The sequence below is a fragment of the Nostoc sp. genome (assembly GCF_036917575.1).
Taxonomy (GTDB): domain Bacteria; phylum Cyanobacteriota; class Cyanobacteriia; order Cyanobacteriales; family Nostocaceae; genus Nostoc.
This window is the reverse complement of sequence record NZ_JBALDC010000015.1, coordinates 1-40954: the sequence shown is the minus strand read 5'-3', so window position 1 is coordinate 40954 and position 40954 is coordinate 1. Positions and strand designations below refer to the sequence as shown.

The 40954-nt window shown below is 41.1% G+C and carries 41 protein-coding genes and 1 pseudogene; 11 read left to right on the top strand and 31 right to left on the bottom strand.

Annotated features, from left to right (window positions below; all coding sequences use genetic code 11):
- Window positions 1-147 precede the first annotated feature (147 nt).
- The 4 genes from V7K79_RS03335 (at window position 148) to plsY (ending at window position 3620) form a co-directional block, all read left to right on the top strand.
- Window positions 148-942 carry an MlaE family lipid ABC transporter permease subunit gene (locus tag V7K79_RS03335; RefSeq protein WP_335044694.1) on the top strand — a complete coding sequence of 265 codons (795 nt, stop codon included), beginning with the start codon at window positions 148-150 and terminating at the stop codon, window positions 940-942.
- Window positions 943-1048: 106 nt separating this feature from the next.
- A complete protein-coding gene (locus tag V7K79_RS03330; RefSeq protein WP_335044692.1) occupies window positions 1049-1435 on the top strand; it encodes a DUF3119 family protein in 387 nt (128 codons plus the stop codon).
- A 128-nt stretch (window positions 1436-1563) separates the two neighbouring features.
- Window positions 1564-2838 carry a DUF3086 domain-containing protein gene (locus V7K79_RS03325; RefSeq protein ID WP_335044689.1) on the top strand — a complete coding sequence of 425 codons (1275 nt, stop codon included), beginning with the start codon at window positions 1564-1566 and terminating at the stop codon, window positions 2836-2838.
- Window positions 2839-2939: 101 nt separating this feature from the next.
- Window positions 2940-3620, top strand: coding sequence for a glycerol-3-phosphate 1-O-acyltransferase PlsY (gene plsY, locus V7K79_RS03320; RefSeq protein WP_335044687.1), 681 nt, complete (start codon window positions 2940-2942; stop codon window positions 3618-3620).
- 71 nt (window positions 3621-3691) lie between these two features.
- Here plsY and V7K79_RS03315 read toward each other — a convergent pair whose 3' ends face one another.
- The 12 genes from V7K79_RS03315 to V7K79_RS03260 form a co-directional block, all read right to left on the bottom strand.
- Entirely contained in the window at window positions 3692-3967 is a 276-nt protein-coding gene (locus tag V7K79_RS03315) for a hypothetical protein (protein ID WP_335044685.1), read from the bottom strand.
- 63 nt (window positions 3968-4030) lie between these two features.
- Window positions 4031-4270 carry a hypothetical protein gene (locus V7K79_RS03310; RefSeq protein ID WP_335044682.1) on the bottom strand — a complete coding sequence of 80 codons (240 nt, stop codon included), beginning with the start codon at window positions 4268-4270 and terminating at the stop codon, window positions 4031-4033.
- Window positions 4271-4623: 353 nt separating this feature from the next.
- The gene (locus V7K79_RS03305) at window positions 4624-5196 is read right to left on the bottom strand and encodes a hypothetical protein (RefSeq protein WP_335044681.1); all 573 of its coding nucleotides are present in this window, start codon (window positions 5194-5196) and stop codon (window positions 4624-4626) included.
- A gap of 36 nt (window positions 5197-5232) precedes the next feature.
- Window positions 5233-6894 carry a hypothetical protein gene (locus V7K79_RS03300; RefSeq protein ID WP_335044679.1) on the bottom strand — a complete coding sequence of 554 codons (1662 nt, stop codon included), beginning with the start codon at window positions 6892-6894 and terminating at the stop codon, window positions 5233-5235.
- A gap of 8 nt (window positions 6895-6902) precedes the next feature.
- Window positions 6903-7595 (bottom strand): hypothetical protein, encoded by a 693-nt coding sequence (locus V7K79_RS03295; RefSeq protein WP_335044677.1) that lies wholly within the window; start codon window positions 7593-7595, stop codon window positions 6903-6905.
- Window positions 7596-7641: 46 nt separating this feature from the next.
- Window positions 7642-8466, bottom strand: a complete 825-nt coding sequence (locus V7K79_RS03290) for a hypothetical protein (RefSeq protein ID WP_335044674.1) — start codon at window positions 8464-8466, stop codon at window positions 7642-7644.
- Window positions 8467-8558: 92 nt separating this feature from the next.
- Window positions 8559-9614, bottom strand: a complete 1056-nt coding sequence (locus V7K79_RS03285) for a hypothetical protein (RefSeq protein WP_335044672.1) — start codon at window positions 9612-9614, stop codon at window positions 8559-8561.
- 130 nt (window positions 9615-9744) lie between these two features.
- On the bottom strand, window positions 9745-10599 hold the full coding sequence (locus tag V7K79_RS03280; RefSeq protein ID WP_335044670.1) for a hypothetical protein: 855 nt from the start codon (window positions 10597-10599) through the stop codon (window positions 9745-9747).
- Between the two features lie 257 nt (window positions 10600-10856).
- Window positions 10857-13604, bottom strand: coding sequence for a hypothetical protein (locus V7K79_RS03275; RefSeq protein WP_335044668.1), 2748 nt, complete (start codon window positions 13602-13604; stop codon window positions 10857-10859).
- On the bottom strand, window positions 13558-13929 hold the full coding sequence (locus V7K79_RS03270; protein WP_335044667.1) for a hypothetical protein: 372 nt from the start codon (window positions 13927-13929) through the stop codon (window positions 13558-13560). Before V7K79_RS03270 ends, V7K79_RS03275 begins: the two co-directional genes overlap by 47 nt.
- 14 nt (window positions 13930-13943) lie before the next feature.
- On the bottom strand, window positions 13944-14564 hold the full coding sequence (locus V7K79_RS03265; RefSeq protein WP_335044666.1) for a hypothetical protein: 621 nt from the start codon (window positions 14562-14564) through the stop codon (window positions 13944-13946).
- 552 nt (window positions 14565-15116) lie between these two features.
- The gene (locus V7K79_RS03260; protein ID WP_335044664.1) at window positions 15117-16307 is read right to left on the bottom strand and encodes a choice-of-anchor tandem repeat GloVer-containing protein; all 1191 of its coding nucleotides are present in this window, start codon (window positions 16305-16307) and stop codon (window positions 15117-15119) included.
- Between the two features lie 1398 nt (window positions 16308-17705).
- Here V7K79_RS03260 and V7K79_RS03255 point away from each other — a divergent pair.
- The 3 genes from V7K79_RS03255 (at window position 17706) to V7K79_RS03245 (ending at window position 20409) form a co-directional block, all read left to right on the top strand.
- Window positions 17706-18992: a substrate-binding domain-containing protein gene (locus tag V7K79_RS03255; protein WP_335044661.1), complete on the top strand. Its 1287-nt coding sequence runs from the start codon at window positions 17706-17708 to the stop codon at window positions 18990-18992.
- Between the two features lie 549 nt (window positions 18993-19541).
- Complete coding sequence (locus V7K79_RS03250) at window positions 19542-19970, top strand: hypothetical protein (protein WP_335044659.1); 429 nt, start codon at window positions 19542-19544, stop codon at window positions 19968-19970.
- 205 nt (window positions 19971-20175) lie between these two features.
- Complete coding sequence (locus V7K79_RS03245; RefSeq protein WP_094350689.1) at window positions 20176-20409, top strand: DUF3134 domain-containing protein; 234 nt, start codon at window positions 20176-20178, stop codon at window positions 20407-20409.
- A 221-nt stretch (window positions 20410-20630) separates the two neighbouring features.
- Here the strand turns inward: V7K79_RS03245 and V7K79_RS03240 are convergent, their stop codons facing one another.
- From V7K79_RS03240 to V7K79_RS03220, 5 genes and pseudogenes are all read right to left on the bottom strand, one after another.
- Window positions 20631-20792: a hypothetical protein gene (locus V7K79_RS03240; protein WP_335044658.1), complete on the bottom strand. Its 162-nt coding sequence runs from the start codon at window positions 20790-20792 to the stop codon at window positions 20631-20633.
- Window positions 20792-22108 carry a Gfo/Idh/MocA family protein gene (locus tag V7K79_RS03235; RefSeq protein ID WP_335044656.1) on the bottom strand — a complete coding sequence of 439 codons (1317 nt, stop codon included), beginning with the start codon at window positions 22106-22108 and terminating at the stop codon, window positions 20792-20794. The genes V7K79_RS03240 and V7K79_RS03235 overlap by 1 nt, the downstream gene beginning before the upstream one ends.
- Before the next feature lie 340 nt (window positions 22109-22448).
- A pseudogene (locus V7K79_RS03230) lies at window positions 22449-22877 on the bottom strand (DUF4142 domain-containing protein); the annotation flags it as partial.
- Between the two features lie 15 nt (window positions 22878-22892).
- A complete protein-coding gene (locus V7K79_RS03225) occupies window positions 22893-23198 on the bottom strand; it encodes a hypothetical protein (protein ID WP_335044654.1) in 306 nt (101 codons plus the stop codon).
- A gap of 232 nt (window positions 23199-23430) precedes the next feature.
- Window positions 23431-23637 (bottom strand): twin-arginine translocation signal domain-containing protein, encoded by a 207-nt coding sequence (locus V7K79_RS03220; protein WP_335044653.1) that lies wholly within the window; start codon window positions 23635-23637, stop codon window positions 23431-23433.
- 447 nt (window positions 23638-24084) lie between these two features.
- On the opposite strand from V7K79_RS03220, the gene V7K79_RS03215 reads away from it, so the two are divergent.
- Window positions 24085-24459: a hypothetical protein gene (locus tag V7K79_RS03215; protein WP_335044652.1), complete on the top strand. Its 375-nt coding sequence runs from the start codon at window positions 24085-24087 to the stop codon at window positions 24457-24459.
- A gap of 216 nt (window positions 24460-24675) precedes the next feature.
- On the opposite strand, the gene V7K79_RS03210 is transcribed toward V7K79_RS03215, so the two are convergent.
- The gene (locus tag V7K79_RS03210; protein WP_335044650.1) at window positions 24676-24807 is read right to left on the bottom strand and encodes a hypothetical protein; all 132 of its coding nucleotides are present in this window, start codon (window positions 24805-24807) and stop codon (window positions 24676-24678) included.
- A gap of 22 nt (window positions 24808-24829) precedes the next feature.
- Here V7K79_RS03210 and V7K79_RS03205 point away from each other — a divergent pair, with 22 nt between their 5' ends.
- Window positions 24830-27499 (top strand): tetratricopeptide repeat protein, encoded by a 2670-nt coding sequence (locus V7K79_RS03205; protein WP_335044648.1) that lies wholly within the window; start codon window positions 24830-24832, stop codon window positions 27497-27499.
- A 353-nt stretch (window positions 27500-27852) separates the two neighbouring features.
- Here the strand turns inward: V7K79_RS03205 and V7K79_RS03200 are convergent, their stop codons facing one another.
- The 10 genes from V7K79_RS03200 to V7K79_RS03155 all read right to left on the bottom strand — a co-directional run bounded on the left by V7K79_RS03200 (window position 27853) and on the right by V7K79_RS03155 (window position 37586).
- Window positions 27853-28419: a PEP-CTERM sorting domain-containing protein gene (locus V7K79_RS03200; RefSeq protein WP_335044646.1), complete on the bottom strand. Its 567-nt coding sequence runs from the start codon at window positions 28417-28419 to the stop codon at window positions 27853-27855.
- Between the two features lie 284 nt (window positions 28420-28703).
- Window positions 28704-28832, bottom strand: coding sequence for a hypothetical protein (locus V7K79_RS03195; protein ID WP_335044644.1), 129 nt, complete (start codon window positions 28830-28832; stop codon window positions 28704-28706).
- A 17-nt stretch (window positions 28833-28849) separates the two neighbouring features.
- On the bottom strand, window positions 28850-29779 hold the full coding sequence (locus V7K79_RS03190; RefSeq protein ID WP_335044643.1) for a cation diffusion facilitator family transporter: 930 nt from the start codon (window positions 29777-29779) through the stop codon (window positions 28850-28852).
- A gap of 182 nt (window positions 29780-29961) precedes the next feature.
- The gene (locus V7K79_RS03185) at window positions 29962-32175 is read right to left on the bottom strand and encodes a xanthine dehydrogenase family protein molybdopterin-binding subunit (RefSeq protein WP_335044641.1); all 2214 of its coding nucleotides are present in this window, start codon (window positions 32173-32175) and stop codon (window positions 29962-29964) included.
- A complete protein-coding gene (locus tag V7K79_RS03180; RefSeq protein ID WP_335044639.1) occupies window positions 32172-33155 on the bottom strand; it encodes an FAD binding domain-containing protein in 984 nt (327 codons plus the stop codon). The genes V7K79_RS03185 and V7K79_RS03180 overlap by 4 nt, the downstream gene beginning before the upstream one ends.
- Window positions 33142-33765, bottom strand: a complete 624-nt coding sequence (locus tag V7K79_RS03175) for a 2Fe-2S iron-sulfur cluster-binding protein (RefSeq protein ID WP_335044637.1) — start codon at window positions 33763-33765, stop codon at window positions 33142-33144. The genes V7K79_RS03180 and V7K79_RS03175 overlap by 14 nt, the downstream gene beginning before the upstream one ends.
- 530 nt (window positions 33766-34295) lie before the next feature.
- Window positions 34296-34637 carry a cupin domain-containing protein gene (locus tag V7K79_RS03170; protein WP_335044635.1) on the bottom strand — a complete coding sequence of 114 codons (342 nt, stop codon included), beginning with the start codon at window positions 34635-34637 and terminating at the stop codon, window positions 34296-34298.
- 259 nt (window positions 34638-34896) lie between these two features.
- Complete coding sequence (locus tag V7K79_RS03165) at window positions 34897-35283, bottom strand: hypothetical protein (RefSeq protein ID WP_335044633.1); 387 nt, start codon at window positions 35281-35283, stop codon at window positions 34897-34899.
- Between the two features lie 292 nt (window positions 35284-35575).
- Window positions 35576-36274, bottom strand: a complete 699-nt coding sequence (locus tag V7K79_RS03160) for an SRPBCC family protein (RefSeq protein ID WP_335044631.1) — start codon at window positions 36272-36274, stop codon at window positions 35576-35578.
- 220 nt (window positions 36275-36494) lie between these two features.
- The gene (locus tag V7K79_RS03155; protein ID WP_335044630.1) at window positions 36495-37586 is read right to left on the bottom strand and encodes a DJ-1/PfpI/YhbO family deglycase/protease; all 1092 of its coding nucleotides are present in this window, start codon (window positions 37584-37586) and stop codon (window positions 36495-36497) included.
- A gap of 431 nt (window positions 37587-38017) precedes the next feature.
- Between V7K79_RS03155 and V7K79_RS03150 the strand changes: the two genes are divergently transcribed.
- Window positions 38018-38410 (top strand): DUF6335 family protein, encoded by a 393-nt coding sequence (locus V7K79_RS03150; RefSeq protein ID WP_335044628.1) that lies wholly within the window; start codon window positions 38018-38020, stop codon window positions 38408-38410.
- Window positions 38411-38416: 6 nt separating this feature from the next.
- Here the strand turns inward: V7K79_RS03150 and V7K79_RS03145 are convergent, their stop codons facing one another.
- A complete protein-coding gene (locus V7K79_RS03145; protein WP_335044626.1) occupies window positions 38417-38821 on the bottom strand; it encodes a response regulator in 405 nt (134 codons plus the stop codon).
- 345 nt (window positions 38822-39166) lie between these two features.
- Window positions 39167-39964, bottom strand: a complete 798-nt coding sequence (locus V7K79_RS03140) for a peroxiredoxin-like family protein (protein WP_335044624.1) — start codon at window positions 39962-39964, stop codon at window positions 39167-39169.
- A 265-nt stretch (window positions 39965-40229) separates the two neighbouring features.
- Here V7K79_RS03140 and V7K79_RS03135 point away from each other — a divergent pair, with 265 nt between their 5' ends.
- Entirely contained in the window at window positions 40230-40427 is a 198-nt protein-coding gene (locus V7K79_RS03135) for an NblA/ycf18 family protein (protein WP_335044622.1), read from the top strand.
- Window positions 40428-40573: 146 nt separating this feature from the next.
- On the opposite strand, the gene V7K79_RS03130 is transcribed toward V7K79_RS03135, so the two are convergent.
- On the bottom strand, window positions 40574-40741 hold the full coding sequence (locus V7K79_RS03130) for a hypothetical protein (protein WP_335044620.1): 168 nt from the start codon (window positions 40739-40741) through the stop codon (window positions 40574-40576).
- Window positions 40742-40954: the final 213 nt, after the last annotated feature.

Below are 40954 nucleotides of genomic sequence, written 5' to 3'. Positions count from 1 at the left end.
CCCATTCCCCATTCCCCAATCCCCATTCCCCATTCCCCATTCCCCATTCCCCATTCCCCATTCCCCATTCCCCATTCCCCATTCCCCATTCCCCATTCCCCATGACTTCCGCTATTCTTAAGGCAGTTACGAGTTAGCTACAGAACATTGAACCAGACTACATCCAAATCCAGTTTAGAGGAATGGAGTCAGCGGCTGCTGGCAGCGATTTTTCTGGGTGGACAAGTACTAGTTCACCTATTGAAAGGTAAAATCCATCGGCGCAACACTTTAGAACAAATGGCAGCAGTTGGGCCAGATTCCCTATTTATTGCTCTATTTACCGCTATTTTCGTTGGCGCGGTGTTTACCATTCAAGTGGCGCGGGAATTTATCAACTTTGGTGCCGGAAACGTTATCGGCGGAGTGCTTTCTGTAGCTTTAACACGAGAACTCTCTCCCGTGTTGACAGCAGTGGTTTTGGCAGGACGAGTCGGTTCTGCCTTTGCAGCAGAAATCGGTACTATGCGAGTCTCAGAACAAATTGATGCCATGTTGATGTTGAGAACAGATCCAATCGATTACCTAGTTATCCCCCGCGTCCTTGCTTGCTGTTTAATGCTACCAATTTTAACCCTTCTGTCTTTGGTGACAGGGATGTTCGGAGGATTCATCATTGCAACAAATATCTACAATCTGTCTGATACGGTATTTTTAGACTCAGCCCGTAACTTTCTTGGTATCTGGGATATTTTTAGCGCCATGATTAAAGCCTGGTGTTTTGGCATTTTAATCGCTGTAGTTGGTTGCAGTTGGGGGTTGACGACAACAGGAGGTGCCAAAGGTGTAGGACAGTCAACTACAACTGCTGTTGTGACTGCCTTGCTGATTATATTTGTTAGCAATTTCTTTCTTTCTTGGTTAATGTTTCAGGGGACTGGCAGTGCATTCACAAGTCCATAGCAATGAGAAGTGAGGAGTTAAGAGTTAGGAGTTATAAGTTTTAACTCCTGACTTTTGACTTCTAAAATAGGAAAGATGCCTACTAAACAAAGCAGGATTTAAGACTGTGACCAGTTCATTTGTTTCTAACTCCACATCAACTGTGGAACTCAAGCCTAGTTACAATATACCCATAGTGTTGGTGATTGCCGCGATTCCACTACTGTTGGTACAACCTTGGGTAGGCTCCGTTTTCATGCTGTTTGGTTTGTTTTTGATGTTTCAGGCGTTAACGCTGCGTTTGCAATTTACCGCTACCGACTTAGATATTTACAGAGGCGAAAAATTGATTCGGCGCTTTCCCTACCAAGAATGGCAAAACTGGCGGATATTTTGGAATAGAGTCCCTATCTTGTTTTACTTTAAAGAAATTAAAAGTATTCACTTTTTGCCGATTTTATTTGACCCCAACACCTTGAAAACTTGCTTAGAACAACGTTGTCCGCGTATTTAGTACTGAGTTCTGAGTCCTGTTTGATATAGACTCAGAACTCAGCACTCATGCTCAGGACTTTTATAGCAGGTCAATTGTAATATTTCTAAAAGCTATTTATTCGCGTCATAGGAATTACACTATTATTTATGAACCCAGAGGCATCTCAAACCCCAGAACCAATTGATAAGCAGTTGACAGAAAAACCACAAGAGAACAATGTAGTTGAACATCCAGTCAATCCATCAGTTGAGTCAGTAGTAGACACAAAAGCCATTAGCTCATCAGAGGACTACACAACTTTTGAGCCACTCATTTCCAATGCAGAAGTGGTAAATTCTACAGTAGAGCTAACAGAAAATTCAAATGGCGAGTTTGTCGTGCAGTTAGAAGCGGAAAATGTCGCCCTGGGGTCTGAAATAGGATCGGTAAATAATTCTTTATATACAGAAGCAGAGCAGCGAGTGGCAGAGTTGCAGAGTGTTGAAGTAGCTCTCAAGTTAGAAATAGCCAAGCTGCAAGCTTCTTATGAAAAGCTTCAGACACAAGTGAGTGAAACTCAAACCTCACTGGGGCGACTCGTGCAAGAGTCACTAGTGCAGTTAGAACAACGCAAACAAACCCTGCAAATTTCTGTAGAACAATTAGAACGCCGTCAAGAACGTATCCGCAATGAGATGCGAACTACTTTTGCTGGTACATCCCAAGACTTGGCAATTCGGGTACAGGGTTTTAAAGACTATCTCACAGGTAGTTTACAAGATTTGGCTTCTGCCGCCGAGCAGTTGCAACTAACGCCAAGTGTGGTGGAACGAGAAAAACCATCTGTAAAAGAGGCTAAACCAGCTGAACCCCAACCTGGAATACCCCAATTTGCCCAACAGCAGTTTCAAGATACTACAAAGCAAATTCGCCGCCTAATTGACCAATACCGTAATAAACCAGATTACTACGGCCCACCGTGGCAACTACGCCGTACCTTTGAACCAATCCACGCTGAACGAATCTCCAACTGGTTTTTTACCCAAGGAGGAAGGGGTGGTTTGCGAACAATGGGTAGCCGCTTACAAAATATTCTGATTGCCTCAGCTGCAATTTCGATATTACACAAGCTGTATGGCGATCGCGTCCGTACTTTAGTCTTAGCTAATACACCGGAACGATTAGGTGAATGGCGGCGCGGCTTGCAAGATTGTCTAGGAATCGGTCGCCCAGATTTCGGCCCTGACCGGGGTGTAGTCTTATTTGAGGCATCTGACGCTCTGGCTCAAAAAGCAGACCGATTGACGAAAGCCAATCAATTACCCTTGATTATGATTGATGATTCAGAAGAGCAAATCAGTCTATCACTGCTGCAATTTCCCCTGTGGTTAGCCTTTGCTCCTGATCCCAAAATAGCGAGAAACTATGATGATGATTTTTAAATGAGTCATTAGTCATTAGTCATTAGTCGTTGGTCAAGAGGTATTACTCTTGACTTTTTTGAATTTTGAATTTTGAATTTTGAATTGTATTATATTATATTATGGCTATTTGGTTAACTCTGTGCGGAACAATTGTGGTCATAGCTTACCTGCTGGGTTCTTTTCCCACTGGCTATATTGCTGTGAAGCAGTTAAAAGGTATTGATATTCGGGAAGTTGGTTCAGGTTCCACTGGCGCAACTAACGTACTAAGAACCTTGGGTAAAGGGCCAGGAGCATTGGTTTTAGTACTTGATTCCTTAAAGGGAGTATTAGCGATCGCTCTAGTTTACTGGTTGTTTAACTTTGAACAAATTCAAAATTATATCCCTCCAACGGTAGATGTACAACTATGGCAGCCGTGGCTAGTAACAATATCTGGATTAGCTGCCATTTTGGGACATAGTAAATCAATTTTTTTGGGCTTTAGCGGTGGTAAATCTGTTGCTATCAGCTTGGGGATTTTATTGGCAATGAATTGGCAAGTAGGTTTAGCAACGGTGAGTGTGTTTGCTATCGTTATGGCAATATCGCGGATTGTTTCTTTAAGTTCAATTGCAGGTGCGATCGCAGTTTTCATTTTCATGCTACTTTTCCATCAACCCTTACCCTATATTCTGTTTGGGATTGCTGGTGGATTATATGTGATTTTGCGCCATCGCACTAATATTGAACGACTGTTTGCGGGAACGGAGCCAAAAATTGGGCAATCTGTAGAGACAAAACCCGAACAAACTGCATGATAAACAAGTGGGAGCTTAACTCAAAACTCTTCTTGGAAAGCAAAGAGGATTGGGGGAGAGCTTCTAAAGAATTACTGTATTGGTGTTTTCGGCTCACGAACGCTACCTTTAATTAAACGGTGGAAAAGGCGGCAAGGCCACAAAAAAGCTCCACAAACACTGACTGAGGCAATGGCGGCCACAACTCGCAAACTTGAACTATACCTGGTGTCAGACTCTGAAGGATGAGCTTGTGTGTTTTTAGCTAATTCTGGCATTGAATGAGATAGCTGACTGGCTGTACTCACCCCTTCAATCGCTGCTCCAATTAGATAAGCTACTAGGGCAACTACTAGCCAGTTATTCATAATATTCCACTGTTTGAACTGTGAGCGTATGCTTGGCAGCGAGCAATTATTTGATTTTTCAGACTAATGATTGCCGCCTTGTTCTAAAGATAATCGACCTTCTGCCGTATCACGAATTAACGGCAGTTTAGATTGTATATAAGTATTGAGAGTGCTATCTGCCTGGGCATCAAGCCCCTGCTTCGCTTGTAACTGCTGGAGAAGCAATTGTACTAAAGCAGCATCATCAAACTGGAGTAGGGTGCTGACCTGGGTAGACTCGATTACAGCCCAAAGCTGTCGCATCATTTTGGTAGTGACCATGAGTCTGTAACCTCTTAAGCTTTTCTTTATATTTACACGATTTTGGAATTTGCAGTTATTTTTTATTTGAAGATTTATAAAGATGTACGCTGGAAACGTCTAAGTAAGGCAATACAATTAAGCCATGACGTTTTTTTATTGATTAAACTACGACTTTGTTAATACTTTATCTTAACCTTGCTCTATAAAGAAAGAAACCTGCCCAAAGACTTAAATACTACGAAATCCTTTTTTCTAAAGAGAGAATTATAACAAAGCTTTTGATTGGTCACAATGCAGACATACGTAGCCATCAGCGCTTTTTGTCTAGCGGAAACTTCTGTGGCTATTGGGTAATTTTACTAGAACTTTATTTATTGTAAAACTTTCGCACAAGCTCCTTCCTGACCAGAAGGATCGGGAAAAACTGCTAAAGTGTGATATTCAGGATTATCTGTTTTATATATAACTCGAAAAGTATACAACTTGTTTTTACCTTGCGCTTCGGTAACAACTGTTAAAAGTGTATTGCTAGTGGGAGGAAGTCCAGGAATGTCCAGTTTTTGAATTCGTCTGAGTTGAATTACATTTGCTGCGGAGTTTTTACAATCTCCTGAACTACTATTAGCTTCTTGACCAAACTGCATACATACTGGCCCATCAAAATCCATAGTTACTTGTGATGGGTCATTTAACCAAACTTTTTTAATTACTTCTCCAGCCGGAATAAAACTTAAGTTTGTTCCTTGTTGATACCAAACGTCGATCGTAGGTATTAGTCCCCCTAAACCCTGTGCTTGGCAGGAAAATACAGAACGCAGAACGGCGTTATTAGCTACGGCGCGACCTACCAATAAGAACGTAGCAACCGAGAAAATAAAGGAAGCTATAGGTAGGAAATAAGAACGTTCTGGGTTATTTCCTGACAAGTTAATATTCTTTTTCATGTTTGCAAATATATAAAATTGGTATAATATTACCCCTTAAAACTGAGTTGGTTGATTAACGTAAATCTCAATATTTGTGCCTGCTGGCAAAAACCAAACGTTAGTTTGTTGAGACATTTGGGCGATCGCCTGTTGATTGCGTTGGGCAATTTGAGGTACTACAGAGTTGAAACCACCTTCTGCAACCCCAGCTAAAAGGTTCCGTTTGTTCTCAGTGATAGTAGTATAACCAATGGGGTATCTGGTGCCGTTGGTGCCGTTGGTGCCGTTGGTGCCGTTGGTGCCGTTCTCGATAAGATTGCCGTCAGAGTCGAGGCTGGTGCCGATACCGTTATATAAAGGCACAACTTTGGTATCAGGGCGATTTACTAACTCTGCCGCTTTACCAAGACCTCCCAAAACGAACAGTCCCATATCCATCGAGGCTATGGACGAACTTTGACCAGGAAATTTATTTGCGATTAAAGGTTTACCTTGAGTACCGCGAAGAATAATTGCATTGTTGGGTAAGCTTCGTTCTGTGCGGTTGCCATTATTTTGCGAGATAACTTTGACTACGTTCATCTGCAAAAGACCTTGTTCAGAAAGCGAACCAATTTCAGTTAAGAATTCGGTGTTTGCAGGTAGAGCGATCGCACCATCGCTAGATTTTAACGGTTCTTTCAATCGGATCACAAATACGTTTTTCGCTTCATCTGTATCACCACCACCGCCTGACTTATTACTAGTTTCTCCAAATATTGCTGTCGCCAACACAGCTTTAGCACTACTTCCAACTGCTACAGATTTCTCTCCCTGCGGTTGGGCTTGACTAACCGCAGGAGGAGTTTCCTGTTGTGGGGTTTGCTCAGGATCGGGGTTTGGTGTCTCTTGCTGCGGCTGCTTAGTGGTTGCAGGTTCTAAAGTAGCTATATTACTAGTAGGTTGATTGCTAGCATTGACTTGACCATAGCTACCTAACTTTGCTAACTTTGCCCACTCTGCAAATGGGTTTGGTGGGGATGGTGGAGTTGTATTATTAACGACCGGTTGAGGATTTGGCTTCGCAACTAGTGGCTGGGGCGATCGCGAAGGTTGAGAAGCAGGTACTCTAATGATGCGCTCAACTGTCACTGTCCGAGGTACGTAAGCTGTTGGTGGGGGTGTTGGGATCACTTTCTGTCTAACTGACGGTTGTTGTAAGGCTACTGTCGGCGTTGATTTAGCAATTCTGAGCTGTTGTTGGGCATCTTTCACCATCTGTGCTTGTTCAGTCAGAGCTAATTTAGTTTTGAGAGTATCTATTTGGCCTTCCATCTGTTGAGATATGGATTCATCAGTGGGTTGCTCTTGCACTGGTGGAGAAACAATAGCTTTTGGCTTTTGATTGCTGCCACTCATTAACTGAGACAAAAACACACCACCCACCAAAACAATCGCTAAGGTAGCAGCCCCCACCAAGCCTAACTTGGCAAAGGGATTGGATGAGAGTGCTTGCTTGGTCTGAACTTCTTGTGGAAGAGATAGCGGCTCTGGCGGCGTTGCAAAGTCTTCCGATCCTGGGATATCACTAGAAGATTCTTCTTCAAAGCCAACTAATCTTGACATCCGCGATTCCCAATCAAAAGATTCTACATCTTGTTGATGACCGTCGTTAGTTAAAGTAAATTCATTTTGGGGAGGCGTTTGCGTTTGGGCAGGAATTGAGTATCGGGTCATGGTAGAGCTTAGTTTGGATTTCCAGAACAATTATTATCTTTAATTTCACACATATTATAAATTTCTAATTTGGCTTCCCCAAGGCGGTAAGCTGCGAACTGCGATGGTAGTGCTGCATTTAGTAGTGAAGTTGCAGGTCGATCTATTGCTCTAACGAAAATTTGTTTATTAAAGGAAATTGATTTTCCTAATTTATCATAACTGTTAAAAATTAATTGATTGGCAAGTATCTCCACTTTCCACTTTCCGTTACTTATTTCTATAGGTTGAGAAACTTTTTGGATTACTAATACATTCTCTGCACCTCTATTAACATTTTCAAATTGGCTATCTGGATTTAAATTAGTAATTTCTGACTTAAGTTTCTGTTTAAAATCATCAGCTACTAATTGGGAGGTAATTTCCCAGATTTGTGTTGGTGGCTGCTGTTGTGACCAAGTAAGCATTAAACTCATAGTTTCACCTACAAAGCGCCGAATAGTTTCTGGTTGCCGCTCTAAATTGGCTTGGGGGTCTACCGTTATAGCATGACCATCAACAAGTTGCACTAAACTTTGAGGTGTGAGTTGTTTACCTAGCTGTTGTAACATAGACCAGTTAAATATTAGTAACAGTAGGGTAAATAGATGTAAACCAAACGTTCCTACTGCCAACAGGGGTAAAGAGCTATTTTTTTTATTTTCTGGTTTTAGTAATTGCATTAATAATCGATAGTATAAATTGAATTATCTTCATGTCATAAATTTATTATCTGATAAAACTATCAGATGTTTGTCCAGTTCCGCATTGTTTTGATTTATCTTGGTTCAGGTTGTTGTAGTTATCTAGCAAACATAAATTACGAATTTCATAAATTTCTAGTCTATCAGCGCGGACACTATAAATTGCTTTTTGCAAGTCGGTACTATTGTCGGCTTGGGGATTAGCAAAATAATCTGCTGCACGTACAAGGAAATCTTTATTAAAAGGAGTTATAAGTTTTGCACCACCAACTCTATTTTTTTGAACTAAGTCGGCTACCATACCCACTTGCCATTTACCTGGTGCAATTTGTTTTGGTGGATAAAGTCTCTTAATTATTAGTTGTGATGTCATCGCTTGATTGGGATTTTCCGAGAAAACTTCTGGCGGTGTCATTTCTGCAACTGTGCTTAAGAAACCTTTGCGAAAGTCTTCTGATAAAGCAAAACTAGCTACCCAAGTGCTAGTAGTAATTTTTTGGCTACCACCTTGAGGTGTGTTAATCAGTACTCCTAAATCGGATTTTGGGTTAGCGACTTCTTCAATAGTTTGTGGTGGTAAAGTTCCAGACCAACTAAACATTGATATCATCGTTTTGCTGATAAATTGGCGAATTGCCTCTGGTTCTCTTGCTAAATCATCAACATTAGCTACTGGTTTACCGTCGAGTAATTGCACGAAGTTGGGAGGTTTTCTCAGACTGAGTTGGCGAATATTTAACCCTTGTAATAAGAATAAAAATAACACTAATATATGTAAACTAAAGGTTGCGATCGCAAACAACGTTAAAACATTTGCCGTTCCTTGTCTTTTTTCTAGTAAACGCACCATTTACTCACCTCCTACTGCAAAAAATTCAGCTATTATATATGATGTTTTGCATATACTTACTAGTTACAACACTTACAACAACTTTTAATTTTCTATATCCTCTCTTTTACTAAAGAAGTCGTACTGTTGATAGCACTGAAGACTGCAAAACCACCAGCAGCAGCCACAAGTAAAGATAAAACTGGTGCTAAAATTCCCAGAAAAATTATGAACCACATTAAATCTGGTGAATCAACAACCTTAATATCTTGACCTGGGCCATTGACAATCACAGCGGCAGTCAGCACAGCAATAATGTTGAAGGAAATTTTGGCGATTCCAATAGAGAGAAATCCAGTCAGCCATGCAAAAATTGGTTTACCAGCTACAGGTAGCAAAGATCCACCTACAGCTATTGGCCCTAAAACTGCTATTAACAACATAGTAGCTTCTATCAAATTTTGAAAAGCATATTGTAAGGAAACTAAAAAGTTTTTTATGCTCGTTTGGACTGCTGAACCTAACAGAGAGTTAAATGAAGTTTCTGATACGATGCCAGTGCCATATCTGATATTATCTACTTTAGTTTGTAGTCTATTTATCCAGATTTTATTTCCATAAATCTCTCTATATTTTTGCCAGAGAACGTTGATTTTTTCAGCAGCTTTCACAAAACATTGATTTTGTTGTTCGCCAGTAAGAGATTGACAAGGACGTAGTAAAGAACCAGCTACTTCTTCAGCAACACTCATATTCAGTGCTTGCTGGTAGATTTTATCTGCATCTGCTGAAACCACTACTTGCTGATTCACAGTGTTTAAAACATTCCGCACTCCCAACGTCAGATTAGATAGTATGCTTCCACTACCTGAATTACTTAAGAGTACTACCACAATAAAAGGCCAAATTAAAGCTGATATGGGACGGGTGTATTCGTAGGATATTAAGTCTTTGAGGAATTGTATCATAAAAAATAACAGGGTTCCTACAGCAAAAAAAATACCCAGATTTGTCAGCGCTCCATACAAGTTATTATTGGTGTTATTTTGTAATAAATCCAGCCATTGTTTGTCCCAACCTTCGGCAATACTTTGGGAAGTTGCAGCACCATTATCGATAATCTGATCGATACCTACTTGGGCAAAAATTAGTTTGATAGCAAGTTGCATTTTGAATTAATAGGCTATTTTCTGAGATTTTGCTATGTGCGTTAGGAAAATAACCCACCCTCCTAAACTGTTTTTTGGATTTCCTATTGGTTTATTAAAATTTCAAGTATTTTAAAAATTGTCTGAAAGATTAGAGTTGTTTTTTATTAAAATCCAACTTGTTAACTTGTCTGCCAAACAAATCTAGTTGAGAAGTTGCTCGTAAAAGTCGCGCTGCTTCTGTAGATGTTTCTACTCTCCGAGCGCGATTCACCTCTTCCGCCTGCTGAGAAATATTTGCTAAATTTAAGTTTGAATATTGCAAAGCCTGATTATTTTGTAATGTTTGACCAAATGTTTCAGCTACAATTTTTATTTGTTCCTGTTGAATTTTCATCATTTGTACTTGACTAACACCTAGCAATTCTGCTAATCCAGAAATAGCATTTACTGTTGGATCAGCTTTACCTGCACTACTAATACCAGACTTTATTTGAGTTAGGAATGTATTATTACTACCCTCTGTTTCCTGAGCTAATCCATCAATTTCTTCCAGACTTTTCTCTGTATTTTCTAACTTTACTTTTGTCCTAGTTTGTCCATTTTTACCGAGAACACCTACCGCTATTCCACGGGTAATTATACGATTAAGTTCATTACTAACTAAATTTCCTCTTACTGCTGCATTATTCTCAAAGCGACTTGATTTAGCATCGGAATTATAAGAGTAGTTAATTGAATCATCACGAATTTTTTGTCCCGCAGCAACGGGGTTAGGTATCTTCAAATCTCCCTTAGCACTCTCAATAGCAATTTGACTCTGACTTTGTTCTAAAGGGTTTAAGGTATTCTTCAAATTATTATGTTGAAAGTAATCTTGCATATCTTGGGAATATGATTGAAAATCAGTCCAAACCTGGCCTAATCCGCCTGTCTGAATTTGTGCAACTGCTGGTAGTATTGCTAGGGATAGCAAGGTAAAAGTAAAAATGGTAGTTTTTCGCATATATCTGTACCTGAAAAAGGTAGACTACATTATATAGTGAGGTAAAAATTTAGCTTTTGAACCGTGCTGATTTTAAATAATAGAATTAGTTTTTCGGTTCAATCCCCGACGCTATTCTCAAATCTAAAATTCCTAAGCTACAACCCAAGAATGGATGAAGTAACTATAAAAGACTTTGGTAACTTGCTAACGTTACGCAATCATAAATCTAAAATTCAAAATGGTTTGACTCAGTATTAACTACTTACATAATTCAATTAACTACTACGTAAAGTAGCCACTAATTGACGCGCAAACGCAGAAATTGCTTCATATTTATCACTGTGAAGTTGCATCATTTGGCTACGTGCAGTTTGTTCATAAGGGTTATTAGCAACTGCTGCCAATTGCTCGTAACCTGGATAGTAACGACAGAATGTATAAATACCGTTATCATCTAATAACCATTGGCTATAAACACCTTCTTTGCGAGGAAAAAAGCTTTCTGAGGCATTACGAGAAATAACTTGGCGGGGATATTTCAAGATGTCTGCAAAACTATCTACTGCAACTGGTTGAATGCGTCCAATCAACCGTGTTGTCAGGTTTTGCAATATTTTCGATGCAGCTTTGGATTTGGCAATGGTGTCAGGATCTTGTCCTGATAAGATGACTCTGATACCGGCTTTAGCACCGTTAGCACAAATTCTACCAACTAAGTCGGAAATTTGCTCAAATTCAAATAAAATTGGTGCTTCGTCGATAAAGAATATGGAAGCTGGACTACTTAATGCGCGTCGGAGTGCGGCTGAATAAGCACTCAAGGATAGTACAGCTGCATCTTCACTATCTGATAGGTTTCTGAGAGCAAAAACTAAAAGTTGTGCATTGGTAGGAAAGCTAGATGGTGCAGAAATGGCTTGTCCCACGCGGCTAGAAAGCCAAAAGCGTAAGCGCAACTGAATTTGACTGAGGGCGTCTTCTACTCTGCCAGTTAAAGAACTTAGTTGTAAGTGTTCGGGTGAGCAGAAAAAGAGAAAATCTTTTAAAGTGGGGGTTTTCTGCCAAGCAAGAGTGCCAAATCCTCCCTCCATCGCCTGTCGATATCGCTCTTTGATCCCCTCATCTTTAAAGAAGGCTTCTAAAGCTAAGTTGAGCAGCGATCGCACGGTTTGCGATAAAATTTGACTTTCAGTGGACGATCCTAAAATCATTGTCATTAAGGCTGATTCTAGGAAGGCGGTATAATCGTTAAAGCGATCACGTTGTTGTTCTGCTTCTAGCGATCGTAAATCTGGCTGCTCAAATAAGTTATTCGATTGTTTGGAAATATCAAAATAGGCTCCATTCCCCTCCATAAACTCTGTGTAGTCAGTGAAAGTAGATGTCCCATCAGGTTTGGGGAAATCTAACGCCACAACCGGAATCCCATGTGCCAAAGCCTGAGTTAAAATTCCTGATACCAACACCGATTTACCAGCACGAGTTGTCGCAAACAAAGCTAAATTTTTGTGTTGATTAAATAAATCTAAATGTATGGGTGTTCCACCTTCTTCAGCAATCAACTCAAAGCCTTGTCTGTCACCTTTTTTACTTAAAACTAGCGGCATTAATCCCGGAACTTCACTTGTTAAATATAGTTGGCGACGGTTGAAGGGTGTTGCTAATAAGCCTTCCCAAACTATCGGTAGAGTTTGCAGCCAAATTTTCCAGGCATATTCAGTTTCCCTAATTACTCTGGCTGGACGTTGAAAACAGTTTTCAATATATCTTGTTGCTTCATCTAATTTTTCTAAAGTTGGACGATGCACTAAAATAGCAATACTCGTATAAATCGGGACTGCACCTTCAAATAACTGTTCTTGTGCTGCTACCGATTTCTTCAACTTTAATTGAGCATTGACATCAATAGTTTTACTTTTTTCTTGAGCCAGAATCGTTGTCATATTTGACTGCTTCAGCACTCGTTGCAGGGTAGTTTTTACCAATGCTGGATTTGCAGCAGTCAACTCACAAAATATTTCTGTATCTACTACTGTTTCTCTGGCCAATAGTTCCCATAAATAGCGTAGTTGAGCTGATTTATTGGGCCAACCGCCGGGTTTTTCCAGAAATGACAGTGCGCCAATATAACGATTATTAACATTAACCCAACGGCGATCAGCACAAGGTACATTAGATTCCATCAGCAAAGTTGTGCCGTGGATATTGTCTACAAGCAATTTAGTACTAGCTAAATCGGAATTAACTTGTTCGTGGAGTCCTTGTTCATCTAAAGTCATTAACTGGGGAATATCTATTGGCTGCGTATCATTAAACCTTTTCCAGATTTCTCCCCAGAGTTCATTAGCAGTCAAAGGTTTGACATCCAACCCCATTTTGTTAGATAAGATTTGTTCCCAGCGCAGAAAACCTTGGTTGTAAGCGTTTGTAATCAGTGTTTCAATGCGTTGATTTTCTACTTCTAAAAGATCGCCTTTGAATTTTAACCACCATGATTCAGCTTTGACTAAAAGCTTTTCTATCCAATCATCTGCGTGTTGCGAGTTAGATTCAATGGTGTAAGTTACATAAATCCGCAAAAATTTTGGTTTACGAATCCCAGAAATAGTCAGTTCTTTTATTCTGGCTCTCTCTGCCATCAACAAATATTTGATGTCTCGCGATGAGGCATTTCTGATTAATGTTGCTAACTCTTTTTGGCGCTCTTTATCTGAACTAAAAGAACCCAAATGTAGCGTCATCCTTTCACCGCTAGGAATGTCTTTTAATCCAGCTTCAATATTATTAAAAAGTGTATCAATTTGTTCAGGTCTTAAGGTGGTATGAATTCCTTTACAATCAAAACCAAAAACAAAGCAAAACCGATCTTTTTGAGTACCTTTTGTCAACAGGTAAGCGCCAATATCACGTCCATTCATTGCAACACGCAGCATTGTCGCTAAGTGCAAGGCATCTTCAAATGGCGTTAATCTACTTTCATTTCCGGCGATGCCGACGCTTTGTTTTCCGATTTTTTGCTTCATGGTTAACTTTTAATAAGCTTTGATAACGAGCAAAGCCTCTTGTCCAAGTGGGAACGCCGATAAATTTACTTAAAAAACTCCAACTCCTACCACCAGTTAAGATCCACCAAGTTCCGATTCCCCAACCAGTCATTAGTACTGTCCACAACCATTTTTGAAACTCTTCTTGAAAAAGACCCCCAAAAATTCCATTGATCATAAAATAGGAGGCTAAGGCAATTACTGTCCAAGGAAGAATTTGATCGGCAGGAATTGGCCCTAGTGAAGGTTGGCTTCCTAGAACCTGATTGACTGGACGAAAATCTTGTTCCTGCTCTTGAGGCATTTGATATATCTGAATTATTTATTAGGACTAGCGCCAATTACAAAGCCTGTAAGTACATCAGCAACGGTAACAGCAACAACCACTAATAGGGGAGTTCTGGCGATGCTTTGCCAATCTTCATCTTTACGCACTGCGTTAATCACACCAACTAGGGAAATTGCAATATAGAGTAAGTATATTGCCCGCAAAACATTAAAAATCAAACTTATTGCTGTGTTGCTATCACCACCAGTGGTTGCTGAACCACGGAAGCTATTTTTGAAAAAGTCTTCAGCTTTCCCAAAAAATTGAGCTTGTGCAGGGGCTGCAAACCAGTCTAACCAATACAAACTCAGAACGATCGCTGCTGCTAAAATTTGTAATAATATTAGCGATCGCCTTGGTAAATTCACTTGCTGCCCAATTTGCTGGATGATGACTGTAATTAGACTACCAACAAGTAAACAAAACAGCAAAATAGGACTTCTTAGGCTGATAACGCTAATAAATACAGCACAAGCAATCAAAAAAGGTACAGATTCAAGCAGAATAGTCAGACAGGATTTAAATGCCCGTCTTAACTTGTGAGATTCTTTCGCTGCACTACCAGTTAAAGCTTGGAAAAAGTTTCTCTCGTGAGAACTTTGTCTAAACATTTGCTAATTTTCCTATGGTGTACTATAGTTAAGATATGTATCGGATTTGACAATTATTACAAGTCAAGGTATTTTAACATCGTTCATTATTAATCAAATTACAAACCTGTAGTAAAGTTATATATTCTACATTAGTATTCTAAAGTTAAGTTAACATAATATTAAGATTTATCTAAAAATAAATTTCTCTGATTTGAGAAGCTGGATTACAAATATCGAGATTAAACTGGTAGATTCCTCTCGACTTTGATAATTTTCTCATACAGATAGCTTCGATCAACCAACTTCAAAGCCTTGACTTTCCCTATCTTATAGGTATCTGATCAAACTGCTATAAATATTTCAGACTTGTATGTACACCGTAGGCTTGCTCTGAGTGCAGATTAAGGGTGTTTTGAATCTTTAGGGTTCTTCGGAGCGAACATGAGATGAAACAGTATTGAGTCACTGAAATTCAAATACCTGTATTGAAAAGTTTAGATTGATTGTAGAAAAATGGTAGACGTTCAAATGTACGTTTTACCATTTTCTACACGCCGATTAGATTTGGAACTAGATTACAAACTTAAACACAGTTCCGAGATTAGAAGTACCGCCAAAAGAGGCAGTACCGTAAATGTCACCACTCGAGAGCTGAATTAGCGTGGACTCTGGCGTTGCTCCATTAGTACCATTAAAACTAATTAAGCCGTTGATGGTAGCCCCAGTCAGCTGATAAATAACTCCTTTATTATTTGCTCCACCAACAGAAGCTGTCCCATAGAAGTTACCATTGCTTGCTTTTATGAGTGCAGCCGTTGGGTTGGCCCCATTAGTGCCATTAAAACTAGCAACTAAGACGGGTGTACCGCCACCGACTGGAACCTTGAATATAGCTCCTTTATTGCTGGCTCCACCCAGTTTAGCGGTGCCGTAAAGGAATCCGCTAGATTCAATTAATCCAGACTGTGGATTTGCCCCATTGGCGCCACTAAAACTATATGAAGTCAGTATTCCTGCAGGAGTTAACTTGTAAACAACTCCTTTAGCACCTGATCCACCGGCAGAGGCGCTGCCGTAGTAGTTTCCATCTGTAGCCAATTGCAATCTTGCTAATGGAGTTGCTCCATTAGTACCGTTGAAGCTTGCGATGGTGGTAAGTGCTCCGGTGGTGGGCGAAACCTTGAATATAGTTCCTTTATTATTAGCCCCACCTGTAGAGCTTGTCCCCCACAAATTGCTATCAGTACCTGTAATCAGTCGGCCTGCTGGGTTAGCCCCATTAGTGCCTGTGAAATTTGCAAGAGTTGTCAGGGTTGTAAAAGCTGTTTTCGCCAACTTAAACACACTGCCGAGGTCACTTGTACCACCAGTAAAGGTTGCCCCATACAAATTGCCGTCGGCTGCTTGGAATAATCTGGCAACTGGATTAGTCCCCTTGTTGATTCCAGAGGTTCCGGTGAAGTTTATCAGTGTGGTCAGAGTAGTGAAAGCAGTAGGAGTTAACTTGAATGCAGTTCCTTTGCCAGAACTGCCACCAGCAGAAGTAGTTCCATAAAGATTGCCATCAGTACCGCTGCCTTTAAATACACCAGCTCTTGGTGTAGCTCCGTTAGTGCCGTTGAAATTTACAACAGTAGTCAATGTTGCAGCAAAGGCTTGTTGGAAGGGTAGTACTAGTGAAGAAGCCAAAACAGTCACAGAAGTCAAAATCAATACCTTATTTTTGCTCTGGCGTTGTTTGTATAAATTAATCTTGTTCATTGAATACCTCAAAAAAAGTTAGTGGAGACGGAATTGTAACTAGTTCTAACGGATTTTGTGATGGCTGCTGCTCATGACTAAATACCAATTTGAAAAGCGATCGCTACAAATGTAGGTTAGGAAGCCACGTCGGTAGAAGGGTTTTCCAGCTTTTCTGCATTTAAAAGCCACACCTAGTCCTCCCTTTTACCCAAAGGGAGAAGCAAGTGGCGTTTGAAAGAGGAAACCCAAGACCCCAGTATTTTGTATGTGTTGGGTTTTACTCCATCATCTACAAGATATTGCTACAACTCAATCTACGTGTTGAGCGCAGTTTTATATAAAACTGGTATAATTTTTCGGTTTAGGCACTAGTAAGAAAATGCCTTAAACGTTGGTATAGCCCTATTTGAAAAGGACTGAGAAAGCCTGTTTTACCAACAACACAAAAACCGTACTAGCACTGAGTCAATAACGTGAATGGCACGATTAATGATTTCGTTAGGTAGCATAAAACATTATTTATTTTTTTGATGTCGTGAAAAACACAAAAACAGTGAAAAATCCACGATTTTGACAGAATATAGTCACAAAACTCGATTAAAAGCAATCCAGATAGTGCGTTTTTTGTCAAGCCATTAGTAAACTTTATTAAATACTGATTAAAACTTCTAAAAAATCTTAATAAGAAAAACTACATACTTAAATGAATAAAAGGTTTTTATTTTCTCTAGACAAAGAATAAATCATTACAAAAACTACTTTTAAAACACTTCCAAATTTCCAAAATATATTTAAGCTTTTTAACCATTTCATAATGTAATCATGACTTAAACTTTACCTTCCAATTATACTGTTGATTCCGTTGGCAAAATTTAACAGCTATTATCTATAGCAGTTATCAAAAAATCGTGGAGTTCTAAATTTCTTTAGTTCGCATTTAGCGGTAGTTTGTAATAACTTGCTGAATGTTTACATTAAAGAAAGTAATTTCCATAATTTAAATAAAATTGCCATTTTTAATTAAGTAAGTGGATAAAATTAAACATGGCTTTTAAAAGTAAATACAGAGACTGAGAATGCTAATAAAAACATGATTTATAGCATTTAATAACTACTCTCTTATAGTAATAGCCACTGAAGATTTATACCAACTTACTTGATAAAGGTAGAATTTTTAGCCAGCAATTAATCATGTGTAGGGTGGATTAGCAATAGCTAAATTCCTTCTATATCTTGAAAAGATTGTTTTAAGCTCGCTCTTTTTTTTCAGTATTGAGTGTCAATTTGTATTTTATAAACAATCTTTATAATGCTAATTATTTATGCAGATATAAGGTTGTTTATAATCACCAACTGTGATGCTTGATTTTGATTTGATAGGTGTTAAACCGGAAATTAATTTGTCAGGAGTAAGATATGGCTTTTTATCCTAATCGTCAATTGACGTATTTAGCAAGTTCGATTTCTGTACTTGCCATAGCAACTGGTTTAGTAGTAGGTCAATCCGCTACTCATAAATCTCTAGCTCAGACCTCCACCACTCCTCCCTCAACTGGAGTAACCTCCATAAATGGTGCAGGTGCAGGCTCTGTGAATACTTTGTATGTAGGTACAGGAACTATCTCTCCTTATGCCCCACAAGGCTCATGGTTTAACACTTACGGTGTTGGAAATCCTACAACCCTCAATCCTCCAGGAGCAGTCAATCCACTCGTTACATTCAGATATGCTTCGATTAATAGTGGTGCAGGGGTGGCAGCTTTTTTAACTCAAACCCCACCACCCGCGACTGGTGCTACTATTAATGCCCCAGTCTCTTTTGCAGCTAGTGACGATCCCTTAACCGGAACAGAAACAGTTAGTGCCGGTCCCAACGCTGGTGCCCCCATCCAAGTGCCTGCAATTACCGTCGGAATTGCGTTAGCTTACAACCCCACTGGTCTAAATGTAGCAGGTGGAATTAAGCTTTCACGAGCTACTTACCTTGGTATTCTTAACGGCACGATCACAAATTGGAATGATGCCAAAATTAAAGCAGACAACGGCGGCAGAGTAATTGCAGCAAATAGACCCATCGTTGTAGTATATCGTAGTGACAATAGTGGTGCCACTTTTACTTTAAGCAGTCATCTCAAAGCGGCATTTGGTGCTGCATGGACTAGAGGAGTTGGTCAAAGAAGTATTGCTCAAGGCCAACCCAATCCAGTACCAGCTGATACAGTTGTTTGGCCAGCCAGTTTCAAATCTCAGAAAGGAGGTGGAGCTTTAGCTGACTATATTAAAGCTACTCCTGGTGCGATTGGTTACGTGGATAGTGCTACACGGTTAGCTAAGAGTCTGAATGCCGCTGTCTTACAAAACAAGGCAGGTACTTACAATCCCATCTCACCAACTTCAATTGGAAATGCTTTTGTTGGTGCGACTGACCAAGATGCAAGTCCTCGGCGGATTAAACTCGTAGTCACTGATCCAACAGCTGCAAATGCTTATCCCATTGTTAACGCATCTTACCTGCTATTTTATGACAAATACGCAAACGTTAAGGTAGCAGATGGGATTAAAGGATTCATCGGCTGGGCTTTAGGAACCACCGCCGCAGACAATATAGCTACAGCTCGTGGCTATGCTCCTCTTCCAGCTGCGATTAAAACTCTGTCTAAAGGTGTTGTCAATACTTACGTGAATGATGCCGTGAATCCATAATTGCGTAAATACCTTTTTCGGTTTTAACCGCCCTTACCTCCTTTAGATTTATAAATATCTTAGACAGGATATGAAGATGATGCCCCAGGATTATATTTACAATCCTGGGGATTTATTTAGGCGATTATTTATGTCAATAACTCCTGAAGACGCCCTTAATATTTAGAAAATATAAGGCAATAAATAAATGGGTATAAATAAATATCAGAGAGTTTGTGATTGCGATCGCTTTTAGGCATCCACTGATGCTGTGAGGTGGCGATCGCCGTATTTGGTGTAAACTATGTTATAATTTTATCTGTTGAGAAATATCTTCGGTTATAAAACTGACTATCATAGACGCCTCTCCGAATCTAAATCTCTACACCCTTTGATTCTGAAGGTGTTTGATGTCATCAGGATTCCAAAAATTAAGATTTTAGTTAGCCGAAATGTATTGCAATACCTCGCGTGACACTGATACATCAAACTGTCAAAAAAGGTGCTAATAAGAACGGAGAACTCTAGTGTGTCACACACGCATACAATATACGGATACTATTGGAACTTATGCCCACGGATATAATTACTCGTCCTGAGTCCCTCACAGAAGATTGCTTTTTTACTTACGCCCTTGGGACTGATTTGCACGATCCTAATTCAACAGCTAAATATTTACGCCGAATCAGAAAAGAAGATAAACCATATATCGACATAGCTGTTTCTCCCAGACCTGGCTATCGGTTTGAGGTTTGCCTTATCCCTGTTGAAGGGTTCGTTAAAGAAACAATATTGACAAAAGACGGCTTTGCCAAAGCTTTAGCGATTATTTGTGCTGTATCTAGTAAAGCTAGGAAACGATTCCCTTCAGGAAATGGACAAGAAATAGTCCGGTGTCAATTTAGTAACTTAGCTGATGCAGTCGCTGTAGCGAATAGACTATCTGCATTACCCTCTGATATGTATGAAACTCTCGCCAAGCTACCAAATGCTTTGTAATATATATTGCATCGGCTGGAATATTTATGATTAAAACTGACGCGGAGACATTTTAATGGTAAATAGCTAGATGGACTTGAGACGAAAACATCAATGGGTCATATTTTGTCTGTTGATAAAAAGCTTGTCATACAAGACTTTTAACCATAAAGTACAATTTTAATGTTTTTGTACGCTAACCTATAATTCAAAGTGAGTTTTTTTTATGCCTATAAGTCCTTTGCGTGAAGAACCTCGTAACCAGCGAGCGCCTGTAATTCGTACAAGTAATGAGTTTATTCTCTTGGAATGGTTGAAGTCTACTGGTCGTTTAATCGAGCGCGAACATCAAGAATCTGAGTATCTAACTGAAGTAGAAGAAATTTCTGAAATGATAGACCTTGACGACATTCCTTACGATCATGACGATGATGATGCTGAGATGGATTTAGAAGCCTAGCAAAGTGCTGAGTGCTGTTAGCGGATAGCTAAGGTTTAGCCCGTGCTAAGTAAAAACTGAGTATTATCAAAGGTTTCAGCAACTAACATAGTTATAACCTATGCTTCGACTGCTATAATTCCATTTTAAAGCCAGGGCGAATAGAATTCGCGACTACACAAACTCTCGTGTTTAAAAATTTCGGGTTTTGACTGTGTAGACGCGGTTTCTAAGCGCCGATTTTATTTGAGTAACAGATAAAATAATTGTCCATTGCTGACTAAAATCGGTTCTTCTTCTGGTTGCAATTCAATTACTACTAGCGGTTTTGCCCGCCGTAATGCCGGGCCTAAATCCAGTTTTCCTGATAGCAAGGATAAAAATGGACAGAGGTATGCACACATTACTTCAGCATTCGAGGAGCGGGGCCACGAGTGGTATCCAATCCTGACACACGAGGTAGAGCGATCGTTTTGCCTGTTTGTGCCGCTTCGTAAATCAACGCGATTAGTTTTTGGTCTTGCAAACCTTCTTCACCAGGGGTATGGGGTTGTTTATTTTGAATCACACAATCTGCCATGTGATCGATTTCTAAAGCAAACTGATTCTTCTCACCTATCCGCACTTCGCTAATGTTTTCTGCCATGCTATTGTTTGGCGATTTGCGCGAAATCATCATCCGCAAACCGTTGTAGGAGAATCCGGGATCGAGCTGCGCCCAAGCATCAGAACCGAAGACACGAAAGCGGCGCGCTTCGTGGAAGCCGTAGCTAGTGGAGCAAATCCCTAGTATCCCACTGGGAAACCGCAATTGGAAGGTAACACTTTCTTCAACTTCTTTGAAGCGCGGATCGCCAGGAGTGCTGAAGATTTGGGCACTAATTGCGATCGGTTCTTCTCCCGTTAAATAGCGAGTTGCATTCAAGCAATAAACTCCCACATCCGGTAAAGAGCCACCTCCAGCTAAAACGCGTTTCAATCGCCACTGATTTAAGTCACCTCCCTGGTTTTGGCCGTTATCTGCCTGAATCACCTTCACTGTTCCCAATTCTTTGCTACGGATCATCCCAATCATGGCGCGATGGTGTGGCTCATATTGGCAGCGATAAGCAATCATCAGCTTGCGGTTGGCTTGTTTGCACGCGTCAATCATTTGTTGAGCATCTTCGACTGTGGTTGCCATTGGCTTTTCACACAGAATATGCTTTCCAGCTTTCGCACCACGCACCGTATATTCCCGGTGCATACTGTTAGGCAATACAATATAAATTACGTCAACGTCTGGATTGTTGCGGAGATTATCGTAATTCTGATAGTTGTAAACGTTTTGCGGTTTGATGCCATACTGCTGGGCAACAAGATTTGCTTTGGCACTATCGCCACTAACTAATGCAGTTGGCTTTGCTAGTTTACATTCTGCAAACGCAGGCATGATTTCTTCCAATGTCAGTCTCCCTAGTCCGACGATCGCAAACCCCAAACGTCGCTCTGGAGGTAATGCAGTTGGTGGGCCACCTGTATCAATCTCAGTTTTTTCTGAGATGGCCGGAAACTCTATCTGAGGCGGTAAGTTGCCTCCGCGTGGGGTAGCTTGTCCAGTTGGCTGTTGGGCAACAACTTCTTCGCCTATACTACCGATTGCAGTGGCTGAAATGGCTCCTAACCCAGCAGTAGTGAGAATCTGACGACGAGAAAATTTTCCTTTAAACACTTCAGCCATCGTGGTTCCTTAATAATGAAATTTTAGATTTAGTACAACAATTATCTAGCGAATTAAATTTGTAAATACTCTGCAATGCCAATGCGTTCCTCTGCAATTAAAAATTTACGCTCTCACGCAAAACTGTACTTAAAGAACTCGAAGAAATAAATTATTTAATTCCTTGATGCAACGCTAAATATTAGATTTTTCTGGCTAAAACTCTTTAATGTAGATGCAGAGCGACTTGCTACAGGCTATCGCCTTGTTTACGAGACACTACGCTACGCTTGCTACTTTGCAAGAGTAAGCGTAGCGGACGCAAAGGGAAAGAAGAAATGTTTAACTCAACTGTATTGCCTTATGGGGTACTCGTTGGAGTTGGGGTACTGCTTGGAGTTGGGGTACTAGTTGAATTTCCAGGATTAACAAGGGAACGAACCTGTTGCAGGTGAGATTGGAGGGTTGGTAGCTTTTCAGCCGCAAATGCTTTCACATCTACATCTTGTCCCTGTTGAGCTTCAGTTTGAAATGCGGAGACATCTTTTTCATGATCTTGAAGCATCTGATTCAAATATTGGCGATCAAAGTTAGCACCATAAAGTTTGGATAAGCGTTGCTGGACTTGCTTATTTGTGCTATTTAGCTTAGTTGGCAGTGTTACACCTTTTTGAGCCGCCAATTGTTTGAGTTGATTGTTCACCGGAGTGTGATCGTTAACCATACGCTGTCCATACTGTTTTACCGCATTGCTAGCTCCACGTTTTGATGCAAGTTTTCCTAATTGGACTTCTGCTAAACCACCTTAAGCAGCTTCAGTCATAAACTGTTTGTCTGAAGAACTGGGGGTATTTTGCCCTGATGTAGTTGGTGATGTAGTTGGTGATGCAGTTGGTGATGCAGTTGGTGATGCAGTTGGTGATGCAGTTGGTGAGGTAGTTGCTGATGGAGTTGCTGATGGAGTTGCTGATGGAGTTTCAGTAGTTCGCACAGACTGAGCAGCTGGAGCTTCAGATGTAGTCTGGTCATGCGGAGTAGTTGGTGTGCAACCAGTTGCCAAAGATAAGGCGATCGCTACTATACCAGTAGAAAATATTTTAAAGTTGGACATAATTGTTCTCCTTGGATAAAGCTATATTTTCAAACGTCGAATGAAAAATAAGGGCGATCGCACCATTGAGTACGATAGCTAATGCTGAAATCATCTTTTCTTTCCCTCATCCTTCCCATAACATCTCAAGGCTTTGAGGGTAAATACATCTTCCAATCGATAGACTCAGCAGCAATAAATTCTGAGATGACAGTGAATTGTCTGGCTGGTTGTGAAAATACATTGAGTAACATCAACTCGGTGTAATATCATGTCCGGTAAAAGACTTATCATTAAAACCGCAGTTCTTGCAGGGGACAGGGAGCAGAGGGAAAGAGGGTTTTCCAGTTTCTGCTTGAGCGAGGCTCGGTTGCAAAAATCCTTCCGAAACTGCAAGTCCTGCTGCCACTAATCCCGAAGCAGAAGCAGTTTTCAACAAGCTGCGTCTACTGATTTCCATAATTGTCTCCTATCAAGCAACAATAGGAATGAGCCGCGATCATACCACGGCAATTTAGTACAAAGATTCTAACTAAGGTGTGTTTTGAAACATATTCCTCAAGATGCATTTACAATACAAGCCAACGCATTCATGATGTTTACTTTTTGTTTAAGCTTGGCTATGTCTATTTAGCGTTGCATTTTATCTAGAGATGCGATCGCGCTACTTGCTAATTAGTGTCGTCTTACGGTTTTGTAATTGCATCGGTCTGTTATGCCAATACATTGGTCTGTTATGCCAATACATCAGTCTGTTATGTTAATGCATCGACTTGTTATGCCAATACATCGGTCTGTTATCTTAAACCACCCTTTCTAACCTTGCTTTATCTAAAAATTTCATCTTACTGCTAATTTTTATGTTGTAATGGGTACAGTAAATGTATAATTTACTAAGTATGCATATATGCCTCCCCAAAATACAACAAACCGTTTGCGCCCTCAGTTGATTAGTCAAGATATTAGCTCATTCCACGGTTTACAGACTGTCAGCACCTACAATACGACTCGTACTGATGCCTCAGTTGCCAAGTTGCAGGAAGTTTATCAGGCGATGTTGAATTCTCAACAAACTGAAACCGAGAAACTAGCTTTATACCGTGCTGCTGCCGATGCTGCGCGATTAGCAGAGTGGGAATTTCATAATACTGTATTAGCGATGAAAGAAGTCGTGCGCGGACAATATGGCTCAGATAGCGACCAAGCTCAAGCTGTAGGGCTGAAGAAAAAATCAGATCGCAAGCGTCCTTCGCGCAAAAAGTTAAATGCGATGGCAAGTTAATCAACTTAATTGAGTTTGCAAATTAGCGATCGCCACTTATATGATTAAGCTTTCTATCGTTTCAGCAATGCTTACGGCTGCCTACGCTTACACATTTGCAGTATTCGGGGTGCAGTTTATCTAGAGATGCGATCGCACTAAAATTAAAGATCCACATCAGCAAGTATCTTTTAATTTTGTATCAGGCGCTTGCATTTATCTGCTATAACGTGCTTTTTAGCCGGCGATCGCAATTGCGTAGGCATAGCCTGCCGTAGGCATCGCCTTTTCTATAAAAATGGTATTTATGCCAGAAGAATGAGGAAATTCCCTAGAAATCGAGAGAAAGTAGAAATTAAGTAGAATCAAGAAGAAATCTCACAAGCTGTCTATGCAATGGGTTGATTTTCTAACCAATGAAGCTGCTACTCATAGCCTATCCTCGGAGCAGACGGCAGCTTTTATAGAGCGTTTGAAGAATGAAAACTCAAGTAAGAGTCAGGTGAAACTTGCCAGTGAATTGAATATTGGTGCTGGTGTTTTCAAAAAGCTGATGACTAAGGTGTATAACAAGTTTGCTCAGAGTTATCCTGAGTTAGCGACTTCTAAGAGTCGGGGCAAACTAGAAAAATTACGGGCTTGCCTGAAAGCAAAATATGATGACAGGCAAGACTTCGGCGTGAGCGCTCAGTCGAACGCTGTCCACACCACAATTAAAGAAATTCATCAAAATATTCCCCCTGCTGTTCCATTTGAAAAATTTGTGGGACGTGAGGCAGAACTGCAAAGCCTGCACTCCTCATTACAAACATCTGGGCAAGTTGCCATTGTAGCTAAAGCGGGTATGGATGGAGTTGGCAAAACTGAACTCGCTACTCAATACGCCAAACAGCATTTACAAAATTATCAAGGTGGGGTTTGCTGGTTATCAGCACAGGCAATAAATGTCGAAATTCAGATTCTCAGATTTGCCCAATTGAAATTTAACCTGATTGCACCGGATGAGTGGGAATTAGCAGATAGGCTAAGATACTGCTGGCAAAATTGGCAACAAGGTGAAGTGTTACTGGTGTTTGATGATGTCACTGACTACAAAACACAGGTTCAACCTTATATACCCCCAGAATCACCCCGATTTAAAGTATTGCTGACAACGCGCCAGGAATTTGATAGAACTTTGCCGCAATTACCTTTGGGTGTTCTCAAACCATTAGCAGCGATGAAATTATTAAAATCGCTGGTTGACAGGGAACGACTTAAAAGCGAGGCTTGGGTTGCCAGAAGAATTTGTAAATTCTTGGGATATTTGCCTTTGGCATTAGAGTTAGTGGGGCGATATCTGGATACAATATCAGATTTGTCTTTGGAGACACTACTAAAGCGGCTAGAGAAAAAGCGATTGGAACACGAAGCAGTAACCAAGGCTAACCCATTGATACGTTATGAATACGGCGTTGCTGAAGCTTTTGCATTGAGTTGGAAACAGTTAGATGAGAAAGCACAAGGCTTAGGCTGTTGGCTGAGTTTGTATGCCTTGACTGACATTCCCTTATTTGTTGAAGCAATAGAAAATGAGGATGAACAAGAATTCTGGGAGAAAGCTATAGCCCAGTTGCAAAAACTGCATTTAATACAATGGCAAAGAAAAGGAATTTATCGTCTACATCCACTGATTCGGCAATTTTTCCAAATGAAGTTGGATGAGTTACGTGAGGCAGATAATGTGAAAACTGCTTTTGTGGCACTGCTAGTAGAAGTGGCAAAGCAAATTCCTCAACAGCCTAACCTTGAAGATATTTTCAATCTCACTTCTCCTATCCCCCACATTGCAGAAATTGTAACCCGTCTATCCCAGTATCTCAGTAACGAAGATTTAATTTGCCCTTTCACAAGCTTAGGCTGGTTTTATCAAGCTCAAGGATTTTATCAGCAAGCAGAACCTTGGTACAAACTATGTATTGAGGTAGCTGAAAACCGTCTTGGTTTAGAACATCCTGATGTTGCCACTAGCCTGAACAACCTCGCAGAACTCTATCATTCTATAGGACGGTACAGCGAAGCCGAGCCTCTGTATCAGCAAGCTTTGTCACTCCAGAAACGCTTACTGGGAGATAACCATCCCGATGTCGTTACTAGCCTGAACAATCTCGCAGGACTTTACAAATCTACAAGACTCTACAGCAAAGCTAAACCCTTGTTTGAGCAAGCTTTGGAATTAAGCAAACGCTTACTAGGAGACAACCATCCTCTTGTCGTCACTAGCTTAAACAATCTGGCAGCACTGTATCATTCTATAGGACAGTATAGCGAAGCCCAAGCTCTGTATCAGCAAGCTTTGTCACTGACAAAAAGTTTATTGGGAGACAACCATCTTGATGTCGCTACTAGCCTGAACAATCTTGCAGTACTCTACGAATCTACAGGACGTTACAGCGAAGCCGAGCCTCTGTATAAGCAAGCTTTACAATTGAGAAAACGCTTACTAAAAGACAACCATCTTGATGTTGCCACTAGCCTAAATAATCTCGCAGAACTTTACCGTTTTACAGAACGCTACAGTGAAGCCGAACCTCTGTATCAGCAAGCTTTAGAATTGAGAAAACGCTTACTAAAAGACAACCACCCCGATGTCGCCACTAGTCTGAACAATCTTGCAGAACTCTACCGTTTTGCAGAACGCTACAGCGAAGCCGAACCTCTGTATCAGCAAGCTTTAGAATTGAGAAAACGTTTACTAAAAGACAACCATCCTGATGTCGCCACTAGCTTGAATAATCTCGGATTACTCTACGGTTCTACAGAACGCTACAGCGAAGCTGAACCTCTATATAAGCAAGCTTTAGAATTGAGAAAACGCTTACTGGGAGACAACCATCATCATGTTGCCAATAGTCTGAATAATCTGGCATTACTCTACAAAGTTACAGGACGCTACAACGAAGCCAAACCCTTGTTTGAGCAAGCTTTGGCGATTTGTGAGCAGACTTTAGGTGTCGGTCATCCCAATACAATGACAATAAGGGGAAATTATGCAATCTTTTTAAGAGAAATATATCGCTAGCGATGGCATCTCTTTAACGAATCACACCATAACCCTTCACTTGTCAAATCTTTGCCCAACTGCAAGGAATAATTGATGTTAGACAATAATCGTAGTTTAAAGTTTAGGAGCGATCGCCTATCAATTGTAACTTCAAAGGGCGATCGCTCCTTTTTAATCTCTTCCTCAGTGTCCTCTGCGCCTTTGCGGTTCGATTCTCATACCCCCTCATATCGTGTGTCGCATTCATTTTTAAAATTGATATAACATTGCGATCGCCTGTAGCTGCCATTAACCAGATATTCGATTGCTTGATATGGATCGTTCTTAGAATCGCGGTTGCAACTCAAAAGTCAGGTATCTCGTTTCACTGTTTACTCTGCGGCTTGCTGTTTGCACCGACGGATGTAGGCACAAGCGACACCTGCAAGCGCTAGACCTAAAATTGTCGTCGGTTCAGGAACAGTAGCCGTATTTGTTTCATTTGCGGTAGATAATCTCAAGGTAAAATCGACAGGCGAACCATCGCTGACCGTGCGCTGAATGCGGAACACTTGACTAGGGTTGATGCGCGCGCCTGTGAATGTTGCAACGGAGTTGTTTTCAGATAGCGTCACCTTGTAAAGGTTTGAAGTAACAGTGCCAAACTGAGCATCAGGGCTTAACAGACGATACACAATATCACCGACAGAGACATCTAAGTTATTCAGGTTATTGTTAATCCTTAGTGCAGGTCCCGATCCTGTCGTCAGAGTAGGACTAATATATGGCAGGGACGTACTTCCTAGCTGGGTGAAACTGAAGACTGGTTCACCGAAGGGAGGCGCTGGGACAACGTCTAAGGCTTGATTGACAAACGAGACTGCTTGTGCAGCCGGTGTAGTGCTAACTAAGGCAGCTAATGCTATAATAGTCGAGAGTGCGAACTTTTCTGTTTTCATGGTTTTGAATGGACTCCTAATTAGAACTACAATCATCAAAGCTAGCCAATTGAACTTGAAGATGCACAGATGGAAAGTAGGGATTTAATTGGCATCATCAGCACAAAATTTCCTACTCAAGGCAACTGGAAAACTGAGCGATCGCTTAAGAAAACCAGATTGATATTGTAGAGATAACTAGATATTTATGGTTTTCCTACTAATTTACTCTCACCACAGCATCCTTAAAAATCACTAGTATCATAATAGATTCACTAAGCTTTTTATTGTCTTCTTTACTGGCTTTACAAAAACTTTAAAGTAGTCAATCGCCCTTTTAAGTCACCTTCAGTAGACCGAAAAATGAGTGCGATCGCTAATCGGATGATTGAGCTTTCATCGTTTCGGCGATCGCACAATTCCTGAAAGCTCAATAGCAGCGATTAATCTCTTATGTTATATCTTGCATTTGCTGATTGCTCGGACGCTCCAACTCCAAATCTTCCCAAGAAACTGGATCTTCTACCGGTTCTAGGTGAGTTGTAACGTGGGTTGAAGGCAGCACCCGAAGAATAGCAAGCTCAATTGCCTCGCATAAATCATGTCCTTGTTGCACTGTCCAAGATCCGGGCACAAGAACATGAAAGGAAACAAAGCGGCGGGTTCCAGCAGTGCGGGTTCGCAAGGCATGGAACTGGATGTCCTGATGTTTGTACTCGTTAAGAATGCTTTTGATTGCGTCAATTTCTTTTTTAGGTAAAGCTGCATCCAGTAACGCGCTACCGGTTTCCCGCAGCAAACGAAATCCTGTCCAAGTAATATTTGCTGCTACTATCAGTGCGACAATTGAATCGAGTACGAGAACGCCTGTTATCTTAACGAGGAAGATTCCAACTACCACACCACCCGAAGTCACCACATCGGTAAACAGGTGGTGAGCATCAGCCTTCAGTGTAATGGAACGCAACCGTCGCCCTGCCCGTAGCAAGATAAAGGCAACAACGCCGTTGATAGCGGTTGCAAATAAAGAGAGTGCTAACCCCAATCCCAGCTGTGTTAACGGTTCTGGATGCAACAAGCGTCCCCAAGCTTCAACAGCAATGCTAATGGCTGCGACTACAATCAATGCGCCTTCTGCACCACTGGAGAAGTATTCGGCTTTAGAATGCCCAAAGGCGTGTTCGGCATCGGCGGGTTTATCAGCATAGGTCAATGCCCATAGAGCCACCAATGCTGCCACGAGATTTACAATTGATTCAATAGCATCTGAAAGCAAACCTACCGATCCGGTTAGCAGGTAAGCGCCAAATTTTAGAGTAATAGTGACGATTGCCGCTGCAATCGACAAGAAAGCGTAGGAGCGGGCTGATCGACTACTCATCTCGGTCACAGACGTAACTACAGTGATTCCGAGCTAACAGTACCAAATTTGACTTTAATCGTCATCAGCCCTGAGACTTCTACTGATTGGCAAAAAAAACGTATGAACTTCTTGATCGTAATGGTAATGTAGCGATCGCCAATCGGATGATTGAGGTTTCATCGTTTCGGCAATCGCAATATCTACAGCAGCTTGTCTAATGTAATTGGCAAATCACGGACGCGCTTACCTGTGGCATGATAGACAGCGTTAGCGATCGCCGCCGCCGTGCCGGTAATCCCAATTTCGCCAATTCCCTTGACACCAAGCGGGTTGATATGTGGATCGCGTTCATCGACAAACAACACCTGAATATCAGGAACGTCTGCATTCACTGGCACGTGATACTCAGCTAAATCATGGTTGACAACGCGTCCGAGATTGGGGTCTGTTACCGTATGTTCCATTAGTGCCATACCGATACCATAGATAATCCCACCAATTAATTGACTATTGGCTGTTTTCGCATTGAGTATTCGTCCCACGCCAAAAGTTCCCACCCAGCGCGATATTCGCACTTCACCCAAATCAGGTTCAACGCGCACTTCAGCAAACTGCGCTCCAAAAGAGTGCATTGAGAACTTATTTTGTTCCTCTCCGAGTTTGGCATCACCACGCGCTTCGATCATTTTCATTCCATGCCGTGCCAAGATTGCCTGATATGTTTCGGTTGCAGAGGATTTATTTTTTAAGAAAAAGCTGCCATTTTCGGCAATCACATCCTCAGCGTTTGAACTATAAAGCGGCGATTTTTGATCGGCAAGTGCTAGTTGCAAAAGCTGACTGCGAGCTTGATTTCCGGCTAAATGCACAGAGGAACTGACACTGGCAGCTGTTTGTGAACCACCGGAAACGGGAGTTTTTGGCATAGTCGTATCGCCTAGTTCAAAGCGAACTTTGTCAACTGGTAGACCGAGTGCCTCAGCTGCGACTTGAGTCATGACAGTATAAGTCCCCGTGCCAATATCTTGGGAACCGCTCTGCACAACGGCTGTACCGTCTGCCATAATTCGAGCGATCGCCGATGCTGGAGAACGGTTGGTAGGATAAGTTGCTGTTGCCATACCCCAACCAATCAAATAATTGCCGTCTCGCATCGAACGGGGTTTAGGATTGCGCTTTTGCCAGCCAAACTTTTCTGCTCCTAATCTATAGCACTGGATGAGTGACTTGCTCGACCAAGGCAGTCCTTTACTGGGATCGACATCAGCATGGTTACGCAGACGCAGTTCTACCGGATCGATATTCAGCGCATAAGCTAGTTCGTCCATTGCCGATTCTAAGGCAAACGACCCAGAAGCTTCTCCAGGGGCACGCATGAAAGTTGGTGTACCCTCATCGAGCTGCACCAGATGGTGGCTAGTTTCGATATTTGGGCAAGCGTAAAGCATCCGGGCGCTTTTACCAACTGGTTCGATAAATTCATCGAAAGTTGAAGTCTGGGAAGTGCCAGTGTGTCGCAGAGCTGTCAATTTGCCATCGCGGGTTGCACCTAGAGCAACCTGTTGAATTGTCTCTGGTCGGAAGCCGACAGGCCCATACATCTGTATCCGTCCCAGAACTAATTTTACTGGGCGATTAACTTGCCGTGCTGCCATCGCAGCTATTGGCACATGCGACCAAGCCGACCCTTTGCAACCAAAGCCACCGCCAACAAAGTAAGACATTACCCGGACTTTCTCTGGCTCAATTCCTAATACCCCTGCCACTTTTTGTTGAGCCTGAAAGATTCCTTGAGTTGCATCATATAGCAGCAGTTGATCGCCCTGCCAAACTGCTGTTGTGGCATGAGGCTCCATCGGATTGTGATTTTCAATCGGTGTAGTATAGGTTTGCTCGACGCGGACGGCAGCAGCCGCTAGTCCCTGCTTGATATTGCCGTGCTCTAAATCGGGCGGCTCTTCTTTGGGGATTTTACCTTTAGGCAAGTATGCCTTAGCGAGGTTGTCCCGCATATTGATGGTTGGTTTCTCTTCGTCATAGCGAACTTGCACCAGCGAGGCAGCATACATCGCTCGTTCAAAGGTATCGGCAACGACGACACCAATGTGCTGACCGCTATACAAAATAACGTTATCTTGTAGCACTTGCAACTTGCGACCGCCACCTTTTTCTCCAGAAGCCTTGGGCGCGTTCAGGTGGGTAATTACTGCCAATACACCCGGTACTTGCTCTGCCGCCTTTGTATCGATTTTGGCAATCTTCCCTTTGGCGATCGTGCTTTGAATTGTCACACCATAAGTCATTTTGGCAACCGGAAACTCTGCGGCATAGCGTGCCCCACCTGTCACCTTCAAATGTCCATCGACTCGGTTAAGCGGTTTGCCGAGAACTGTATTTGTATCCCCTGTATTCATGCCATTCCTCCCACCGTTGTCAACGCTTTAATAATTGTGCGTTTAGCGAGTTCGACCTTAAACCCGTTGTATTTTTGAGGTTTAGCTCCAGCGATCGCTGCGGACGCTGCTGCTTGAAATGTTGCCTGGTTTGCGGGCTTATTCAACAAAGCTTTTTCAGCTTCAAAGGCACGCCAAGGCTTAGTTCCTACGCCACCCAAGGCAATGCGGGCGGCACGAATGATGCCATTTTGAACATCTAATGCCGCCGCAACCGATGCCATCGCAAAGGCATAGGAGGCGCGATCGCGGACTTTTAAATAATGCGATCGCCTAGCAAGGTTTGAGGCAGGCAAATCAACGGCAACGATTAACTCTCCGTGTTGCAAAACTGTCTCTGTTTCTGGTGTATCACCTGGTACGAGATGAAAATCGACGAGCGGAATACTGCGCTCTCCTCTCGGCCCGCGCGTTTGCACAACGGCATCGAGTGCGATCATTGCCACAGCCATATCAGAGGGATGAGTGGCAATACAGCGATCGCTACCGCCGAGAATCGCATGGATGCGATTGTAACCCTCGATTGCCGGACAACCCGAACCGGGAACGCGCTTGTTACAGGGCATTGAAGTATCGCGGAAGTAGTAACAGCGAGTACGTTGCAGTAAATTGCCGCCCACACTTGCCATATTTCGCAATTGTGGCGATGCCCCAGACAGCAACGCTTCCGATAACACAGGGTAACGCTCCTGAATCATCGCATTATAAGCAACGTCACTATTGCGTGCCATTGCGCCAATCCGCACGCCGTTACCCTGCATTTCTATCTTGGTCAGCGCTAATGGGTTAATGTCAACCAATTCTGTTGGAGTTTGGACATTCAGCTTCATCAGATCGATCAAGCTAGTACCACCAGCGAGGTACGAAGCTTGAGCATCTGGAGCTACCAACCCCACAGCATTTTCCGCTTGTCCTGCTTTTTTATAGTTAAACGGCCGCATCTTTTTTCTCCCCTAATACATCGCGGACAGCAGCCACGATATTTGGATAAGCGCCACAACGGCAGATATTCCCACTCATCAGTTCCCGAATGTCGGCATCTGACTTAGCGTGTCCTTCGTTCACCAAACCCACCGCCGAACAAATCTGTCCTGGCGTACAGTAGCCGCACTGAAACGCATCGTGGGCAACAAACGCGGCTTGCATTGGGTGCAGATTGTTTCCTTGCTCCAACCCTTCAATGGTTGTGATTTTTGCGTCGGTGTGCATAACCGCAAATGTCAAGCACGAGTTAATCCGTTGCCCATCAACTAGCACCGTGCAAGCACCGCACTGTCCATGATCGCAACCTTTTTTAGTACCAATTAGCCCGATATATTCCCGAAGTGCATCAAGTAAGGTAACACGTGAATCAATCTGCAAACTATGTGCTGTTCCGTTCACTTGCAGCGTCACTTTCACAGTTTCAGGTGTGGAAGTTGCCGATACTGGAGTAGTTTTTTTTACTTGAGTTTTTGCTACACTTTTCTCTACAAAATTAGCGATCGTAGCCGCTACTGCGCTGACGACCATCAATTGACCCAACTTGCGACGTCTTAGGACAAACCTCATTTGTTGACTCCATTCTGTTTTTGTTGAGTATTAATATTGAGTAATTCTCTATGCTTAAACATCTGATAAAAAATTAGATTTTTTTATCAGCATTTTGATTTCAATGACATTATTTAATAGAATACAATTCCATCTTCTTATCTTTCTCTATCAGAAGATTTATGTCATAAGTATTATTTAGAAATTATCAAAACAGAAAAAAGCTATGAGTTAAAGTTTGAGTGGCAGATGAATAACCAATAAAATGCCACACTAAATAGACTTTGTTTTGTGGTCATAACTTCTATATGAGAGGTTGCAATAACGTCACGCAAATGCAAACAAGACGCGTAGTTTGCTTCTCTGTAACAGTATGTAAACTTGCTACCGCTAAGTAAGTCTGCAACAAAATTTATTGCAATGATTGGTAAGCTCCGAAATCCAATAAAAAGGAGAACAAGAATGTTGTTCCCCCACGAACACTTTATATTCTATGCCATTGAAAGCAGCTATAAGTTTTTAGCGATCGCCAAATATTAGATAACTAAAAATCAGTTTTCATCTCGCCCGTGAACTTGAGCGGGTGGACTAGTTGCTTCAACAGCAGTAAATGATTCTAGAATTTTATAGGTGTGACTGGCTCCTTTTGGTACTACCCAAGAACTTCCAGGCTCTAATAAAATCATTTGCCCTTCAATATGTAATTCTGCACGACCACTGATTACATAACCAACAGTTTCATATTCCCGTGCTGTTGGTTCTTTAGATTCCTGCGGTTGTTCATTTTCCCACAGACGCATGGAAACACTTTTGCCAGATGCAAGATATTTTTGACCAAGTTGACCTTTAGGAGAATTACTAGAGTCCACTTTATTAACAGTTGTATCAGACATATTTTTTGCCTCTTTGATAGTTTTAACTTGGAACCTATCCTACTAATAATATTTATGTTACAAAACCTAAGTTTATTGAGAAATGAAAACAAAAGTTATAATTTATAGCTCGTTAATATCAATAGAAATACTCTATTTATTCTGATTTTAAGACGCGATAATTATCGCGTCTTAGTAACTTTTTAAAGCTTTTTCGACAATTTATTTAGTCAAAAACTGAGACTCAAAAGTTGTTAAAACCTCAGATTCTATTTCTCAGTTATTTAGAAGAATTATGGTAATAACCTTCTTTCTCTCCAGTCACTGGAGCAACTGTTTCTTCAACTTTATTTGTTGCAGACTTAAGAAACTCTTTTGTTGCTTCAGGAGGTTTTTCATCCAAGTTTAACTTTTCGCGGATATTATCAACAGCACTTTTTATGGGATTTTGAGAGTTTGGAGTATTTTCTGTTTGGGTATCGTTTCTAATTTCACTTTGCTGATTTGGCACTCCTTGGTAATAAGTACCCTCTGGAGTAGTAACATCAGCTAGTGCTATGTTAGTGTAGCTAAAAGCCTGGCCTAGTAAGAACATAAATCCTACGAGGAAAACTACAAGTATTTGGGAAATACGAATATTTCGCAGCCATGAAATTACTCGATTCATAAAAAACCTCAATTGCATGATGTTAGGTGTACAATTCAAAATACTGAATGACTATTCAGCATTCAGGTTTAAGAATAACTTTGATGGAGTTATCCTTTTTTTGTTGAAAAAGGCGAAGGCCTTTTATACCAATAGTATTAATACTAGCATCAGACTAGGGACACCAGTCATCTAATTTCAAGCTTGGCCAGCACTAACTCATTCACTTCTGCTTTGGTAAACTTTTTAGCCATTTTCAGGCATTTAGAAAAGCGATCGCTATTAATCCCTTTTTCAGGGTTAATTATGGAAACTACTTGCGTCCACTTGTTTGACCTTCTGTGGTCGCAATTTCGCCTGTTTCCATTAGCATCTTGAAGCGATGCAATTCATCACCAACTTGCTGTTCTGGTTCTTCACCAAAAAGTTTGGCTATGGTAGCTCCCAATGCTCCACCTGGTGGGTTATACTCCAAAACAATCTTTACTTCTGTACCGCGATCGCCTAGTGCTTTTTTGAAGCGGACAAAACCAGAATTATCAACATCTGCACCTTCTACAGAAGCCCAAGAAATAAATTCATTTTCCCGGTCTTCGAGAACTTCGGCATCCCATTCCACACTATTACCCAAGGGTGCATTGGCTATCCAATGAGAACGTTTTTCGTTGTACACCTTTACAGATTTTAGATGCTTCATAAATGTGGGCAAATTCTCAAAGTTGTGCCAAAAACGATACAATTCTTCTGCCGATTTATTAATTGTTACCGTCTTTTCAATTTTGATGGGTTGGTTCATTCCTATTGCTTCCTGTGCTTGCTGGATTGTGCTTTGTTTAGTCGCACCTTGATAAATCAAACCACCACCAGCCACGGCTGTTAGCACTCCCCGCAAAGAACCTTGTTTTAAACCCATCAATACCATAGCACCGCCACCGATGAGAGATGCCCAACGCTCAACTTCACTAGCTTCACCTTGACTGGTAGTAGATTTATCGCCTGATGTCGAAGTCACTTTTTTATTTCTCCATTACATACAGTAGATAACTCCAGATAACTCCACAAATTAAATATGCGTTATCCAGAATTCTTGTAGAGACGTAACACTGTCACATCTCTACACATTCTTTTTCACCAGATATCTTGTAAAATAACCAAGACGCAAATACTCACAATAAGCTACGCATAAATTGCTTCTCCGTCGTTGGAGTATGCACCTCTGCGATTGATTACATTTATATAGCTGCTCCTGTAGTCGGCTTAGGAGGCTGAACCTGAGTGGTTATCCGCGCCCGATACAACTCTACTAATTGCTGTTCGGATTTAGATAAATCCTGGTAAATTCCTTTGAAAATAGCAGTTGCTACTGGGTCGGTGAGCATCGCAGACAAATTACCAAGGTCACCAATACCCGTTTGCACATCCCCCAAAGCAGAACGTAACTGATATATGTCATCACTTCCTGTCAAGGCAGTTTTTACCTTGGCATACTGATTGGCAAGATTTGACGCTAAAGAGGGTTTCTCACCCAAATGCTGAAGATAGGTTTCCAGTTTTTCGATGTGGCGTTGTTTATTAGCAATGATTTGTTGAAAAACTGATTTAACTTCGCTATCTGATACTTTTTCAAAGTACTTCTCAAATGCTTCAAGTGAATAACGTTCACCAGTAAGAGCAGTATTCAAACCTTTGCTAATATCACCCTTAGTTGAACCACCCCAAGCATCAGCTAGTTTCCACCATTCAGCAGTTGTGTCTTGTTCATTTGGCAATGCAGCATCTTTGCCACCATAACCTAAACGGCTCAAAATAGCTGTGGTAAAAATTGCCAAGTCTCCAGGTTCGCGAGATGTAATTAAATTCCCGTCAACTACCAATGGCTCATCTAAATAATTTGCGCCAGCGTTAGTTATATCCTTAGCAATAGCACTAAATCCAGTGGTTTGTTTGCCTTTAAGCAAGTCGCCTTCAATCAAAACTTGTGGCCCGTGACAAACGGCGGCGACTAATTTTCCTTGTTGGATAGCCTCTTGTACAAAACGTACTGTGTTGGGGTTGCGTCGCATTGCGTCGGGAGCCATACCACCGGGAATCACTACTGCATCAAATTCAGCTGCGATCGCTTCCGTTGTCGTACCATCAGCTTCTATATTAACTTTGCCAAGTTTACCTTTATATTTTTCATTCATTCGGGAACCAAGGACTACAACCTCCATTCCTGCTTGTTTGAATCCATTATATGGAACTGTAAATTCTGCATCCTCTACTGCTTGTTCAATAAGGATAGCAACTTTTTTATTACCTGGGTGATTGTTCTGTTCAGTCATAAATGGTGTTACGTTTTGAATTCTCTAGTTTTTAACTAGTTACAAAAATATTTATCGAATGAAGACAGTTAAATAGCCAGACTTTTACTGAGACAATTTTTGAGTGTTTTATTCTTTAGCATTTAGGTAATTAAAATTATGAAGAATAAATGCTAAACTTAAGATTTTATTTTGAGCTAAACTATTTTTGTCTAGCAAAAAATAGTTATGAGTTAGAAGTCACTAATGAATAATCTCGGTTGGATAACTTCTAACTCATAACTTCAACTACAAGTTCCTTGACCATGAATTCATAGCTACAATCTTATGGTGCGATCGCTAGTTTAGCGTCGTTCTCAAGGGATAGATTATTTTATCAGCTATACACCTCTAGTTATACAAATTGCTGACAAGAAAACGTTATTGTAAGAATGCAGAAAAGGTTTAGTATTATGACAGAAAAAAATCGTAATGACAAAAATAAAAGTAATGATTTGCCACAAGAAATTACCGAATCCTATGGAACAGGTGTGAAAGACTTGCCAGGATACAATATTGGCGGACGCTCTATACAAGACGAAAGAGACGAATATACAGAAACTAGTCCGAAACTTACTGGTGGAGATGTCGATGCATATTGGCAAGATGCAGATGCAGTTGGGGATGAAGCTGTTGGTGGTAGTACTTCCACTCCCGATCAAAATGTAACTGAGGACTTAGAAGCAGCAGTAGGGCTAGAAATGGCTGATTCTGAGTTTCTGCATACCAACGATATTTTAGAGGATCGTGATGGCGATCGCTGGGAGTTAGATCCAAAGTCTTCTGAAGACTATCAAGACCGATAAGAATAATTACCAATTACAAGAAGCAACCAAATTAGCCACTATCTCAACTAGTTCTTCTGGAGCGATTGGTTTAGATACATGAGTGTCAAAGCCAGCTTTCAAAGCACGGATACGAGCCTCACTATCAGCAAATGCTGTTAAAGCAATAGCTGGGACTCGTCCGCAATTATTTGGTTTAAGCGCACGGAATTTGGAGATGAAAGTGTAGCCATCCTCCCCAGGCAACCCAATATCACTAATTAAAACATCCGGTTGCAATTCGGACAAGACATTGTGTGCATCTGCTGCTGATATCACTGCTATAACTGTCGCTCCATCCATTTCCAAGACAGTAGTAAGAAAAAAGCGAGTATCATCATCATCCTCAACTACTAAGATATTTAAACCAGTAAGAATTCCAGAAGTTTGCATAATAAATGAAATTTTATCCTTACTTGCTATATTCGTAATTCGTAATTAAAAAAGTACAGAGCAAGCAGTGATTACAACTACGAATTACGTTAGCGAGTCCGCAAGCGTCATTATCAATTACGAATTATTATGACTTTTATACCCATTAGACCTTCCTTGAGAGCAGATTTTGGATTTACAAAAGTAGATTGATGTGCTCGGAATATTGATGAGATACCGAAGCAGGCTTTTTTAACAAGAAATCATTTAACACCATAATTTCAAACATATAGCTTGATGGTCATCACTGCTTCATCTATTTTCCTACTGGAAGACCATTTCACACAAATGAAATTCAAGCGTCATTTAGTGAGTTGAGGTAAAGCTATCCGTTTCGATCAAGGATAAAAATGATAGGGGCTGACTCATATTAGCAGCAAAGCCCAGAATTCCTGGATCTCGATGTTCATAAAGTAACTGGCCTTTGGTGTCAAACAGAAAAGTTCCACCACGCTGAGTTAAGTAAGCAGAATTAGGTACATAAGTATGCCAATTGCTGAGAACTTCCACCATGTTCCGTAGCCGGAGAGTAGCTAATTCAAAGGGACGTTGAAACCCACTTCCGCCAGCTAATTGAAAAAACGAGCCTTGAAAAGCAGGTAAAGGAGTACCTTGAATAATTTCATCATCTTCAATGAGTTGAGGGGCTTGACGATCTCCCCTGTATCCCCGAAAAACTTCTCTTAGTGTTCCAGGACTTCCAAACCCTGCACACATTAATATTAGATTTAGCCAAGCTTTCTGAGTAGGGGAAAGTCCAGCCAGAGTCAGATTCAGACCTGAATGAAGTTTGAGTTGATGATGTAGTTCTCCATTAGGCTCAACAAATAAATTTTCCGGTGGAAATCCTGTGTATTCACAGAATCTTATTCCAGAGGCGCGATTACCAATTCCGACTGCACGAATAGCAATTTTTTCATTTGACAATTTTTTAGCTTCGCGCTGTAACCACCACGCATATTCAAGACTATCAAAATCCCCAAGTTGTGGCCAGACTAAAATAAGGCTATATGAAGCAGTCTGACAATTTTCTAGTAAAGGTCGGGTCATGCCATCACTAACACGCTGAAGTCCGGTTTGATTAAGGATAGTGTAAGGATTCATGACAAATGATTACTCGGATATTTGGGATATCAGTGACACAGGATGTACTAAGGCATCAATATGTCATTATCTCAGTTTTGTAAATATTTTGTTATACTAGTTAGCAGAAGTTCATATTTAGGTTTAACACCGCTAAGTAAGGGAATACCCAGTAGGTTGCTTGATAAGTGTATTACTGCTAACGACAGCTAAGTATGAACGCTTCTTCTCAAGATTGCCAATATTGACCCTTTAGTTTTCGCCTATTTGGGCGATTGATACTGCAATGAATCAACCCATTACATTATCTTTAGAGCAAGAATTTAGCCTTAGAACTTTTGCTGACCAAGTGCAGCAGATGTCTCGTGAACAAGCTCAAGAGTTTTTGCTTATGCTCTATAAGCAGATGATAATTCGGGAAACGACTTATCAAGAATTGCTCAAACATCAGTTGGAAGTTGATTTAAACTCAATCTTGGACTAAAGCATACAAGCAAGTAAATGTTTTTAATTTAGCAGCGACAAAGAAATATTGGTAGAAACGATATGTCGCTGGGAGCTTCCAAAGTGCTGGAATATACCAGTTGTTGGGTAGCGATCGCTAAACCAAGTTGTCGTAGGCATCGCTACTCATTCACCAAAACAGTGGTTCGGCTGAGAGTAACGAGTGCTGAGTAAAAAGTAACGCCGTGTGCAATTTAATTTTGTTAAACCTTGATTCCATTGTGGGGTAGGCATCTTGCCATACCAGAAAGGACGGACAAGATGTCCATCCCACAAGAATAAAAAAAGTCGCACATCGTAGCTCGACTTTGCACTAAATTTATTTATGAAAAAATAAAAATATTTTTTTCAAGACATTTATGTTGAGAGAAAAATATGTCCTTGTTTGAATCCCTTAGTTTGAACTATGGGGTAATAAGCTGCTACGCAGCTAAATTTAATAAACAGCATTACCTTTGTTTTTAATCTTACGCTCCCATTTAATAACAAGACCTCCTTCATTTAGCA

What these genes read in the sequence shown, in the direction of transcription:
- V7K79_RS03325 (WP_335044689.1), top strand. Translation starts at nt 1,564, where the DNA reads ATGAACCCAGAGGCATCTCAAACCCCAGAACCAATTGATAAGCAGTTG.
- plsY (WP_335044687.1), top strand. Translation starts at nt 2,940, where the DNA reads ATGGCTATTTGGTTAACTCTGTGCGGAACAATTGTGGTCATAGCTTAC.
- V7K79_RS03315 (WP_335044685.1), bottom strand. Translation starts at nt 3,967, where the DNA reads ATGAATAACTGGCTAGTAGTTGCCCTAGTAGCTTATCTAATTGGAGCA.
- V7K79_RS03310 (WP_335044682.1), bottom strand. Translation starts at nt 4,270, where the DNA reads ATGGTCACTACCAAAATGATGCGACAGCTTTGGGCTGTAATCGAGTCT.
- V7K79_RS03305 (WP_335044681.1), bottom strand. Translation starts at nt 5,196, where the DNA reads ATGAAAAAGAATATTAACTTGTCAGGAAATAACCCAGAACGTTCTTAT.
- V7K79_RS03300 (WP_335044679.1), bottom strand. Translation starts at nt 6,894, where the DNA reads ATGACCCGATACTCAATTCCTGCCCAAACGCAAACGCCTCCCCAAAAT.
- V7K79_RS03295 (WP_335044677.1), bottom strand. Translation starts at nt 7,595, where the DNA reads ATGCAATTACTAAAACCAGAAAATAAAAAAAATAGCTCTTTACCCCTG.
- V7K79_RS03290 (WP_335044674.1), bottom strand. Translation starts at nt 8,466, where the DNA reads ATGGTGCGTTTACTAGAAAAAAGACAAGGAACGGCAAATGTTTTAACG.
- V7K79_RS03285 (WP_335044672.1), bottom strand. Translation starts at nt 9,614, where the DNA reads ATGCAACTTGCTATCAAACTAATTTTTGCCCAAGTAGGTATCGATCAG.
- V7K79_RS03280 (WP_335044670.1), bottom strand. Translation starts at nt 10,599, where the DNA reads ATGCGAAAAACTACCATTTTTACTTTTACCTTGCTATCCCTAGCAATA.
- V7K79_RS03275 (WP_335044668.1), bottom strand. Translation starts at nt 13,604, where the DNA reads ATGAAGCAAAAAATCGGAAAACAAAGCGTCGGCATCGCCGGAAATGAA.
- V7K79_RS03270 (WP_335044667.1), bottom strand. Translation starts at nt 13,929, where the DNA reads ATGCCTCAAGAGCAGGAACAAGATTTTCGTCCAGTCAATCAGGTTCTA.
- V7K79_RS03265 (WP_335044666.1), bottom strand. Translation starts at nt 14,564, where the DNA reads ATGTTTAGACAAAGTTCTCACGAGAGAAACTTTTTCCAAGCTTTAACT.
- V7K79_RS03260 (WP_335044664.1), bottom strand. Translation starts at nt 16,307, where the DNA reads ATGAACAAGATTAATTTATACAAACAACGCCAGAGCAAAAATAAGGTA.
- V7K79_RS03255 (WP_335044661.1), top strand. Translation starts at nt 17,706, where the DNA reads ATGGCTTTTTATCCTAATCGTCAATTGACGTATTTAGCAAGTTCGATT.
- V7K79_RS03250 (WP_335044659.1), top strand. Translation starts at nt 19,542, where the DNA reads ATGCCCACGGATATAATTACTCGTCCTGAGTCCCTCACAGAAGATTGC.
- V7K79_RS03245 (WP_094350689.1), top strand. Translation starts at nt 20,176, where the DNA reads ATGCCTATAAGTCCTTTGCGTGAAGAACCTCGTAACCAGCGAGCGCCT.
- V7K79_RS03240 (WP_335044658.1), bottom strand. Translation starts at nt 20,792, where the DNA reads ATGTGTGCATACCTCTGTCCATTTTTATCCTTGCTATCAGGAAAACTG.
- V7K79_RS03235 (WP_335044656.1), bottom strand. Translation starts at nt 22,108, where the DNA reads ATGGCTGAAGTGTTTAAAGGAAAATTTTCTCGTCGTCAGATTCTCACT.
- V7K79_RS03225 (WP_335044654.1), bottom strand. Translation starts at nt 23,198, where the DNA reads ATGTCCAACTTTAAAATATTTTCTACTGGTATAGTAGCGATCGCCTTA.
- V7K79_RS03220 (WP_335044653.1), bottom strand. Translation starts at nt 23,637, where the DNA reads ATGGAAATCAGTAGACGCAGCTTGTTGAAAACTGCTTCTGCTTCGGGA.
- V7K79_RS03215 (WP_335044652.1), top strand. Translation starts at nt 24,085, where the DNA reads ATGCCTCCCCAAAATACAACAAACCGTTTGCGCCCTCAGTTGATTAGT.
- V7K79_RS03205 (WP_335044648.1), top strand. Translation starts at nt 24,830, where the DNA reads ATGCAATGGGTTGATTTTCTAACCAATGAAGCTGCTACTCATAGCCTA.
- V7K79_RS03200 (WP_335044646.1), bottom strand. Translation starts at nt 28,419, where the DNA reads ATGAAAACAGAAAAGTTCGCACTCTCGACTATTATAGCATTAGCTGCC.
- V7K79_RS03190 (WP_335044643.1), bottom strand. Translation starts at nt 29,779, where the DNA reads ATGAGTAGTCGATCAGCCCGCTCCTACGCTTTCTTGTCGATTGCAGCG.
- V7K79_RS03185 (WP_335044641.1), bottom strand. Translation starts at nt 32,175, where the DNA reads ATGAATACAGGGGATACAAATACAGTTCTCGGCAAACCGCTTAACCGA.
- V7K79_RS03180 (WP_335044639.1), bottom strand. Translation starts at nt 33,155, where the DNA reads ATGCGGCCGTTTAACTATAAAAAAGCAGGACAAGCGGAAAATGCTGTG.
- V7K79_RS03175 (WP_335044637.1), bottom strand. Translation starts at nt 33,765, where the DNA reads ATGAGGTTTGTCCTAAGACGTCGCAAGTTGGGTCAATTGATGGTCGTC.
- V7K79_RS03170 (WP_335044635.1), bottom strand. Translation starts at nt 34,637, where the DNA reads ATGTCTGATACAACTGTTAATAAAGTGGACTCTAGTAATTCTCCTAAA.
- V7K79_RS03165 (WP_335044633.1), bottom strand. Translation starts at nt 35,283, where the DNA reads ATGAATCGAGTAATTTCATGGCTGCGAAATATTCGTATTTCCCAAATA.
- V7K79_RS03155 (WP_335044630.1), bottom strand. Translation starts at nt 37,586, where the DNA reads ATGACTGAACAGAACAATCACCCAGGTAATAAAAAAGTTGCTATCCTT.
- V7K79_RS03150 (WP_335044628.1), top strand. Translation starts at nt 38,018, where the DNA reads ATGACAGAAAAAAATCGTAATGACAAAAATAAAAGTAATGATTTGCCA.
- V7K79_RS03145 (WP_335044626.1), bottom strand. Translation starts at nt 38,821, where the DNA reads ATGCAAACTTCTGGAATTCTTACTGGTTTAAATATCTTAGTAGTTGAG.
- V7K79_RS03140 (WP_335044624.1), bottom strand. Translation starts at nt 39,964, where the DNA reads ATGAATCCTTACACTATCCTTAATCAAACCGGACTTCAGCGTGTTAGT.
- V7K79_RS03135 (WP_335044622.1), top strand. Translation starts at nt 40,230, where the DNA reads ATGAATCAACCCATTACATTATCTTTAGAGCAAGAATTTAGCCTTAGA.